The 57,671-nt window shown below is 57.2% G+C and carries 51 protein-coding genes (1 of these 51 running past the window's edge); 8 read left to right on the top strand and 43 right to left on the bottom strand.

From position 1 onward, the window contains the following. From alaS to B4M48_RS01190, 11 genes are all read right to left on the bottom strand, one after another. Positions 1-318, bottom strand: partial view of an alanine--tRNA ligase gene (gene alaS, locus B4M48_RS01240; RefSeq protein WP_039379828.1) — the beginning only. 2,310 nt of this gene lie to the left of the window's left edge; 318 of the gene's 2,628 nt are visible here — the first part of the coding sequence; it begins with the start codon at positions 316-318; its stop codon lies off the left edge, out of view. Positions 319-453: 135 nt separating this feature from the next. Then, positions 454-969, bottom strand: a complete 516-nt coding sequence (locus B4M48_RS01235) for a regulatory protein RecX (protein WP_223811772.1) — start codon at positions 967-969, stop codon at positions 454-456. A gap of 111 nt (positions 970-1,080) precedes the next feature. Then, on the bottom strand, positions 1,081-2,151 hold the full coding sequence (recA, locus tag B4M48_RS01230) for a recombinase RecA (RefSeq protein WP_039379830.1): 1,071 nt from the start codon (positions 2,149-2,151) through the stop codon (positions 1,081-1,083). Positions 2,152-2,244: 93 nt separating this feature from the next. Then, a complete protein-coding gene (pncC, locus tag B4M48_RS01225) occupies positions 2,245-2,736 on the bottom strand; it encodes a nicotinamide-nucleotide amidase (protein WP_039379832.1) in 492 nt (163 codons plus the stop codon). 352 nt (positions 2,737-3,088) lie between these two features. Beyond that, on the bottom strand, positions 3,089-3,424 hold the full coding sequence (locus tag B4M48_RS01220) for a zinc ribbon domain-containing protein YjdM (RefSeq protein WP_039379834.1): 336 nt from the start codon (positions 3,422-3,424) through the stop codon (positions 3,089-3,091). A gap of 84 nt (positions 3,425-3,508) precedes the next feature. Beyond that, on the bottom strand, positions 3,509-4,591 hold the full coding sequence (mltB, locus tag B4M48_RS01215; protein WP_039379836.1) for a lytic murein transglycosylase B: 1,083 nt from the start codon (positions 4,589-4,591) through the stop codon (positions 3,509-3,511). A 128-nt stretch (positions 4,592-4,719) separates the two neighbouring features. After that, positions 4,720-5,805, bottom strand: coding sequence for an alcohol dehydrogenase catalytic domain-containing protein (locus B4M48_RS01210; RefSeq protein ID WP_288655779.1), 1,086 nt, complete (start codon positions 5,803-5,805; stop codon positions 4,720-4,722). Between the two features lie 66 nt (positions 5,806-5,871). Beyond that, the gene (locus B4M48_RS01205) at positions 5,872-6,840 is read right to left on the bottom strand and encodes an ABC transporter permease (RefSeq protein ID WP_039385622.1); all 969 of its coding nucleotides are present in this window, start codon (positions 6,838-6,840) and stop codon (positions 5,872-5,874) included. Positions 6,841-6,857: 17 nt separating this feature from the next. Then, positions 6,858-8,342: a sugar ABC transporter ATP-binding protein gene (locus B4M48_RS01200; RefSeq protein WP_283341192.1), complete on the bottom strand. Its 1,485-nt coding sequence runs from the start codon at positions 8,340-8,342 to the stop codon at positions 6,858-6,860. Positions 8,343-8,363: 21 nt separating this feature from the next. After that, positions 8,364-9,230: an ABC transporter substrate-binding protein gene (locus B4M48_RS01195; protein ID WP_369826801.1), complete on the bottom strand. Its 867-nt coding sequence runs from the start codon at positions 9,228-9,230 to the stop codon at positions 8,364-8,366. Positions 9,231-9,587: 357 nt separating this feature from the next. Further along, positions 9,588-10,577, bottom strand: a complete 990-nt coding sequence (locus B4M48_RS01190; RefSeq protein WP_039385624.1) for a LacI family DNA-binding transcriptional regulator — start codon at positions 10,575-10,577, stop codon at positions 9,588-9,590. A gap of 331 nt (positions 10,578-10,908) precedes the next feature. On the opposite strand from B4M48_RS01190, the gene mutS reads away from it, so the two are divergent. Next, positions 10,909-13,464 (top strand): DNA mismatch repair protein MutS, encoded by a 2,556-nt coding sequence (mutS, locus tag B4M48_RS01185; protein ID WP_283341191.1) that lies wholly within the window; start codon positions 10,909-10,911, stop codon positions 13,462-13,464. A 58-nt stretch (positions 13,465-13,522) separates the two neighbouring features. On the opposite strand, the gene rpoS is transcribed toward mutS, so the two are convergent. The 16 genes from rpoS to cysJ form a co-directional block, all read right to left on the bottom strand. Beyond that, positions 13,523-14,515 carry an RNA polymerase sigma factor RpoS gene (gene rpoS / locus B4M48_RS01180; RefSeq protein ID WP_039330767.1) on the bottom strand — a complete coding sequence of 331 codons (993 nt, stop codon included), beginning with the start codon at positions 14,513-14,515 and terminating at the stop codon, positions 13,523-13,525. A 51-nt stretch (positions 14,516-14,566) separates the two neighbouring features. Next, the gene (gene nlpD, locus B4M48_RS01175) at positions 14,567-15,706 is read right to left on the bottom strand and encodes a murein hydrolase activator NlpD (RefSeq protein ID WP_071668536.1); all 1,140 of its coding nucleotides are present in this window, start codon (positions 15,704-15,706) and stop codon (positions 14,567-14,569) included. Between the two features lie 166 nt (positions 15,707-15,872). Further along, the gene (locus tag B4M48_RS01170) at positions 15,873-16,499 is read right to left on the bottom strand and encodes a protein-L-isoaspartate(D-aspartate) O-methyltransferase (protein ID WP_039379847.1); all 627 of its coding nucleotides are present in this window, start codon (positions 16,497-16,499) and stop codon (positions 15,873-15,875) included. Then, the gene (gene surE / locus B4M48_RS01165) at positions 16,496-17,254 is read right to left on the bottom strand and encodes a 5'/3'-nucleotidase SurE (RefSeq protein WP_039385625.1); all 759 of its coding nucleotides are present in this window, start codon (positions 17,252-17,254) and stop codon (positions 16,496-16,498) included. The genes B4M48_RS01170 and surE overlap by 4 nt, the downstream gene beginning before the upstream one ends. 222 nt (positions 17,255-17,476) lie before the next feature. After that, positions 17,477-18,520: a tRNA pseudouridine(13) synthase TruD gene (gene truD / locus B4M48_RS01160; RefSeq protein ID WP_071668537.1), complete on the bottom strand. Its 1,044-nt coding sequence runs from the start codon at positions 18,518-18,520 to the stop codon at positions 17,477-17,479. Next, a complete protein-coding gene (gene ispF / locus B4M48_RS01155; protein ID WP_039379851.1) occupies positions 18,517-18,996 on the bottom strand; it encodes a 2-C-methyl-D-erythritol 2,4-cyclodiphosphate synthase in 480 nt (159 codons plus the stop codon). Before ispF ends, truD begins: the two co-directional genes overlap by 4 nt. Next, positions 18,996-19,712 (bottom strand): 2-C-methyl-D-erythritol 4-phosphate cytidylyltransferase, encoded by a 717-nt coding sequence (gene ispD / locus B4M48_RS01150; protein ID WP_039385626.1) that lies wholly within the window; start codon positions 19,710-19,712, stop codon positions 18,996-18,998. Before ispD ends, ispF begins: the two co-directional genes overlap by 1 nt. Positions 19,713-19,716: 4 nt before the next feature. Then, on the bottom strand, positions 19,717-20,034 hold the full coding sequence (gene ftsB, locus B4M48_RS01145; protein ID WP_039379853.1) for a cell division protein FtsB: 318 nt from the start codon (positions 20,032-20,034) through the stop codon (positions 19,717-19,719). Positions 20,035-20,203: 169 nt separating this feature from the next. Then, positions 20,204-20,524 carry a DUF3561 family protein gene (locus tag B4M48_RS01140; protein WP_071668538.1) on the bottom strand — a complete coding sequence of 107 codons (321 nt, stop codon included), beginning with the start codon at positions 20,522-20,524 and terminating at the stop codon, positions 20,204-20,206. 58 nt (positions 20,525-20,582) lie between these two features. Beyond that, positions 20,583-21,188, bottom strand: coding sequence for an adenylyl-sulfate kinase (gene cysC, locus B4M48_RS01135; RefSeq protein WP_039379858.1), 606 nt, complete (start codon positions 21,186-21,188; stop codon positions 20,583-20,585). Continuing rightward, entirely contained in the window at positions 21,188-22,615 is a 1,428-nt protein-coding gene (gene cysN, locus B4M48_RS01130) for a sulfate adenylyltransferase subunit CysN (RefSeq protein ID WP_039379860.1), read from the bottom strand. Before cysN ends, cysC begins: the two co-directional genes overlap by 1 nt. A 10-nt stretch (positions 22,616-22,625) precedes the next feature. Then, positions 22,626-23,534, bottom strand: coding sequence for a sulfate adenylyltransferase subunit CysD (gene cysD / locus B4M48_RS01125; protein WP_039379862.1), 909 nt, complete (start codon positions 23,532-23,534; stop codon positions 22,626-22,628). Positions 23,535-23,543: 9 nt separating this feature from the next. After that, entirely contained in the window at positions 23,544-24,959 is a 1,416-nt protein-coding gene (cysG, locus tag B4M48_RS01120; RefSeq protein ID WP_071668539.1) for a siroheme synthase CysG, read from the bottom strand. Positions 24,960-25,227: 268 nt separating this feature from the next. After that, complete coding sequence (locus B4M48_RS01115) at positions 25,228-25,962, bottom strand: phosphoadenylyl-sulfate reductase (protein WP_039379866.1); 735 nt, start codon at positions 25,960-25,962, stop codon at positions 25,228-25,230. After that, positions 25,959-27,683: an assimilatory sulfite reductase (NADPH) hemoprotein subunit gene (gene cysI / locus B4M48_RS01110; protein ID WP_039379868.1), complete on the bottom strand. Its 1,725-nt coding sequence runs from the start codon at positions 27,681-27,683 to the stop codon at positions 25,959-25,961. The genes B4M48_RS01115 and cysI overlap by 4 nt, the downstream gene beginning before the upstream one ends. Then, positions 27,683-29,488, bottom strand: coding sequence for an NADPH-dependent assimilatory sulfite reductase flavoprotein subunit (cysJ, locus tag B4M48_RS01105; protein ID WP_288655777.1), 1,806 nt, complete (start codon positions 29,486-29,488; stop codon positions 27,683-27,685). The genes cysI and cysJ overlap by 1 nt, the downstream gene beginning before the upstream one ends. A gap of 293 nt (positions 29,489-29,781) precedes the next feature. Between cysJ and queD the strand changes: the two genes are divergently transcribed. Together queD and B4M48_RS01095 are read left to right on the top strand one after the other, a co-directional pair. Then, positions 29,782-30,144: a 6-carboxytetrahydropterin synthase QueD gene (queD, locus tag B4M48_RS01100; RefSeq protein WP_104085513.1), complete on the top strand. Its 363-nt coding sequence runs from the start codon at positions 29,782-29,784 to the stop codon at positions 30,142-30,144. A gap of 249 nt (positions 30,145-30,393) precedes the next feature. Further along, entirely contained in the window at positions 30,394-30,993 is a 600-nt protein-coding gene (locus B4M48_RS01095) for an inorganic diphosphatase (protein WP_039379874.1), read from the top strand. 145 nt (positions 30,994-31,138) lie between these two features. Here the strand turns inward: B4M48_RS01095 and queE are convergent, their stop codons facing one another. From queE to rlmD, 6 genes are all read right to left on the bottom strand, one after another. Continuing rightward, a complete protein-coding gene (gene queE / locus B4M48_RS01090; protein WP_039379876.1) occupies positions 31,139-31,810 on the bottom strand; it encodes a 7-carboxy-7-deazaguanine synthase QueE in 672 nt (223 codons plus the stop codon). A 148-nt stretch (positions 31,811-31,958) separates the two neighbouring features. Next, on the bottom strand, positions 31,959-33,257 hold the full coding sequence (eno, locus tag B4M48_RS01085) for a phosphopyruvate hydratase (RefSeq protein WP_065648317.1): 1,299 nt from the start codon (positions 33,255-33,257) through the stop codon (positions 31,959-31,961). Positions 33,258-33,333: 76 nt separating this feature from the next. Then, positions 33,334-34,971, bottom strand: coding sequence for a glutamine hydrolyzing CTP synthase (pyrG, locus tag B4M48_RS01080; RefSeq protein ID WP_288655776.1), 1,638 nt, complete (start codon positions 34,969-34,971; stop codon positions 33,334-33,336). A gap of 251 nt (positions 34,972-35,222) precedes the next feature. Further along, the gene (gene mazG, locus B4M48_RS01075; protein ID WP_039379882.1) at positions 35,223-36,014 is read right to left on the bottom strand and encodes a nucleoside triphosphate pyrophosphohydrolase; all 792 of its coding nucleotides are present in this window, start codon (positions 36,012-36,014) and stop codon (positions 35,223-35,225) included. A gap of 81 nt (positions 36,015-36,095) precedes the next feature. Further along, positions 36,096-38,330, bottom strand: a complete 2,235-nt coding sequence (relA, locus tag B4M48_RS01070; RefSeq protein ID WP_039379884.1) for a GTP diphosphokinase — start codon at positions 38,328-38,330, stop codon at positions 36,096-36,098. 32 nt (positions 38,331-38,362) lie between these two features. Next, on the bottom strand, positions 38,363-39,679 hold the full coding sequence (gene rlmD / locus B4M48_RS01065) for a 23S rRNA (uracil(1939)-C(5))-methyltransferase RlmD (protein WP_039379887.1): 1,317 nt from the start codon (positions 39,677-39,679) through the stop codon (positions 38,363-38,365). A gap of 82 nt (positions 39,680-39,761) precedes the next feature. On the opposite strand from rlmD, the gene barA reads away from it, so the two are divergent. Further along, positions 39,762-42,491, top strand: a complete 2,730-nt coding sequence (gene barA, locus B4M48_RS01060; protein ID WP_288655775.1) for a two-component sensor histidine kinase BarA — start codon at positions 39,762-39,764, stop codon at positions 42,489-42,491. A gap of 78 nt (positions 42,492-42,569) precedes the next feature. On the opposite strand, the gene B4M48_RS01055 is transcribed toward barA, so the two are convergent. The 6 genes from B4M48_RS01055 to B4M48_RS01030 all read right to left on the bottom strand — a co-directional run bounded on the left by B4M48_RS01055 (position 42,570) and on the right by B4M48_RS01030 (position 49,563). After that, entirely contained in the window at positions 42,570-43,709 is a 1,140-nt protein-coding gene (locus tag B4M48_RS01055) for a glycerate kinase (RefSeq protein WP_039379892.1), read from the bottom strand. Between the two features lie 90 nt (positions 43,710-43,799). Beyond that, positions 43,800-44,684 carry a 2-hydroxy-3-oxopropionate reductase gene (gene garR / locus B4M48_RS01050; RefSeq protein ID WP_071668545.1) on the bottom strand — a complete coding sequence of 295 codons (885 nt, stop codon included), beginning with the start codon at positions 44,682-44,684 and terminating at the stop codon, positions 43,800-43,802. Positions 44,685-44,702: 18 nt separating this feature from the next. Further along, positions 44,703-45,470, bottom strand: a complete 768-nt coding sequence (garL, locus tag B4M48_RS01045; protein WP_039379896.1) for a 2-dehydro-3-deoxyglucarate aldolase — start codon at positions 45,468-45,470, stop codon at positions 44,703-44,705. Positions 45,471-45,522: 52 nt separating this feature from the next. Continuing rightward, positions 45,523-46,854, bottom strand: coding sequence for a glucarate dehydratase (gene gudD / locus B4M48_RS01040; RefSeq protein ID WP_039379898.1), 1,332 nt, complete (start codon positions 46,852-46,854; stop codon positions 45,523-45,525). Between the two features lie 10 nt (positions 46,855-46,864). Then, complete coding sequence (locus B4M48_RS01035; RefSeq protein WP_039379900.1) at positions 46,865-48,211, bottom strand: enolase C-terminal domain-like protein; 1,347 nt, start codon at positions 48,209-48,211, stop codon at positions 46,865-46,867. Beyond that, positions 48,208-49,563: an MFS transporter gene (locus B4M48_RS01030; RefSeq protein ID WP_039379902.1), complete on the bottom strand. Its 1,356-nt coding sequence runs from the start codon at positions 49,561-49,563 to the stop codon at positions 48,208-48,210. The genes B4M48_RS01035 and B4M48_RS01030 overlap by 4 nt, the downstream gene beginning before the upstream one ends. Positions 49,564-50,071: 508 nt before the next feature. On the opposite strand from B4M48_RS01030, the gene garD reads away from it, so the two are divergent. After that, the gene (gene garD / locus B4M48_RS01025; RefSeq protein WP_039379905.1) at positions 50,072-51,631 is read left to right on the top strand and encodes a galactarate dehydratase; all 1,560 of its coding nucleotides are present in this window, start codon (positions 50,072-50,074) and stop codon (positions 51,629-51,631) included. Between the two features lie 51 nt (positions 51,632-51,682). Here garD and B4M48_RS01020 read toward each other — a convergent pair whose 3' ends face one another. From B4M48_RS01020 to syd, 4 genes are all read right to left on the bottom strand, one after another. Beyond that, on the bottom strand, positions 51,683-52,129 hold the full coding sequence (locus B4M48_RS01020; protein ID WP_071668546.1) for a flavodoxin: 447 nt from the start codon (positions 52,127-52,129) through the stop codon (positions 51,683-51,685). A 12-nt stretch (positions 52,130-52,141) separates the two neighbouring features. Then, positions 52,142-52,921, bottom strand: a complete 780-nt coding sequence (gene truC / locus B4M48_RS01015) for a tRNA pseudouridine(65) synthase TruC (RefSeq protein ID WP_039379909.1) — start codon at positions 52,919-52,921, stop codon at positions 52,142-52,144. Next, entirely contained in the window at positions 52,921-53,247 is a 327-nt protein-coding gene (locus B4M48_RS01010) for a YqcC family protein (RefSeq protein ID WP_039379911.1), read from the bottom strand. Before B4M48_RS01010 ends, truC begins: the two co-directional genes overlap by 1 nt. A 578-nt stretch (positions 53,248-53,825) precedes the next feature. Continuing rightward, on the bottom strand, positions 53,826-54,383 hold the full coding sequence (syd, locus tag B4M48_RS01005; RefSeq protein WP_104085491.1) for a SecY-interacting protein: 558 nt from the start codon (positions 54,381-54,383) through the stop codon (positions 53,826-53,828). A gap of 61 nt (positions 54,384-54,444) precedes the next feature. Here syd and queF point away from each other — a divergent pair, with 61 nt between their 5' ends. From queF to xni, 3 genes are all read left to right on the top strand, one after another. Beyond that, the gene (gene queF, locus B4M48_RS01000) at positions 54,445-55,290 is read left to right on the top strand and encodes an NADPH-dependent 7-cyano-7-deazaguanine reductase QueF (protein ID WP_039379915.1); all 846 of its coding nucleotides are present in this window, start codon (positions 54,445-54,447) and stop codon (positions 55,288-55,290) included. Positions 55,291-55,476: 186 nt separating this feature from the next. Continuing rightward, entirely contained in the window at positions 55,477-56,838 is a 1,362-nt protein-coding gene (gene ppnN, locus B4M48_RS00995; RefSeq protein ID WP_039379917.1) for a nucleotide 5'-monophosphate nucleosidase PpnN, read from the top strand. A 42-nt stretch (positions 56,839-56,880) separates the two neighbouring features. After that, on the top strand, positions 56,881-57,639 hold the full coding sequence (gene xni / locus B4M48_RS00990; RefSeq protein WP_288655771.1) for a flap endonuclease Xni: 759 nt from the start codon (positions 56,881-56,883) through the stop codon (positions 57,637-57,639). The last annotated feature ends 32 nt before the right edge of the window (positions 57,640-57,671 follow it).

Below are 57,671 nucleotides of genomic sequence, written 5' to 3'. Positions count from 1 at the left end.
CTCCTGCTTGAAATAGTCGCCGAAACTGAAGTTGCCCAGCATTTCAAAGAAGGTGTGATGGCGTGCGGTATAACCCACATTTTCCAGATCGTTATGCTTGCCGCCTGCACGCACGCAGCGCTGCGAGGTAGTCGCACGCGTGTAATCACGCTTGTCCTGGCCAAGGAAAACGTCTTTGAACTGCACCATGCCGGCATTGGTAAACAGCAGCGTTGGATCGTTATTCGGTACGAGGGAGCTGCTGGCTACAACCTGATGTCCCTTGCTATGAAAAAAGTCGAGAAACGCTTGACGGATCTCAGCAGTGCTCTTGCTCATAAAATTCCTGGAATCACGCTAACGAACGTTCCCTTTCGCTGACAAACCCTGTCTATCCGGTCCGTCGCTGACTGAGGAACAAAAAGTGGGAATAAGATAAAATTTCTGCAATAGGAAGTAAAATCACATTGCCTTTCAGTCGTCACTATTTCTGAAAACCGCCTGAATATCTTCCATCATAAAGCCTTTTGTCATCAGAAAACGCTGTACTTTGCTTTTTTCTGCCCAGGTTTGCGGCAGCGGCTCGCCAAACTTACGTCTGGCAAGCTCTGCAGCACACGCTGTCCAGTCTACGTCACTTTCTGCCAGCGCCTGATTGATCTCGTCGCGTCCGATGCCTTTTTGCTGCAGCTCCATCCTGACGCGCTGCGGACCATATCCTTTGCGCGCCCGGCTCTGGATAAAACGCTCAGTAAATCGATTATCGTTCAGCCAGCCATTTTCCTGACACCAGTCGAGCACTTTTTCCAGCAGCTCATCCGGAATCGGGATATTTTCCTGCTGCTGCAGATAGGCCGCACGCTGGCCGGAGAGCTGCAGTTTGCGCTTCAGCTCGCTGCGGCTGTGATCGCGCTGTGAAAGCAGGCGCATAGCGCGGTCAAGTAAACGGGAGAAGTCAGGCACCGGTGCCTGTGATGATGTTGATGACATACACATTAGCCTTACTGTTGGTAACGGACAGGGTAAAGCATGGGGGGCAGAGAGCGGAAGGCGTGCAGAGGAGTAAAAAAGAAAACGGGAGCATTGCTGCTCCCGCTGATATTAAAAGTCTTCGTTAGTTTCGCCTGCTTTTTCAAGCTCAGCGTCAGAAGGCTCTTTAGTATTTGCCTCTGCTGTCGCACCTGTCAGCAGCGCCTCACGCAGTTTGCTGTCAATCTCGTTCGCAATTGCCGGGTTCTCTTTCAGGAAGTTGGTCGCGTTTGCTTTACCCTGACCAATCTTATCGCCGTTGTAGCTGTACCACGCACCGGCTTTTTCCACCAGCTTGTGTTTCACGCCCAGGTCTACCAGCTCACCAAAGGTGTTGATCCCTTCGCCATACATGATCTGGAATTCTGCCTGCTTAAACGGTGCAGCGATTTTGTTCTTCACCACTTTCACGCGCGTTTCGCTACCTACCACTTCGTCGCCCTCTTTGATCGCACCGATACGGCGGATATCAAGACGAACGGAGGCGTAGAACTTCAGCGCGTTACCACCGGTGGTGGTTTCCGGGTTACCGAACATCACACCAATTTTCATACGGATCTGGTTGATGAAGATCAGCAGCGTATTGGACTGTTTCAGGTTACCTGCCAGCTTACGCATCGCCTGGCTCATCATTCGTGCCGCCAGACCCATATGCGAGTCACCGATCTCACCTTCGATTTCCGCTTTAGGCGTCAGCGCCGCAACGGAATCAACGATGATGACATCAACGGCACCTGAACGTGCCAGCGCGTCGCAGATTTCCAGCGCCTGCTCACCGGTATCCGGCTGTGAACAGAGCAGATTATCGATATCCACGCCCAGCTTTTTCGCATAGACCGGATCCAGCGCATGCTCAGCATCGATAAAGGCGCAGGTTTTACCTTTACGCTGTGCAGCCGCAATAACCTGCAGCGTCAGCGTGGTTTTACCAGAAGCTTCCGGTCCGTAGATCTCTACGATACGGCCCATCGGCAGACCACCCGCACCCAGTGCGATGTCCAGCGACAGGGAGCCGGTAGAAATAGTTTCTACATCCATCGAGCGGTCTTCACCCAGACGCATGATGGAGCCTTTACCAAATTGTTTTTCAATCTGGCCCAGTGCGGCAGCTAAAGCCTTCTGTTTGTTCTCGTCGATCGCCATTTACACTCCTAATCATGCCGGGTGAGCAAACACTGGCTGTGTCCGCTCGTTCTGTTGCCAATAATTATACTGTATAATCATACAGTATCAAGCCTAATTTATCAGAAATTGATCAAGCAGCGTCTGCAGCGCCCAGGCCACCGACTGACGCCGCACCGCCTCGCGATCGCCTGCAAAAACACAGCGTTGCGCAAAGATACCTTCCGGTCCGGCAAGGGCAAACCAGACGGTGCCCACGGGTTTATCTGCGCTGCCGCCGCCCGGTCCTGCAATGCCGCTTACAGCGATCCCATAAGGTGCCTGCGCCGCCTGACACGCGCCTGCCACCATCTCACGTACTGTCTCTTCACTCACTGCGCCATAGCGCGCAAGCGTGCTCGCCTGCACGCCTGCCATCTGCTGCTTGGCACTATTACTATAGGTGACAAATCCGCGCTCAAACCAGGCAGAGCTGCCGCTGATATCTGTGAAAACTTTGGCAATCCAGCCGCCGGTACAGGATTCAGCCGTCGTCACGCTGGCGTGGCGCGCTATGAGCTTTTCGCCAATCTGACGGCTTAACTGCTGCAGCTGTTCATCATTCATCGCTTTCTCCTTTTGCGGCGCAACGTTAGCAGTAAATGGAGCGGCAGACGGCGCTTTTCAACCAGCAGCAGTGAAATTTGCGCCCCTGCTTCCGCTGCCTCCGGTCCGGTTTCATGCCATCCTGACCGGATGCGGGGAAGCGCACAGCAGCGTGCCGTTGCCGCGTGCCGGATCGGCCGGAGTCAGTACCGCTTAATCAAGCATAGTCGCGATCTGTGCCAGGCAGGCGCTGACGTTCAGCAGTGAGTGAGACCGGAGGTGTTCAGTACAGAGGGTGGCGCAGCAGGAACCGAAAGCGGGAGGCGTAAATACCTTCAGGGTAAAAAACAGGACGGCCTGCGCCGTCCGGCCATCAGCTCTTTTTCACAAACTCAGATTTGAGTTTCATCGGGCCAAAGCCCTCGATTTTGCAGTCAATATTGTGATCGCCTTCAACCAGACGAATACTTTTGACCCTGGTACCAATTTTCAGCACCGAAGAGCTGCCCTTTACCTTTAAATCTTTGACCACGGTGACGCTGTCGCCATCTGCCAGCGTATTGCCATTGGCATCGCGTACCAGCAGCGTATCGCTCGCTTCTGCCGCGCTGGCAGACCAGATATGGCCGCACGACGGGCAGTTAAGGTTGTCGCCATCCTGCCAGGTATAATCAGCCTGACACAGCGGACAGGCGGGTAAATGCTCCATAAGTGCTCCTGATAATCTGCATGCGGTGAAATGGCACCGCAAAGAGGGTGCCATATTATATCCTCACACTTTATAAGGACAGCATTAAAGCAGATTGCCCTGCCGCGCTTTGGCGACCTCCTCTCCCAGCTGCCATACGGCCATCGCGTAATGGGTGCTGTGGTTATAACGCGTAATCACATAGAAGTTAGGCAGGCCGTACCAGTACTGATAGCTGGTGCCCAGATCGAGTCGCAGCAGGCTGGCTTCGCTGTTGCCATTCAGTGAGCCCTGCGGGGTCAGACCGCTCGCCGCCAGCGTGGCAATCGGATAACGCGTTTTGAAGCCATTCTCCAGCGCGGGTGCCTGTCCGCTCGCCGGTACGGCGACTGTCTCACCGCTGCGCCAGCCGTGCGCTTTGAAATAGTTTGCGACGCTGCCAATCGCATCAACCGGATCCCAGAGATTGGTATGACCATCTCCGTTAAAATCCACCGCGTACTCTTTATAGGATGAGGGCATAAACTGGCCATAGCCCATTGCCCCGGCAAAGGATCCGCGCAGATCCAGCGGATCGTCCTGTTCGGTGCGCGCCATCAGCAGAAACGTTTCCAGCTCGCTGCTGAAATAGGCGGCGCGGCGCGGATAGTTAAACGAGAGCGTCGCCAGCGCATCCAGCAGACGGGTTTTGCCCATCACCCGGCCCCAGCGCGTCTCAACGCCGATAATGCCGACGATAATTTCCGGCGGTACGCCATAAACCTGCTGCGCCCGCTGCAGAGCATCTTCATACTGATTCCAGAACGCTACGCCATTCTGTACGTTATCGGGCGTGATAAATTTTTTCCGGTAGCGCAGCCAGGCGCCGTTTGGCCCCGCTGGCGGCGTATAGCTCGGTGCCTGCTGATCCATCAGGCGCAGTACGTAATCAAGCCTCTTTGCCTGGCCGATAACCGCATGCAGCTGATCGCGATCAAAACCATGTTTCGCTACCATCCGATCGATAAATTGTTCTGCTGCCGGGTTGCCGGCAAAGTCACCAAACATCGGCTGAACCGCATGCGACGAATCCAGCAGGAAGCCGCCTTTAGGTGCCGGCACAACATCGCCTTGCTGATGAGGCGCAGGCTTGCTGCTGCAGGCAGCAAGCAGGAAAAACAACGGAATGAGGGCAACCTTAATACGCATTAGATATCCATAAGCGAGCAAAAAACCTGAACGCATATGGTAGTCGTTCAGCGCATTAACGGACAGAGTAATGTCGTAACTTTACGCGGTGTGTGCGCCCCTCAGGACGAGGTGGCGCACGTAACGGTTCAGGGTACCAGCAGCACTTTGATCGATTCGCGACCTGATGCCATCGCAAACCCCTGCTCCCACTCCGCCAGCGGAAAACTGTGCGTAACAATGCCTTCTGCGGTGAACCATTTTTTCTCAAAAAAGCTTATGACCGTTTCATAGCAGTGCGGGCCAAGATGTGAGCCGCGCACATCCAGCTCTTTGCGGTCGCCAATGATCGACCAGTCTACCGTTGCAGGCTTACCAAACACGCTGAACTCGACATAGCGGCCCATGCGCCGGATCATCTGCAGTCCCTGATTAACTGCCAGTGGGTTGCCGGTCGCCTCTATATAGATGTCGCAGCCGTAGCCGTCAGTGAGTTTGCGCACCTCCGCATCCACATCCTGCTCCAGCGGGTTGAAAACCAGATCGGCCCCCAGCTTTTTCGCCAGCGCCAGACGTTCCGGAATGGTATCCAGTACAATAAACAGCTTGGGGTTTTTGAGGCGGATAGCCTGAATCATGCCGGTGCCGAGCGGGCCAGCCCCTGCCAGCACCACCACATCATTGAATTCAATCGCCGCGCGGTTCACCGCGTGGACCGCACAGGCGAAGGGCTCAATCAGCGCGCACTCTTCGTGCGTCAGCGTATCAGGAATTTTATGCACCCGGCTGTTGGCTTTGAACAGCATATATTCGGTCATACCGCCATCAGAGTCCTGCGTCTGAAAGCCGTAGATGTCGTGCTTTTCGCACATCCAGTATTTGCCATCTTTGCAGAAGCGGCACTGATTACAGGGAATAATCTGTTCAGCGATGACGCGGTCGCCAGGCGACACGCCAAAATGCTCCAGCGCGTCCTCGCCATATCCGACGACCGTGCCATAAAACTCATGCCCCACCACTACTGGCGTTTTAACCCAGGCTTTTTCCGGATTACCATCTCCCCAGTACATTGGCGCCCCGTGCCAGCAGTGGACGTCAGACGCGCAGATACCACATGCTCCCACTTTTACCAGCAGCTCGCGTGCTTTTGGCTCAGGCAGCGGTAAGGTTTCCAGGCGATAATCGCGCGGGCCATAGTTCACCAGGCTTTTGATCTGTTGCGGCAGAATATTCATAGCGTATCCTTTTCGATAAATGTTAACGTCAACATTGAATGACAGAGAGATAGCCCGCAGGCTATCTTAACGGTGTGCTTTACGCTTAACGGAACTCAGCCAGATCGCGCCCAGAATGATCCCGCCTTTAATCACAATCTGCACATAGGGTGAAACCCCCATCAGATTCAGGCCATTATTGAGAATGCCGAGCATCATCGCGCCCACCAGCGTCCCAAGAATGGCACCTTTACCGCCAGCTATTGCCGCCCCGCCCAGCACGACAGCAGCGATCGCATCCAGCTCAAATCCGTTACCGGCGTTGGGCTGTCCGCTCATCAGACGCGAACTGAGCACAATACCGGCCACCGCCGCTGTGAGTCCGCTAATGATATATACCCAGAGCTTGGTGCGTGAAACACGGATACCGCTCAGGCGCGCGGCCTCTTCATTGCCGCCCAGAGCGTAGACGTGACGACCAAAGGGCTTCTGGTGCAGCAGGATCCACGCCAGCAAATAGACCACCAGCATGATTAAAATGGGCACCTGAATACCCAGCAGGCTGGCACGGCCAAACATCATGAAGCTTTCCGGCAGGCCGGAGATGGGATATCCCCCGGTATACATCAGCGCCAGTCCCCGTGCGATCCCCATGCTGGCGAGCGTAACGATGATGGGCGGCATCCGCAGCCAGGCGATACAGCCGCCGTTCAGGGCACCAAAGCCCATACCGATCAGCAATCCGGCCAGCACCGCCAGCGGCATCGGAATACCCGCTACCATCAGACCGGCGGCCACGGTGCCGGAGAGCGCCATCACCGATCCCACTGACAGGTCGATCCCGCCAGTTAAGATGGCACAGGTCATTCCCACGGCAATAATGGCGTTGATAGAGACCTGACGCGCCACGTTGCTGAGGTTGTTCGCGGTCAGAAAGCTATCGTTGAGAAAAATCATCACAATAAACAGCAGCACAAAACCGACAAACGGCAGGAAGGCGGGATGGTGCAGACAGCGGTCAAGCCGGCCGCGCCTGCGCGACGTTTGTGACAGCATGGAATTAGAGAGAATACTCATGATGCGTTCCCCGTAGCGTGTAGCATGATGGTTTCAGCGTTGATTGCCGTATCGTGAAGCTCCTGCGCAATATGTCCGTTGCGAAACACCAGCACCCGGTGGCAGAGGCCAATAATCTCCGGCAGCTCAGAAGAGATGACGATGATAGCGATGCCCTTACGGGTCAGCTGCTGCATCAGCTGATAAATTTCCATTTTTGCCCCCACATCGATACCGCGTGTGGGTTCGTCAAAGATCAGCACCTTGCAGTCATTATTCAGCCAGCGCGCAATGACCACCTTTTGCTGATTGCCGCCGCTAAGCGTATTCACCTCCTGCTCCGCTGACGGCGTTTTCACGCCAACCCTGCGGATAAGGTCGCTGACCACTTCACGCTCGCGCACATGGTGCAGAAATCCGCCGTGAGTGATCTGCCGGTTCAGCGTGATGTTATGCGCCACGCTAAACGGCAGTACCAGCCCTTCAGTTTTGCGGTTTTCCGGCAGCAGTCCGATCCCCTGCTCTAAGGCATCGGCGGGCGTACGCAGCCGCAGCGGTTCGCCATTCAGGCGCACCTCCTTTTGCCAGCACGCCTGTGCACCCAGCATTGCGCAGGCGGTTTCGGTACGGCCCGATCCCACCAGTCCGGCAAAGCCGAGAATTTCTCCGGGCCAGAGCTGAAAAGCGTCTGCGGGTCCCTGGCGCTGGCGCTGCAGATTGACCTCCAGCAGCGGTAGCGTTGCCGCCGGCAGCGGCAGCTTATCGGGGAAATGCTGTGCCACCTGACGGCCCACCATCATTTTTACCAGCTGCTCGCTGCTGCAGTCGCTCACCGGGAGGGTGCCAACATAGCCTCCGTCGCGCAGTACCGTGATGGTGTCGCATACCGCAAAGATCTCCTCCAGATGATGCGAGATGAACAGCATGCCCACCCCCTGCTGTCGCAGGTCGCGCATCACCCGGAACAGATGCTCAGCTTCACCCGGCGTCAGCGTTGCCGTAGGTTCATCAAGGATCAGGATCCGCGCATCCAGCGCCAGCGCTTTGGCAATCTCAACAAACTGCTGCTGCGCCACGCTGAGGTGCGTTACCGCAATGTCCGGATCGAGTTCAACCCCCAGCCGCGCCAGCAGCGCCAGCGTACGACTGCGCATCGTCTGGCGATCCAGCCATCCCCAGCGGGTACGCTGTTCGCGATTCAGAAAAATATTCTCGACGGCATTAAGACCCGGTATCAGCGAGAACTCCTGAAAGACAATTCCCACGCCAGCTGTTATCGCCTGACGATAGCCAGCAAACTGCTGCGGCCGATCGTCGATAGCGATTTCGCCGCTGTCAGGCTGATAAATACCGCTCAGGATCTTCATCAGCGTGGATTTACCCGCCCCGTTTTCACCGAGCAGCGCATGGATTTCACCGGCGTGCAGCGTCAGGTTGATGTTGTTTAACGCGCGTACGCCCGGAAATGATTTACTGATTCCGCTGAGTTGCAGTAACGGCATGGCAGCGCCTCCCCGGAGTGATTACCAGCTAAAGCCGCTGGCGTTCTCTTTCGTGATCAGTTTTACGTCAAGCGGTACTGCAGCCGGCACCTGACTTCCCCAGTGCTTCGCCATCGCCACGCCCAGCCCCAGCCGTACCATGTCACGCGGGAACTGCGCAGAAGTTGCAATAAACGGCGATCCCGCTTTCTCAATCTCTTTCACCGCTTCCGGCTGACCATCGACGCTGACCAGTTTCACATCTGCGCCGTTCGCCTGAATCGCCGCCAGAGCCCCGAGCGCACCGGTATCGTTGACGCTAAAAATGCCGGCCAGATCCGGCGCTGCCTGCAGCATATTTTCGGTAACGCTTAGCGCAGTATCACGCTCCTGTTTGCCGTTCTGACGGTTAACGATTTTGATGCCGGGATATTTCTTCATTGCATCTTCAAACCCTTTAACGCGTTCGATGATCGGCACCACCGGAATACCATCAAGAATGGCGACCTTACCTTTACCGCCCAGCGCTTTCGCCAGAAACTCTCCGGCCTGCAGGCCGGCATCATAATTTTTGGAGCCAACAAAAGAGTCGATTGGGCCTTTAGCCTGAGCGTCAATCGCCACTACCACTACGCCCGCTTTTTTTGCCTCGTTTACCGCGTTTTCCACCCCGTTGGTGTCCGCCGGATTAATCAGCAGGATGTCGACTTTTTTCTGCAGCATATCTTCAATGTCGTTGATCTGCTTTGAGACATCGTGACGGGCATCTGCCTCAATCACCGTAGCCCCCATGCTGCCGGCTGCAGCCTTGAGCGCTTCCTGCATGGTGACAAAATAGGGGTTATTCATCTCCTGGAAGGACATGCCGATAGTCAGCGGCTTTGCTATCGCCAGTGCAGATGCCAGCATTAAAGGGGTCGTTACACAGAGCGCCAGCAGGGTGTTCAGTTTGCCTTTCATAATTTTCTCCGGGTCTTTTCAGTTAACTGCTTATCGTCGTTACGAAATAAAGCCGGTACAGGAACACTGCGCAACCACACCTGAAATGTTGACGTTAACATAAAGATAAAAACGTCCTGTATGCCAGGAATACGCTATCTGAGGATTGTTAAATTCATCGCCACAGACATGAGATCAAAATTTAAACACCTGAAATGACAACGTCAACATTCTCAGATGGACAAGTTTAAGATCCTTGCGGCATGTCACATCTTATTAACATCGCTTTCAGTGTTGTTACAGAAAAAACCCGGCAGGCGTCTGAAACTAAAGGTTTTTCAGGAAGCCATTAAGCATCACGCGGGTTTCGTAGGGACGGCCCTCAATAGCAGAGATGATATTTTCTGACACCACCCGCGCCCACTGGCCGGTATCATGAGCGACATAAGGAATAACCTGATTAAAATCTTCGGCGCAGGGTACTTCATCAACAGAGATAAAGCCGGTGTCGTGCATTCCCCACTTGTTGGCCAGATTAATAGCCGCCAGCGTAATCATGCCGTTTAATCCGACAATTGCATCGTAGCGTTCATGGGTGGTAGAGAACCATGACTGAATCATCGCCTTAGCATGTTCGTAGCGGTAGTCGGTATAAAGCGTGTGCAGAGTAACGCGCTCGTCAATCCCGCTTCGGATCCCGTCAATACGCTGCCGGGTAATGTGAGAGTGTTCGCTGCCGCCAATGACCAGCACATTGCGAAACGCTTTTTTCATTATCGCTTCTGCAACCAGCTCACCGGCACGGCTGTTGTTGATATAGACCGCCGGCAGCAACGTATCAAACTGACGATCCAGCTGGATAAGCTGGCTTGAGGAGTGGCGCACCACGTCGATATGGCTTTTATCGTAGCGGTCAGAATCCTCCACTACCGACAAAATAATCCCGGCCGCTTTATAGCTGACCAGCGTCTGCAGCGCGCGCGCCTCAATCTGCCGGTTGCCGTTCGTGGTAAAGAACATGACCGAATAGCCTTTGGCATCTGACAGGCGGCACACCTCTTTGATGATATGGGAATAAACAATATTAAAGGTATCGTCGGTAACCACGCCGATAATAGGGCTCTGGCTGGCTTTGATATTGCGGGCAAACGCGTTAGGCACATAGTTAAGCGTGCGTGCTGCGGCCAGGATCCGCTCGCGCGTTTCAGGTTTAACCTTATCAGGGGCAGTAAACACGCGTGAAACGGTAATATTGGTTACGCCGGCAATCTGCGCAATATCTTTAATGGTGGCCGCTTTGGTACTTTTTCGGGTCATAACATTCGCTATCGGCAGTGTCAGCAGGAGTAACGCGATGGTAGCAGCTTTCGTGAAATGTTGACGATGACATTTTGCGCCCTCAGCGCAGAAACAGTACCGGCTCATTCTGCAATTCTGAAGCCTGCCCGAAGAAACAGCCCTGCGCGCCGGTTTTCCTGCCATACAGACTCCGTTATCATAATCAGCACGTACTCGTGAACACATTCAGGTTACTGCCCGCCCTTCAGCCAGCCTCTGGCAACCACGCTGAGCCTTAAGAAGGGCAGATAAAAGAGAATCAGAATCATGTATCGCGCTGCTTATGTTTAAACATGGACACCCTAATACTATGAGTACATTAGAGAATATCAGCGCTCACACGCCAATGATGCAGCAGTATCTGCGCCTGAAAGCCGATCACCCTGACATCCTGCTGTTCTACCGCATGGGCGATTTCTACGAGCTGTTCTTTGATGATGCAAAGCGCGCCTCGCAGCTGCTGGAGATCTCGCTGACCAAACGGGGTGCTTCAGCCGGTGAGCCCATTCCGATGGCCGGTGTGCCCTATCACGCCGTAGAGGGCTATCTGGCAAAGCTGGTTCAGCTGGGCGAGTCAGTAGCGATTTGCGAACAGATTGGCGATCCGGCGCTGAGCAAAGGCCCGGTTGAGCGCAAGGTGGTGCGGATTGTCACCCCCGGCACTATCAGCGATGAAGCGCTGCTGCAGGAGCGCCAGGATAACCTGCTGGCCGCTATCTTCCAGAGCCAGCGCGGCTTTGGCTACGCCACGCTGGATATCAGCTCCGGGCGTTTCCGCCTGAGCGAACCGGGCGACGCTGAAGCGATGGCAGCAGAACTCCAGCGCACGAATCCTGCGGAGCTGCTCTACCCTGAAGACCTGCAGGCGATGTCGCTTATTGACCAGCGCCGCGGGCTGCGGCGGCGTCCGCTGTGGGAATTTGAGATCGACACCGCGCGCCAGCAGCTGAATCTGCAGTTCGGCACGCGCGACCTGCGCGGATTTGGCGTGGAGCAGGCGCATCTGGGACTGCGCGCTGCGGGCTGTCTGCTGCAGTATGCCAAAGATACTCAGCGTACCACACTGCCGCACATTCGTTCCCTGAGCATGGAGCGCCAGCAGGATAGCGTGATCATGGATGCGGCCACGCGCCGTAATCTTGAAATCACCCAGAATCTGGCCGGCGGGATCGATAACACGCTGGCAGCGGTCCTGGATAAAACCGTCACGCCGATGGGCAGCCGTATGCTGAAGCGCTGGCTGCATATGCCGCTGCGTGACCTTACGACAATTGTCCGGCGTCAGGATGCGATTGCAGAATTGCAGTCGCTGAGCGACGCGCTGCAGCCGGTCCTGCGTCAGGTAGGCGATCTGGAGCGCATACTGGCACGCCTGGCGCTGCGCACCGCGCGCCCGCGCGATCTGGCGCGCATGCGGCATGCGTTTCAGCAGCTGCCGGAAATCAATCAGCTGCTGGCCGGAGCAAAGGCGGAACGGCTGGTGAGCCTGCGCACGCAGACGGGCGAGTTTGCTGAGCTGCGTACGCTGCTGGAGCAGGCAATCATTGAATCACCGCCGGTACTGGTGCGTGACGGCGGCGTCATCGCGCCGGGCTATAACGCTGAACTCGATGAGTGGCGGGCGCTGGCTGACGGTGCCAGTGACTACCTTGACCGGCTGGAGATCCGCGAGCGGGAAAAACTGGGGCTGGATACGCTGAAAGTCGGCTTTAACGCGGTACATGGTTACTACATTCAGGTCAGCCGCGGTCAGAGTCACCTGGTGCCCATCCACTATGTGCGTCGCCAGACGCTGAAAAACGCCGAGCGCTATATCATTCCTGAGCTGAAAGAGTATGAAGATAAAGTTCTGACCTCCAAAGGCAAGGCGCTGGCGCTGGAAAAAGGCCTCTATGAGGAGCTGTTCGATCGCCTGCTGCCGCATCTTGAAGCGCTGCAGCTGAGCGCGGCCGCGCTGGCCGAGCTGGATGTACTCGCCAGCCTGGCAGAGCGCGCCTGGACGCTGAACTACTGCCGGCCGGTGCTGCAGGAGAAAGCGGGTATCCGCATTACCGCAGGCCGGCATCCGGTGGTGGAACAGGTGCTGAAAGAGCCCTTTATTGCCAACCCGCTCTCGCTGTCGATGCAGCGGCGCATGCTGATCATCACCGGACCAAACATGGGCGGTAAAAGCACCTATATGCGTCAGACCGCGCTGATTGCGCTGATGGCGTGGATAGGCAGTTTCGTACCGGCTGAAGAGGTCGTGATTGGTCCTGTCGATCGCATCTTTACCCGCGTCGGTGCGGCAGACGACCTTGCCTCCGGCCGCTCAACGTTTATGGTTGAGATGACAGAAACCGCCAATATTCTGCACAATGCGACGGAAAATAGCCTGGTACTGATGGATGAGATAGGTCGCGGCACTTCAACCTATGATGGCCTGTCACTCGCCTGGGCTTGTGCCGAAAGCCTTGCCAGTCGCATCAAAGCGATGACGCTGTTTGCCACCCACTATTTCGAGCTGACCACGCTGCCGGAAAAACTGGAGGGTGTTGTGAATGTGCATCTGGATGCGGTTGAACATGGCGATACCATCGCTTTCATGCACAGCGTGCAGGAGGGTGCCGCCAGCAAGAGTTATGGCCTGGCGGTTGCGGCGCTGGCGGGCGTGCCAAAAGAGGTAATCAAGCGCGCGCGGCAGAAGCTGAAAGAGCTGGAGGCGCTTTCCGGCAGTCAGAACGCCTCGGCAGCCGGCGGTGCGCAGCTGCCTCTGCTGGTGGCAGAGACCTCGCCGGCGGTGGACGCGCTGGAAGCGCTGGATCCTGACAGCCTGACGCCAAAGCAGGCGCTGGAGTGGATCTACCGGCTGAAAAGCCTGGTCTGATCGCAGGCAAAAAAAAACGGTGACCTGACAGGTCACCGTTTTTGCTGCTGATTATGGCTTATTCACGAAACAGTGCTTCGATATTGAGGCCCTGTGTCTGCAGGATTTCCCGCAGGCGACGCAGCCCTTCCACCTGAATCTGACGAACGCGCTCGCGGGTTAACCCGATTTCGCGACCCACATCTTCCAGGGTTGCCGCTTCATAGCCTAACAGGCCGAAACGACGCGCCAGCACTTCACGCTGCTTGGCATTAAGTTCAAACAACCACTTAACGATGCTCTGTTTCATGTCATCGTCCTGCGTGGTGTCTTCCGGGCCGTTGTCTTTCTCATCGGCCAGGATATCCAGCAGCGCTTTTTCGGAATCACCACCCAGCGGGGTGTCAACCGAGGTAATACGTTCATTGAGACGCAGCATACGGCTCACGTCATCAACCGGCTTGTCCAGCTGCTCGGCAATCTCTTCCGCACTCGGCTCGTGATCGAGCTTGTGTGAAAGTTCACGCGCGGTACGCAGGTAAACGTTCAGCTCTTTGACAATATGAATCGGCAGGCGAATTGTACGGGTTTGGTTCATGATAGCCCGTTCAATAGTCTGACGAATCCACCAGGTAGCGTACGTTGAGAAACGGAACCCGCGCTCCGGGTCAAATTTCTCTACGGCACGAATCAGGCCGAGGTTACCCTCTTCAATCAGGTCCAGCAGGGCCAGACCACGATTGCTGTAACGACGGGCAATCTTCACTACCAGGCGTAAGTTACTTTCGATCATGCGGCGGCGAGAAGGAATATCGCCTCGTAAAGCACGACGCGCAAAGAAGACTTCTTCTTCTGCCGTCAGCAACGGGGAATAACCGATCTCTCCGAGGTAGAGCTGCGTCGCATCCAATACTCGTTGCGTCGCACCCTGTGACAACAGCTCTTCTTCTGCTACTTCGCTATCACCAGGTTCGTTCTCAACAAGAGCTTTCTCATCGAAAACTTCAGCTCCGTTCTCCTCGAATTCCGCATCTTCATGTAACTCATTAACTTTCAGCGTATTCTGGTTCATAAGCGGCTCCTACCCGTGATCCAAGGGCAGAACACCAAAGGTTCTGCCGGATTATCGCTGCGGTAAATAACGCAACGGATTTACGGATTTCCCCTTGTAACGAATTTCAAAGTGCAATCTAACTGAACTGGTACCGGTGCTACCCATGGTAGCTATCTTTTGCCCCGCCTTAACTTCCTGTTGTTCCCGGACCAGCATTGTATCGTTGTGGGCGTAGGCACTCAGATAATCATCATTATGCTTAATGATGATTAAATTACCGTACCCGCGTAACGCGTTACCTGCGTACACCACCCTTCCCGATGCGGTAGCGACAACAGATTGTCCGCGAGACCCGGCGATATCGATACCTTTGTTTCCGCCTTCCGCAGCAGAGAAGTTATCGATGATCTTGCCATCAGTCGGCCAGCGCCAGCTCCCCACCGGGGTTGAGCTATTTGAGGTGCTGCTGACTGTAGGCGGTGCGGTAACCGGAGCTGTGGTCGTTGCCACATTAGTTGCTCCTTTCGACGGTAGCATTTTCCCACCTGTCGAACCTGAATCATCAGAATACGTAATAACAGGTTGCTGTGCAACAGCAGGGGATTTTATTTGCGTTTGCGCCGTTGTTCCGGTGGCTCCGCTCTGGCTGGCATCGGCTGCTGTAATCGCATTTCCACCGGTAATTGTCTGACCGTTACCGTTGCCTACCTGCAGGGTTTGCCCTGCGCTCAGGCCGTATGGCGCGGGAATATTGTTGCGCTGAGCCAGATCGCGGAAGTCATTGCCGGTGATCCAGGCAATATAAAACAGGGTATCGCCATGTTTGACGGTATAGGTTTCACCGCCGTAGCTGCCTTTCGGAATATTCCCGTAATTGCGGTTGTAAACAATGCGTCCGTTTTCAGTCGCTACATTATTACTGGCACTAATCATTCCACCCGCAGGAGCAGCAGAAGATGTATTACTGCTTAACATTCCGCCCTGTGGCATAGCGGGCACCTGCGAACTCTGCCCGGAAACCATACCACCCCCTTGTGGAGCGACCATACCGCCGCCCTGAGGGGTCAGCATACCGCCGCCATTATTACTGCCAACCTGACTGATAGGCGCCTGCGTATTATCGCCAGAGCTACAGCCAGCCAGCCAGAAACCTACCAGTGAGACTGCCGCCAGACGGCGTAATTGAAATGCGGTGCTTCCTGTGCTCATTGCTCCCCCGTGATGGCAATACTGGTCAGAACTCTCTCGCGGCCTGAACCGCATAAATCTCTACGCGAATAGGCTCAAACGCGCATCGGTATCGAAAAAGAGGATAGTAACAATATCACCTGCGCCATGCCACGCTGTGATTGTGAAGAAATACGTAAGATCGCCCTTACGCCAGGTCACCCTGCACCAGCGGAACAAAGCGTACCGGCTCGATAATCTCTTCCGTCAGCTCGCCCTTGTGGCGGCGCAGACGCTTAAGCACCTGATGGTCCTCCCCCACCGGCAGCACCATTCTGCCACCCTCACCCAGCTGTGCTATCAGCGCAGTCGGAATTTCGGGGGGCGCTGCGGTAACAATGATGGCATCAAACGGCCCGCGCGCGGGCCAGCCGAGCCAGCCATCACCGTGCCGGGTAGAGATATTATGCAGGTCGAGCTGCTTCAGACGGCGTTTAGCCTGCCACTGCAACCCTTTGATGCGCTCAACGGAACAGACGTGATTGACCAGATGCGCCAGAATAGCGGTCTGATAGCCGGAGCCGGTGCCGATTTCCAGTACGCGGGAGTGCGGGTTCAGCTCCAGCAGCGCGGTCATACGCGCTACCATATAGGGCTGGGAAATGGTCTGTCCGCTGCCGATAGGGAGTGCCATGTTGTCCCACGCCTTGTGCTCAAACGCTTCATCTACAAAGCGCTCACGTGGTACATCCGCAATCGCCTGCAGCAGACGCTCATCTGTAATGCCCTGCGCCCGCAGCTGGGCTAACAGCGTGTCGATGCGCCGGTTTATCATGCCAGTGAGACCTCTGCCTGCAGCAGCCAGTCATGCAGCACGCTCTGCGCGGCGTGTGCGGTGAGATCGACATGCAGCGCCGTCAGCGAAACATAGCCGGCGTCTACGGCGGCAAAATCGGTGTCGGGGCCGGCATCAAGCTGTTTGCCTGGCGGGCCTATCCAGTAGAGCGGCTGGCCGCGCGGATCTTCAGTGCAAATCACCTGATCTGCCGGATGGCGGCTGCCGCAGCGCGTGACGCGAAAACCTTTAATCTGCGCCAGTGGCAAATCGGGCACATTAATATTGAGGATACGTCCGGTACGCAGCGGTGCCCGGGAGAGCGCACGCAGCAGCACGCAGGTTACGGCTGCCGCACTGTCATAGTGCGTATGACCATTCAGCGACACCGCCAGCGCCGGCAGGCCGAGATGGCGCCCCTCCATCGCAGCTGCAACGGTACCGGAATAGATCACATCATCGCCCAGATTGGGACCGGCATTGATGCCTGAGACCACAATGTCAGGACGCGGTTGCATCAGCTTATTCACGCCGAGAAAAACGCAGTCGGTGGGTGTCCCCATCTGTACAGCGATATCGCCGCTGGCATGCGTGAAGGTACGCAGCGGCGTTTCCAGCGTCAGTGAATTTGAGGCACCGCTGCGGTTGCGGTCGGGTGCCACCACCTGTACCTCAGCAAATTCCCGCAGCGCGTGCGCCAGCGTCTGAATGCCGGGCGCATGGATTCCATCGTCGTTACTCAGCAATATCCGCATCTGTTTCTGACCTTTGTTCATTCACCGGTCCCCGCCAGCCGGTGACGGCTGTGCGAAAAATCGGGCGTAGTTACGCCAGCGGCCGGTGAGACAGGGATAGATGCATTCTAGCGATGAGGCGCGGGAAGTGGTAGACGTAAATCGTGACAGAGGCAGGGTTTGTCTCTGCAGTGGTCAGAACCCGGCCAGCGGCCGGGTGGATTAACGCGCCGGGCGTCAGCGCTACTCGTCGCCGAGCGGTGCCGCAGCGCCGTTGCTCAGCAGCTCGCGCACCAGGCTGGTGGCGAAGCTGCCGGCGGGCAGCCAGAACTGCAGGGCCAGCGTGGCGTCATCCTGCCACTGCCACTGCAGATTATCCGGCACCACCAGCATCGCGCGGCGGGCGGTATCAACCCGTTCACGCGTCAGCAGCGTCAGCAGTGCCGGCGACTGCGCCAGCTGCTGCTGCTCGAATGCGGCAACTTCTCCCTGCGTGCCCGCCTCACCGCGTCCCGCCAGCGGTGCCGTGATGCGCAGCTCATGCGCGGCCACGCGCTGCTGCAGCGCTGGCAGCTCATCGGCAGCGGCGACAAACCAGCTGCCGCGTCCGGCGAGCTGCAGCGCATCGCCTGCCTGCGCCAGCTGCAGTGAGCCGTCGCGCTGCAGACGCGCGCTGGTCACCTGATTAAACAGGTAGCTACGCGCGGCTGACAGCAGCAGGCCTTTCATATTCCGATCGCGCGGATGAAACTGCTCTTCTGCCCAGCGCTGCGCCTGCTGCAGGTTATTCCCGCCGCGGCCAAAGCGCTGCTCGCCAAAATAGTTGGGAACGCCCTGAGCCTGAATCTGCTGCAGGCGCGCGTCAACGTCGGCGCGATCAGACACGTCGCGGATCACCAGCCGAAAGGCATTTCCCGCCAGCGCGCCGGTACGCAGCTTACGCCTGTGCCGGATCACCTGCAGGATCTCAACCCCTTCAAGCTGAAAGCCGCTCATTACCGGCATTGCGTTACCCGGCAGGCGGAAACAGAGCGTCTGTTCAGTCACGGCGTGGCGATCTTTCATGCCGGCATAGCTCAGGTCGCGCGCCGGCACGCCCAGATATTTTGCCAGGGCTTCAGCAACAAAACGCGTGTTGCAGCCCGTTTTGCGGATGCGTACCAGCAGCTGCTCGCCGTCGCCGTCATAGGGATAACCGAGATCTTCGATCACCACAAAATCATCCGGACGCGCTTTAATTATGCCAGTGGCAGCAGGCACGCCGTGCAGATAGTGCAGCTCACTCATGCGTCAGCCTTTACCAGCAGAGCCACTGCCTCGCAGGCAATACCTTCACCGCGTCCGGTAAAGCCGAGCTTTTCGGTGGTGGTGGCCTTCACGTTAACCGCATCCATATGGCAGCCCAGATCTTCGGCGATATTGACGCGCATCTGCGGCACGTGCGGCAGCATTTTAGGCGCCTGCGCGATAATTGTGACGTCAACGTTGCCAATGGCGTAGCCTTTCGCCTGAATACGACGCCACGCTTCGCGCAGCAAGCCGCGGCTGTCAGCTCCTTTAAACGCCGGATCCGTATCCGGAAAAAGCTTGCCAATATCGCCCATCGCCACCGCGCCCAGCAGGGCATCGGTCAGCGCATGCAGCGCAACGTCGCCGTCGGAGTGGGCAATAAAACCGTGCTCAAACGGGATACGCACCCCGCCAATCACCAGTGGACCTTCACCGCCAAAAGCGTGAACGTCGAAGCCGTGACCGATACGCATTATGCGTTCTCCTGTCGTTGAATCTGAGTAAGGTAAAAGGCCGCCAGCGCCAGATCTTCCGGCCGCGTGACCTTGATGTTGTCGCTGCGCCCGCTAATCAGCTGCGGATGATAGCCGCAATACTCCAGCGCTGACGCCTCATCCGTGATCGTAGCGCCTTCGCTGAGCGCCCGGCTCAGGCAGGCAGTCAGCAGCCTATGCGGGAAAAACTGTGGCGTCAGCGCGTGCCAGAGATCGTCACGCTCCACCGTATGTGCCACCGCCGTTTTGCCCGGCTCAGCGCGCTTCATGGTATCGCGTACCGGTGCTGCCAGAATGGCGCCGGTTCTGCTGTACTCCCGCACGGCCAGCAGCCGTGCCAGGTCGTCAGCATGAAGGCACGGGCGCGCGGCGTCATGCACCAGCACCCATGCGCTCTCTCTGATGTGCTGTAACCCTGCCAGCACTGACTCGGCCCGGGTTGCGCCGCCGGTGACCCGCACCACGCGCGGATCGTGCGCCAGCGGCAGCGAATCGAACCAGCCGTCGTCAGCGCTGACGGCGACAATCACCTGCTGCACTGCGGCGTTAGCCAGCAGGCGCGCCACGCTGTGTTCCAGCAGCGTCATGGTACCAATAGTGAGATATTGCTTGGGAAACGCTGCCTGCATGCGACTGCCGACACCGGCAGCCGGCACGACGGCAATCACATCCGCAGCGTGAGAGTGGTGAGTCATGTTGTTATCGTTGCTGATTTTGCGCAGACTGCTGCGCATTTCGTTTGTTCTGGTCTGCCACCAGGCGATAGAAAGTCTCGCCGGGTTTAATCATGCCCAGCTCGCTGCGTGCGCGCTCCTCAATCGCCTCTGAACCGCCATTGAGATCGTCAATTTCGGCAAACAGCTGATCGTTTCGCGCTTTGAGTTTGGCGTTATTCGCCTGTTGTGACACCACGTCTTCGCTGACGCGTGTGTAATCATGGATACCGTTCTTGCCCAGCCACAGGGAATATTGCAACCATCCCAGTAGCGCGAGCAGCAGTAACGTCAGTTTTCCCATCCCCGCCCCCTGAAAAACGGCCCAATCATCCCATAACTTGAGCCCGGACTCCACTGCGGCAGCGAAAATGGCGCGTAAGCAGATTTATCCGGATTATTTATAGCAGGCGGATACGAAAAACAGCAGGCAAACTTTTGTAACCAGCGGATGCGTTTGCACATCTCTGTGCTTACCATCCGGACAGATAGGAGAACACCAGCCAGAAGAGGCAGATGACCAGCAGACCGGTCGCCAGGGCGCACCAGAAGAGGTGTCCACGCATCATCAGGCTCAGCACAATGCCGGCCAGCACCGATACCGGCAGCAGCGCGAGGAAAAAAGGCCAGGTATAGAGAAAAAAGAACAGCGTATTGGAGCCGTAGAGCAGAAAGGGAATGGCCAGCGCGCACCAGTAGGCAAAAAAGCCAATAACGCCGCCGGGTAACGAGGAGCGCGGCTCTTCGGGCAAGCTGTCGTCTTTGCGTGCGGGCATGGGAGTGACGTTCTGCATAGAGATCCTGTTGACGCTAAAATGCGGCAAACCCGGAGAAGGCGTTTGCCGCGTCGGTTCAGGATCTGATGATATCGCGGCGGCGCAGCAGGTCTAACAATTGGGCCGCGAGTTTTGTAACCAATTGTTCGCCATCCAGCGTGATATCAGCGGCTTCGGGCGCCTCATACGCGCTGTCAATACCGGTGAAATTACGCAGTTCACCGGCGCGCGCTTTTTTATATAATCCTTTCGGATCGCGCGCTTCACACACCGCCAGCGGTGTATCGACAAAGACCTCAATAAACTCACCTTCGCCCAGCAGATCGCGCACCATCTGCCGCTCAGCCCGGTGCGGCGAGATGAAGGCGGTGAGCACCACCAGTCCGGCATCGACCATCAGCCGGGCCACCTCACCCACGCGCCGGATATTCTCCCGGCGATCGTCATCGCTGAAGCCGAGATCGCGGCACAGACCGTGGCGCACGTTGTCACCGTCCAGCAGGTAAGTGCTGACGCCAAGCTGATGCAGCGCCTGCTCCAGCGCACCTGCCACGGTGGATTTACCCGAGCCGGAGAGCCCGGTAAACCACAGCACTACACCCTGATGACCATGCTGCTGCTCACGCGCCGCCCGGGTGACCGGATGGTCGTGCCACACCACGTTTTCATCATGCTGCGCCATTACGCACCGCCCAGCAGATCGCGCGCGTTCCAGTGCGGGAAGTGACGACGCACCAGCGCATTCAGCTCCAGCTCAAAGGCGCTAAAGTTACCCGCTGTAGCAGGTGCTGCGCTCTGCGGCTGGTTAATCATACCGGCGCCCACGGTGACGTTGCTCAGCCGGTCAATGAAGATCATGCCGCCAGTTACCGGGTTTTGCTGGTAAGGATCCAGCACCATCGGCTCATCAAAGGTGATTTCTACCAGTCCGATACCGTTCAGCGGCAGGCTGTCAACGGTGTGCGTTGCCAGGGTATTGATCTCCACCTGATGCAGGATTTTTTCCACCCGGCCGCGCGCTTTTTTGCCCGCAATTTTGATTTCATAGCTTTGACCCGGCTTCAGCGGCTGCTCCGCCATCCAGACCACGTCAACCGTAGCGCACTGTACCGCCTGCAGTTCAGCATCGGCAGCAACCAGCAGGTCGCCGCGGCTGATATCGATCTCATCGTTCAGCACCAGCGTAATCGCTTCACCCGCCGCAGCTTCCGGCAGATCACCATCAAAGGTCACGATACGTGCGATAGTCGACTCCACGCCAGAAGGCAGGACTTTTACCCGATCTCCCGGCCGTACGGTGCCTGACGCCAGCGTTCCGGCATAGCCGCGGAAATCGAGATTAGGACGGTTAACATACTGCACCGGGAAACGCATGGGCTGGTGATCGACAACGCGCTTCAGCTCAACCGTTTCCAGTACGTCCAGCAACGTCGGACCGCTGTACCACGGCATAGTCGTGCTCGGGGTAGCGACATTGTCCCCTTCCAGCGCGGACATCGGTACAAAACGAATATCCAGATCGCCCGGCAGCTGGGCCGCGAAGTCGAGGTAATCCTGTTTGATCTGCTCAAATGTCTCCTGGCGATACTCCACCAGATCCATTTTGTTGATCGCCACTACCAGATGTTTGATGCCCAGCAGCGTTGAGATAAAGCTGTGGCGCCGGGTCTGATCCAGCACGCCTTTGCGCGCGTCGATCAGCAGAATAGCCAGATCGCAGGTTGAGGCGCCGGTGGCCATATTGCGGGTGTACTGCTCGTGCCCCGGGGTATCCGCGATAATAAACTTGCGTTTTTCCGTCGAGAAGTAGCGATAGGCGACATCGATAGTGATGCCCTGCTCGCGCTCCGCCTGCAGGCCATCCACCAGCAGCGCCAGATCGAGTTTTTCACCCTGGGTACCATGACGTTTGCTGTCGTTATGCAGAGAGGAGAGCTGATCTTCATAAATCTGTCGCGTATCGTGCAGCAGGCGGCCAATCAGGGTGCTCTTGCCGTCATCTACGCTGCCGCAGGTCAGGAAACGCAGCAGGCTCTTATGTTGTTGCGCCGTCAGCCAGGCTTCTACGCCACCCTGCTCGGCAATCTGTTGTGCAATAACGGTATTCATCTGCGTCTCCTTAGAAATAACCCTGGCGTTTTTTCAGTTCCATCGATCCCGCCTGGTCGCGGTCAATCATGCGTCCCTGGCGTTCGCTGGTGGTGGAGACCAGCATCTCTTCGATAATCTCCGGCAGCGTCTGCGCTTCAGACTCTACGGCGCCGGTCAGCGGCCAGCAGCCCAGCGTACGGAAACGCACCATGCGCTCGGTGATCTCTTCACCTGGCTGCAGGTTGATACGATCGTCATCGATCATCATCAGCATGCCGTCGCGCTCCAGTACCGGGCGCGGCGCGGCCAGGTAGAGCGGTACGATTTCGATGTTTTCCAGGAAGATGTATTGCCAGATATCGAGTTCGGTCCAGTTAGAGAGCGGAAATACGCGAATGCTTTCGCCCTTGTTGATCTGGCCGTTGTAGTTATGCCACAGCTCAGGACGCTGATTTTTGGGATCCCAGCGATGAAAGCGATCGCGGAAAGAGTAGATGCGCTCTTTCGCGCGCGATTTCTCTTCATCACGGCGCGCGCCACCAAAGGCGGCATCAAAACCGTATTTGTTGAGCGCCTGCTTCAGCCCTTCCGTCTTCATAATATCGGTATGTTTGGCGCTGCCGTGAACAAACGGGTTGATCCCCATTGCCACGCCTTCCGGATTACGGTGCACCAGCAGCTCGGCACCCATGTTTTTCACCGTACGGTCGCGAAACTCATACATTTCGCGGAATTTCCAGCCGGTATCCACGTGCAGCAGAGGAAACGGCAGGGTTCCCGGGAAGAATGCTTTACGCGCCAGATGAAGCATTACCGAGGAGTCTTTGCCGATGGAGTACATCATCACCGGATTGCTGAACTCGGCCGCCACCTCGCGGATGATATGGATACTCTCTGCTTCCAGCTGACGCAGATGAGTAAGACGATTTTGGTCCATAGTTTTTCCTCAAGCCAAATTGACAACGGCGGACTCGCGAGCCCCCTGCTGTGCAGAATGTTGAAACCAGGCTAATTGCCCGTGCAAGTTCACCACTTCGCCAATCACTAACAGCGCAGGCGTCGGCGCGGCGGCTGCCAGCACCTCAAGTTGATTCAGGGTTCCGGTCAGCACCTGCTGATCCTGACGCGTGCCGCGGCCAATCACCGCCACGGGCGTCAGCGGATCGCGGCCGTGGTCAATCAGACCGGCGGCAATTTCCGCTGCTTTTACGGTGCCCATATAGATAGCCAGCGTCTGGCGCGCACGCGCGAGGGATGGCCAGTCGATGCCATCGCCGTCAGCGCGGCAGTGGCCGGTAATAAACATCACGCTCTGCGCATAATCGCGGTGCGTCAGCGGAATACCGGCATAGGCGGTCGCGCCTGCGGCGGCAGTAATACCCGGCACCACCTGGAACGGAATGCCTGCCGCTTTCGCCGCCTGCAGCTCTTCGCCGCCGCGGCCAAAGATAAAGGGATCGCCGCCTTTCAGACGCACGACGCGCTTGCCCTGCAGCGCCAGTGATACCAGCAGCTGGTTCGTCTCTTCCTGCGGCACCGAATGGGCGCCGGCGCGTTTTCCGACGCAGATGCGATCGGCATCGCGCCGCACCAGATCCAGCACCTCATCGCTGACCAGATGGTCATACAGCACCACATCAGCCAGCTGCATCACCTGCAGACCGCGCAGCGTCAGCAGACCGCTGTCGCCAGGACCCGCGCCGACCAGCGCAATTTCGCCCTGGTTATCGCTGATATGTTCCAGTTCGCGATCGAGCGTCTGGCGCGCGGCGCTGACGTTACCGGCCGCCATCTGGCTGGCAAACAGGCCATTAAAGGCGCGCTCCCAGAAGCGGCGGCGATCGGACATTTTGCGATAGCGCTGTTTGACTTTGTCGCGCCACTCTCCTGCCAGCGCGGCCATCTGACCCAGGTTTGCCGGCAGCAGCGCTTCGATTTTCTCCCGCAGCAGCCGCGCCAGTACCGGGGCGGTGCCGCTGGATGAGATCGCCACCACCAGCGGTGAGCGGTCAACAATAGAAGGGAAGATAAAGCTGCATTTAGGCTGGTCATCCACCACGTTAACCAGCTTGTGCCGCGCGTTGGCGGCGTCAAACACCTGTGAATTAAGTGCGTTATCGTCGGTGGCAGCAATAACCAGAAATACGCCGTCGAGCTGAGCCGGCTCAAAACTGCGGGCTATCCACTCTACGGCCTGTTCTGCCTCCAGCGCCTGCAGTTCATGCCCCAGCTCGCGGGCGGCCACCAGGATGCGCGCGCCAGCCCGGCGCAGCAGTTCAATTTTACGGGCAGCGATTTCACCACCGCCGACAACCAGCACCGGACGCTGTCTGAGATCGGCAAAGAGGGGCAGATAATCCACGATAACCTTGCTAGTTTTACAATAAGTTATCGCGACTATACGTCGCGCTATTCCGCCAGATGAAATTACGATTTCGCATGAGTAGTTACCAAATGGAATATAGCGCTGGCAAAGCTGATGCGTTTTTCTGCTTAAGAATTGATTTTATAACGCTTTTTTCAGGCAGCACGATTTCGGCTGCGGCCAGCCGGGCATGACTTTAGGAATTAACAGAGGTGCGTGAGAGGGAAACAAAAAACAGGGCGAAAATTCGCCCTGTGGATGGTGGTTAGCCTTCGTGCAAACCGCACTCGCGCTTGAGGCCGAAGAAGCGCGTCTCTTCTTCTGCCATGCCCGGTTCCCATTTTCGCGTGGTATGGGTATCACCCACCGAAAGGTAGCCCTCATCCCACAGCGGGTGGTAGCTCAGGCCGTGCTGTTTCAGGTACTGATGCACCTGCCGGTTATCCCAGTCGATAATGGGCAGGATCTTAAAGACACCGCGCTGTACCGCCAGCACCGGCAGGCTGGCACGGCTGCCTGACTGATCGCGCCGCAGTCCGGCAAACCAGGTCTGTGCGCCCAGCGTGCTCAGCGCCCGGTTCATCGGTTCCACTTTATTGAGCTGGTTATACTGCTCAATGCCGTCCACGCCCTGCTCCCATAGTTTGCCGTAGCGCGCTTCCTGCCATGCGGGCGAGGTTTCCGCACGGAAAATCTGCAGGTTAAGGTTAAGCTTTGCCGTTAACTCATCGATAAAGCGATAGGTTTCCGGGAACAGGTAACCGGTGTCGGTGAGGATCACCGGAATATCCGGCCGCTGCTGCGTCACCATATGCAGCAGCACCGCCGCCTGGATCCCAAAACTGGATGAGAGCACAAAGGCCCCCGGCAGCTGTTCCAGCGCCCAGCTGACGCGCGCTTCAGCAGAGAGTTTCTCCAGCTGCACGTTGCTTTCAGCCAGCGCCATAATTCGGTCAACTTTGCTGCCGCTGTTGAGTACGGCGAGATCGGGCAGGGTCATACAGCCTCCGCGTCCCAGAAGTCACGAGCCGGATCCGTCACCGCTTTAACGATACCGGTGCGGATCGTGAAGTCACCAAAACCTTCACCGGCCTCGCGCTCGTTTGCCCAGCGCGCCACCAGTTCATCAATCGTGGCCAGAATTTCGCTCTCAGTGATATTTTCGCGGTACATACGCGGAATGCGCGTACCCACGCGGTTCCCGCCGAGATGCAGGTTGTAGCGACCCGGCGCTTTGCCAACCAGCCCCAGCTCCGCCAGCAGCGCACGACCGCAGCCGTTCGGGCAGCCGGTTACGCGCAGAACGATATGCTCTTCGCCCACGCCGTGACGATGCATGATCTCTTCGACTTTGGTAACAAATGATGGCAGGAAACGCTCCGCTTCTGCCATCGCCAGCGGACAGGTCGGAAACGCTACGCAGGCCATCGAGTTTTCACGCTGCGGCGTTACGCTTTCCATCAGGCCGTGCTCGCGGGCGATCGCTTCAATCTGCGCTTTCTGCGCCTCCGGCACGCCAGCCACAATCAGGTTCTGGTTGGCGGTGAGGCGGAAATCACCCTGGTGTACTCTGGCGATTTCAGCGATGCCGCTTTTCAGCGGACGGCCCGGGTAATCAAGCAGGCGACCATTTTCGATAAACAGCGTCAGATGCCACTTGTTGTCGATACCTTTAACCCAGCCGATACGATCGCCGCGGGTGGTGAATTCATACGGACGCGCCGGCGCGAAAGTCAGACCGGCACGCTTTTCCACTTCCGCTTTAAACGTCTCAACGCCCACGCGCTCAAGGGTATATTTAGTTTTAGCGTTTTTGCGATCGGTGCGATTACCCCAGTCGCGCTGCGTGGTCACTACCGCGGCGGCCACATCGAGGATCTTCTCCACCGGCAGGAAACCGAACTCACTGGCGGTACGGGCGTAGGTCGCTTTATTGCCATGCTCAATAGAGAGGCCTCCCCCTACCAGCACATTGAAACCTATCAGCTTGCCGTGCTCTGCAATCGCAATGAAGTTGAGATCGTTAGCATGCAGATCGACATCATTGTGCGGCGGCACCACCACGGTGGTTTTAAACTTACGCGGCAGATAGGTTTCGCCAAGAATCGGCTCTTTATCTGTGGTCGCAACTTTTTCCTTATCCCACCAGATCTCCGCATAAGCGCGGGTCTGCGGCAGCAGGTGCTCAGAGAGCTTTTTCGCCCACTCATAAGCTTCCTGATGCAGCTCAGACTCAACCGGATTTGAGGTGCAGAGTACGTTGCGGTTAACGTCATTGGCGGTCGCCAGCGCATCGAGTCCCACTTCATGCAGCATCTGATGCGTGGGTTTCACATTCTTTTTCAGAATACCGTGAAACTGAAACGTCTGCCGGTTCGTCAGGCGGATGCTGCCATAAAGCGTTTTTTCAGCCGCAAACTTATCAATCGCCAGCCACTGCGTCGGCGTAATAATGCCGCCCGGCAGACGGCAGCGCAGCATCATGGCGTGACGCGGCTCCAGCTTCTGCTCAGCTCGCTCGGCGCGAATATCGCGATCGTCCTGCTGATACATGCCGTGAAAGCGGATCAGCAGGAAGTTATCGCCGGTGAACCCACCGGTCAGGCCATCGTCGAGATCGTCTAAGATGGTGCCACGCAGATAGTTGCTCTCTTTTTTCAGACGCTCGGCGTCAGAAAGTTTACCTTCAACCACCAGCGGTCCAGGGTGTTTTTCGCTCATTAGTAAACGTCTCGCTGATAACGGCGCTCAATGCGCAGCTCACTCAAAAATTCATCAGCCGTTTCACGATCCATGCCGCCGTGTTCGACCACCACATCCAGTAATGCCTGCTCCACATCTTTCGCCATGCGATTCGCATCGCCACAAACGTAAAGGTGAGCGCCCTCTTCGATCCAGCGCCAGACCTCTGCGCCTTTCGCCCGGATTTTATCCTGTACATAGACTTTCTCAGCCTGATCGCGTGACCAGGCGAGATCGATATTCGTCAGCAGCCCCTGCTTAACATACTTCTGCCACTCTACCTGATAGAGAAAATCTTCGGTGAAGTGCGGGTTGCCGAAAAACAGCCAGTTTTTACCGCCGGCACCGTCATTATCACGCTGCTGCATAAACGCGCGGAACGGCGCAATACCGGTGCCCGGACCAATCATAATTACCGGTGCATCCGGATTGGCCGGCAGGCGGAAGTTATCATTGTGCTCGATAAAGACGCGAATGGCGCCCTCTTCTTCCAGACGGTCGGCAAGCCAGGTGGAGGCACCACCGCCGCGCTGACGGCCATCGATTTCATAGCGCACCGCACCCACCGTAATATGCACCTCGTTTTCGCTCTCCGCCTGGGAGGAGGCGATAGAGTAAAGACGCGGCGTCAGCGGGCGCAGTAAGCCCGTCAGCTGCTCGGCATTCAGTTCAGTGGGCGCCTGGCGCACCATATCCACAATCGGGAAGCTCTGGGCATAGCTCTGCAGCTTCTGCTTATCTTCTGCCAGCGCCAGCAGCGCCTCATTGCGCGACAGCGCGGCGTAGCGCTCCACTATCTGCGGCGTGTTGACCGTGAGTTCAAACTGCGTCTGCAGCGCTTCAGCCAGCGGCAGCGTTTTGCCCTGCACCGTCACCTGCTCATCGCCTTTCAGCCACACCAGCTGCAGCAGCTCCTCTACCAGCTCTGCATCATTCTCATACCAGACGCCCAGCGCGTCACCCGGCTGGTAACGCAGGCCGGAATCACCGAGATCGATCTCAATATGGCGCACATCTTTATCAGAGAGGCGGCCGGTGATTTTCTGATTCAGCGCAAAGCTGGCGGTAAGCGGCAGCTCTTTCGTATAAGGACTGCTGTCAACCAGGTTGACGCTGCCGGCGCTGCTGGCCGCAATCTGCGCCGCAGGGGCGACCGGCACGCGCGCCTTCAGCAGATCGGTCAGCTGCAGGCGCCAGGCGCTGGCCAGCTCGCTATATTCAACGTCCGCATCGACACGATCCAGCAGGCGCTCTGCGCCCAGCTCGGCCAGACGGCTATCGAAATCTTTGCCCGCCTGGCTGAAAAATTCGTAAGAGGTGTCGCCAAGACCAAACACGGCAAACGCCGCGCCATCCATTTTCGGTGCCTTCTTCGACAGCAGGAATTTATGCAGCGCCACCGCCTCTTCCGGTGGTTCGCCTTCGCCCTGGGTCGAGGTGACGATAACCAGCAGCTTTTCCTGGCCGATCTGCTTGAACTTATAGTCGCCGGCGTTAACCAGATTCACGTTCAGTTTCGCTGCCAGCAGATCATCACGCAGCTGTTCTGCCAGGCGACGCGCGTTGCCGGTTTGCGAGGCTGAAATCAGCGTGACACCCGAGGTTTCCGCTGGCGGAGCAGCAGGTGTCGCCACCGCGCCAGGCGTCTGGTTGACCATGCCCCAGAAGTAGCCCGAAAGCCAGGCAAGCTGAGTCGTATTAAATTCCGTGGTCGCCGCCTGTAAGCGCGCAAGTTGCTCCGGAGAGAGCGGCAGCATGGAGCCTGGGGGTGCCTGAGTCGTCATCGCGTTAAAAATTCCAGTGTCAGAAGTCCGGACCGAGAAGCGGTGGAAGAGGAGGTAGGTTACCGAGCTGTATATTAACGATTAAATAAGGGTTCGACATAATAAATAACCAAAACGACTAAGCGGTTTTTCGGGTATCGCTAACCGCCAAAAGTGGTAAATCATCCCTTTGTAAAATATGGGTTTTATCTTCAACCGCGTTACCGGATCGCGTTAAATGCGCTTTTACACCCCCACGGGTGCGAAAAATCTGCTTTTCAGGTAGACTTCAGCGGTTTTTCCGTCTGAGAGTCATTATGTCTACCACGCTGTTTAAAGAGTTCCAGTTTGAAGCGGCTCACCGCTTACCTCACGTGCCTGAAGGGCACAAATGCGGTCGTCTGCACGGCCACTCCTTTCTGGTGCGACTGGAAATAACCGGTGAAGTGGATGCGTATACCGGCTGGGTCATGGATTTTGCTGAACTGAAAGCGATTTTCAGTCCGCTTTATGAGCGGCTGGATCATCACTACCTGAACGATATTCCGGGTCTGGAGAATCCCACCAGTGAAGTGCTGGCGAAGTGGATCTGGGATGAGCTTAAGCCGGTGCTGCCGGTGCTGAGCGCGGTCATGATCAAAGAGACCTGTACGGCAGGCTGCGTTTACCGCGGCTGACCAGAGCGGCCTCTTCCACGCTGCAGGTGCGCTGGCTGCCCTTCTCCACCCCCGGTTGCTTACTCATGTAAGCGCCTGAGGATGAACGCGGTTGCCGCCTTCCTGCAACGTGGAACCACAGGTGCCGGTCTCTGAACCGCTGTGATACCTGTATTAATCTTCGAACAGCCGATTACTGCTGATTCATCTCTTTGTAACGATCCCCCTCTACGTTGTTGTCTCCTCTGTCAAAGATCAAGAGAATCAACAATGAACCTTGTGAAACACCTTTCTCTGCTTGCTGTTTTTATCTCTGCCTCTGCTGCCGTTCAGGCGCAAAACGTACTTGATTTTCCCCAGCCGGAGAGTATGCCGGCGGAGTTTTATGCGGTGACAGAAATTCCGGCAGGCGGGACGATCAAATATGAAACCGATGCTAAAACCGGGTTTATCGTGGCTGACCGTTTTCAGTCTATGCCGGTCGCCTATCCCGCCAACTACGGTTCGCTGACTCAGTCACTGAGTGGCGATAACGATCCGCTGGATGTGATTTTTTACGCCCGGGCGCCGTTACAGCCCGGCACCCTGATTAAGCTGCGCGCGATTGGCGTGCTAAAGATGATTGATGGCGGTGAGGTGGATGACAAGATTGTCGCCGTGCCCGCCAGCAAAATTGATCCAACCTATGATGATATTAAAGAGATAAGCGATCTGCCGCGAATCGAGCAGCAGCGGCTGGAAGCCTTTTTCCGGGTGTATAAACAGTTACCGGATGGCCGTAAGAAGGTCGAGCTCAACGGTTTTGAAGATGCCGCTAAGGCCAGAGCAGAGATTAAGCAGGCATTCGACGCATATAAAGCGAAGCAGTAGCTGACCCGGGCGCGCCCCTACCGGTATGTGCGTAGGGGACGCATTAATGCGTCCCTGGCCGATGTGCGATTTCTATCCGGGCGCCATAAATGGCGCCCCTGTGGATATGTGCGTAGGGGGCGCATTGATGCGCCCCTGCTGTGAATCAGGCGATATTCAGATACTTGTGCGTCTGCATAGAGAGCCGCCAGTTACGGGCGATGCAGGTTTCAATACAGAGCCGGGTTGCGGCATCGCCGCGGCTGATCGGCTGCAGCGCCACAATACGCGGTTTATCGTCATGCAGCTCCGCCAGCAGCTCATCGAGCGCCTCAACGTCACGCTCGCGCGCCACCGGATGCTTGATCTCATCCGCGCGCGTCAGCGCCTGCAGCAGCACATCGTAGCCTCCGCGCATATTCACCTTAGGTGAGACTGTAACCCAGGTTGCCGCAGAGCAGTGCACCTCATGAGTGCCGCTGGTCTCGATCTGACACTGGAACCCGTGCGCTTCCAGACCCTCTGTTAGCGGACGCAGGTCAAAAATTGCCGGTTCGCCGCCGGTGATCACTACGTGGCGCGCGCTCCAGCCCTGCCGGGCGATGGTCTCAATCAGCGTGGCGGCGTCTGCACTTCCCCAGGCATCGCTCTCCACGGTTTTTACCAGAATATCACCCAGTGAGGTCTCCCGATCCGCGCGCTTCTCCCAGGTATGTTTGGTATCACACCAGCTGCATCCCACCGGACATCCCTGTAAGCGGATAAAGATGGCCGGCACGCCGGTATAAAACCCTTCGCCCTGCAGCGTCTGGAACATTTCGTTAATCGGGTAGAACATTTTTCACTCACGTCTCTCATTCGGGGCGCAGATTATGGCAGATTTTTACTGCGGCTTCACAGCCGCTTTGTGCCCTGAAAAACAAAAAGCCCCGCACTGGGCGGGGCTTCAGGCAAACCGTGCTGCACAGAGCAGCACCGGCGGGCGATTACGCCTGGCCTTTCACTTCTTTCAGACCGTTGAACGGCGCTTTCTCACCCAGCGCTTCTTCGATACGGATCAGCTGGTTGTATTTAGCTACGCGGTCAGAACGGCTCATAGAACCGGTTTTGATCTGGCCAGCTGCAGTACCTACCGCCAGGTCAGCGATAGTTGCATCTTCTGTCTCGCCTGAACGGTGAGAAATAACGGCCGTGTAGCCCGCATCTTTCGCCATCTTGATTGCAGCCAGCGTTTCGGTCAGAGAGCCGATCTGGTTGAATTTGATCAGGATAGAGTTCGCGATGCCTTTATCAATACCTTCCTTCAGGATTTTGGTATTGGTGACAAACAGATCGTCGCCCACCAGCTGGATTTTGTCGCCCAGCACTTTGGTCTGGTAAGCAAAGCCGTTCCAGTCAGACTCATCCAGACCATCTTCAATAGAGACGATTGGGTACTGTTTGGTCAGATCTTCCAGGAAGTGAGTGAACTCTTCGGAAGAGAACGCTTTGTTGCCTTCGCCAGCCAGAACATATTTGCCATCTTTATAGAATTCAGATGCGGCACAGTCCATCGCCAGGGTGATATCTTTACCCAGCTCATAGCCCGCTGCTTTTACCGCTTCAGCGATAACTGCCAGCGCTTCAGCGTTAGAGCCGAGGTTTGGCGCATAGCCACCTTCATCACCGACTGCAGTGCTCATGCCTTTGGCTTTCAGAACTTTAGCCAGGTTGTGGAATACTTCAGAACCCATACGGATGGCTTCTTTGATATTTTTCGCGCCCACAGGCTGGATCATGAACTCCTGGATATCTACGTTGTTATCCGCGTGCTCACCGCCGTTGATGATGTTCATCATTGGCAGTGGCATAGAGTATTTGCCTGGGGTGCCATTCAGCTCAGCAATGTGTGCGTAGAGCGGCAGGCCTTTTGATGCTGCAGCAGCTTTCGCTGCGGCCAGAGAAACAGCCAGAATGGCGTTTGCACCGAAGTTGGATTTGTTATCAGTACCGTCCAGCTCGATCATGATCTTATCGATGTTCGCCTGGTCTTTGGCATCTTTGCCTTTTACCGCGTCAGCGATTGGGCCGTTAACCGCAGCAACCGCTTTGGTTACGCCTTTGCCCAGGAAGCGAGACTTATCACCGTCGCGCAGCTCCAGTGCTTCACGTGAACCGGTAGAAGCGCCTGATGGAGCCGCCGCCAGACCAACGAAACCGCCTTCCAGATGCACTTCTGCTTCTACAGTCGGGTTGCCACGGGAGTCGATGATTTCGCGACCAATGACTTTAACGATTTTGGACATTCGATTTTCCTCAGTACAAGTTAGTCAATCCTAAGACAAACAACGCGCGAAAAGTTCGCGCGTTGTTCGTAAACTCTTACTTCGCTAAACGCTTCTGGTGCTCCTGCGCGGCTTTCACAAAGCCGGCAAACAGCGGATGACCATCACGCGGTGTCGATGTGAACTCCGGATGGAACTGGCAGGCCACAAACCACGGATGGTTCGGGATTTCAATAATCTCAACCAGTTGATCGTCGCCGGAACGGCCCGCAACATGCAGACCCGCCGCTTCAATCGGCTTCAGCAGCAGATTGTTGACTTCATAACGGTGACGGTGGCGCTCGGTAATCACATCAGAACCGTAGAGCTGGCGCACTTTACTTTCCGGCGTCAGCTGACACTGCTGGCTACCCAGACGCATGGTGCCGCCCAGATCGCTCTGCTCAGTACGCTGCTCAACGTTGCCATGCTCATCACGCCATTCAGTGATCAGCGCGACAACCGGGTATTTACAGTCTGGCACAAATTCGGTGGAGTTGGCGCCTTCCATCCCGGCCACATTGCGCGCGAACTCCATCAGCGCAATCTGCATGCCGAGGCAGATGCCAAGGTACGGGATGTTATTTTCACGCGCGTACTGCGCCGTCATCAGCTTGCCTTCCACGCCGCGGTAGCCGAAACCGCCGGGGATAAGAATTGCATCGAGATCTTTGAGGATCTCCACGCCGCGCGTCTCGACATCCTGCGAATCGATCAGCTTGATGTTGACGGTTACGCGGTTTTTCAGACCACCGTGCTTAAGGGCTTCAATCACTGACTTGTAGGCGTCCGGCAGCTCAACATACTTGCCGACCATACCGATAGTCACTTCCCCGCCCGGATTCGCTTCTTCATAGATAACCTGCTCCCACTCGGCAAGGTTAGCTTCCGGCGCGTTCAGACTGAAACGCTTACAGATATAGTCATCCAGACCCTGCGACTTCAGCAGGCCCGGGATTTTGTAGATGGAATCGACATCTTTCAGCGAGATAACCGCTTTTTCCGGCACGTTGCAGAACAGCGCGATTTTCGCCCGCTCGTTAGCAGGTACCGCGCGATCGGAGCGGCAGATCAGCACATCTGGCTGAATACCAATCGACAGCAGCTCTTTAACCGAGTGCTGAGTAGGCTTGGTTTTCACTTCACCCGCTGCCGCCATATATGGCACCAGCGTCAGATGCATATACATGGTGTGTTCACGGCCCACGTCTACCGCCATCTGGCGAATCGCTTCCAGGAACGGCAGGGATTCAATATCGCCTACGGTGCCACCAATCTCAACCAGCACGACATCATGACCTTCGCCACCTTCGATGATGCGCTCTTTGATGGCATTAGTAATGTGGGGGATCACCTGGATCGTGGCGCCCAGATAGTCGCCGCGACGCTCTTTGCGCAGCACTTCTGAGTAGATACGACCGGTCGTAAAGTTGTTACGACGCGACATCTTGGTACGAATGAAGCGCTCGTAGTGACCTAAATCCAGATCGGTTTCGGCCCCGTCATCGGTGACAAACACTTCACCATGCTGCGTCGGGCTCATGGTACCCGGATCAACGTTGATATACGGATCGAGTTTCATGATGGTCACATTCAGACCACGTGCTTCGAGGATAGCTGCGAGGGAGGCTGCGGCAATGCCTTTGCCCAGAGAGGAAACGACCCCGCCGGTCACAAAAATATAATTCGTTGTCATGCTGAACCTGAGAGTTTAGGTTTAAAGACGATGGAATAACCAGGACGGGAAAGCAGTATACCCGAAGTCGTCCCCAGCCACAATTGATGAATCACACCATCCTCCCGCGCCGTGCAGCGGCTAACATAGCGGATAGCCAGCCAGAAAATGTTGACGCATGTCACAAAGTTGCTGGATGGCTGAATCGAGTAAGCGCAAGCGGCTGAATTATGCACACTGCTGGAATAAACAGCAGTATGACGCTTAACAGGTTAGTGATTGTTCTCACTCAGTTTTACCTGCTGCCACGCCGCTTCCATCTGCTCCAGCGTCGCCGCAGGCATACTCAATCCCTGCGCGGTAATAATCTGCTCTACGTGGCGAAAGCGGCGTTCAAATTTGTCGTTGGCTTTCTGCAGCGCAATTTCCGCTTTGCTGCCGAGGTGGCGTGACAGATTTACCGTCGCAAACAGCAGATCGCCAATCTCCTCCTCCAGCTTGTCGCTGTCGACAGTGGCCTGCTGCGCTTCATGCATGACTTCGTCAATCTCCTCATGCACCTTATCCAGCACCGGTCCGAGGCTGTCCCAGTCAAAGCCCACGCTGCTGCAGCGCTTCTGGATTTTATGCGCCCGCATCAGTGCCGGCAGCGCGCGCGGAATATCATCCAGCGCCGAGTGCTGCGCTTTCGCCGCGCGTTCATCCTGTTTGATCGCTTCCCAGTTCTGCAACACCTCTGCGGCGCTCTCAGCCTCGGCGCTGCCAAAGATATGCGGATGACGGCGTTCGAGCTTGTCGCTTATTGCGTTGCAGATATCGTCGAAGTTAAAACGCCCCTCCTCCTCTGCCATACGGGCATAAAACACAATCTGAAACAGCAGATCGCCCAGCTCATCGCGCAGATCGGTAAAGTCTTCCCGCTGAATAGCGTCAAGCACTTCGTATGTCTCTTCCAGCGTATAGGGAGCAATAGTGGCAAAGGTCTGCTGGCGATCCCACGGGCAGCCGCGCGCCGGATCGCGCAGGGTTTGCATCAGGCTAAGCAGACGGTTCAGGGCAGTCATGAAAAATCCTCAAACAACGGTATAAAAAGGGCCGCCGTAAAAGGCGACCCTGAAGAGCAGCGGGCCAGTGCCGGCTGCGCGTTAATTCAAACGACGCGCGTCGATAATATCTGGCACCTGATTAAGCCGCGCCAGCACGCGCCCCAGCACCTGCTGGTTGTAGATCTCAATATCCATATCAATGGTCGCCAGCTGTTTTCTGGTATCGCTGCGGCTGGAGACGCCCAGTACATTGACCTTTTCATTCGCCAGTATGGTCGTGATATCACGCAGCAGGCCGCTGCGGTCGTTGGCGGTAACGCGCACCACCAGCGAATAGCCGCTGGAGTAGCTCTCCCCCCAGACGGCATCAACGATACGCTCTGGCGCATGAGAGATCAGTTCACTGAGCTGATCGCAGTCGGCGCGGTGAATCGAGATGCCGCGTCCCTGAGTAATAAAGCCGGTGATATCGTCGCCGGGAATAGGCTGGCAGCAGCGGGCAATGTGATGCATCAGGTTTCCCACCCCCTCCACCACCACGCGACCGCTCTCTTTACGGGCGTTTGAGGCGTGATGCGACTTCTGCGTCAGCTGACGCAGCGCTTCACGATCTTCCTCTTCAGCGCTCGGCTTATTGAGCTTTGCCTGCAGGAAGTTGATCATCTGATTGAGACGAATATCGCCGCCGCCAATCATCGCCAGCAGCTCATCCTGCGAGCCAACGTTGTAGCGCGGCAGCAAAATCTTCTCCGCCTCGCGCATGCTGATATCGAGCTGGCTCAGCTCGTTATCGAGGATCTGGCGGCCCGCCACGATATTTTTATCGCGATCCTGCTTACGGAACCAGGCGTGTACCTTGGAGCGCCCGCGGCTGGTCGTGATGTAGCCCAGATTCGGGTTGAGCCAGTCGCGGCTTGGATTGGGCTGCTTCTGGGTGATGATCTCGATCTGATCGCCCATCTGCAGCTGATAGGTAAAAGGCACAATGCGGCCGCTGATCTTCGCCCCGATACAGCGATGGCCAATATCGCTGTGAATGTGATAGGCAAAGTCGAGCGGCGTGGAGCCGGCGGGCAGATCCACCACATCGCCTTTTGGCGTAAAGACGTAAACGCGATCGTCGAAGACCTGACTGCGAACCTCCTCCAGCATTTCACCGGAATCCGCCATCTCTTCCTGCCAGGTAATCAGCTTGCGCAGCCAGGCGATACGCTCTTCGTGTCCGGCAGCCCCGCGCGAGTTGCTGACGCCCGGGCCCTCTTTATATTTCCAGTGCGCCGCCACGCCAAGTTCGGCATCTTCATGCATCTGACGGGTACGGATCTGAATCTCAACGGTTTTGCCCTGCGGCCCCAGCACCACGGTATGAATGGACTGATAGCCATTGGGCTTAGGGTTTGCGACATAATCGTCAAATTCGCTCGGCAGATGCCGGTAGAGGGTGTGCACCGTACCGAGTGCGCCATAACAGTCCTGCAAACGCTCTGCCACGATGCGTACCGCGCGCACGTCGAACAGCTCATCAAACGCCAGCGACTTTTTCTGCATCTTGCGCCAGATGCTGTAGATATGTTTCGGCCGCCCGTAGACTTCTGCCCGCACGCCCTCTTTCTGCATCTCCTGACGCAGATTGGTCACAAAGTTATCGATATATTGTTCACGATCGATGCGCCGCTCATGCAGCAGCTTCGCGATGCGTTTATATTCATCCGGATGCAGATAGCGGAAGCAGTAATCTTCGAGCTCCCACTTCAGCTGGCCGATACCGAGCCGGTTAGCCAGCGGCGCATAGATGTTCGTGCTCTCTTTTGCCGCCAGCACGCGTTCATCTTCTGGCGCATCTTTCATCTCACGCAGATGCGCAATCCGCTCGGCCAGCTTGATGACCACGCAGCGGAAATCTTCCACCATCGCGAGCAGCATACGGCGGACATTGTCCACCTGGGCTGAAGCCATAGAGTCATTATGAATCGCTTTCAGCTGGCGAATGGCATCCATGTCGCGTACGCCGTGCACCAGGGAGACAATCCCTTTGCCAAACGCCTGCTCCAGCTTCTCCTCACTGACCACCTCTGCGTTGGCCAGCGGAAACAGCAGCGCTGCGCACAGGCTATCGCAATCCATACTGAGCATAGTGAGGATTTCCACCATCTCAATACCGCGCCACAGCAGCAGAGTCTGATCGGGGTGCTCGCGCGTTTCGGCTTCACAGTAGCGCCAGGTCTCTGCCAGTCGCTCACAGGATTGGGGATTGCTAATCGTCAGGCTGGCAATCCACTGATCGAGGGCAAACTCCCCTGCCGTATTTAAATGCGCACTTCTGACCGCAACCATATCCTCTCCTGCCACAGCGACATAACTGTCGCTTATGTTTTGCTGAACAACACCATGGATTCGAGATGACTGGTATGTGGGAACATATCCAGCATCGCGACCCTTTCCAGATGGTAGCCCGCGGACAGCAGTACCTGACTGTCGCGCGCAAGTGTCACCGGGTTACAGGAAACATAGACCACGCGTTCTGGCGCAAGTTTAACAATATGCGACATCACGCCCGCCGCCCCGGCTCGCGCCGGATCCAGTAACACCTTATTAAATCCCTGCGCCGCCCACGGCTGACGCGAAACATCCTCTTCCAGATTATGCTGGAAAAAGCGCACATTGCTTAGATTGTTAAGCGCGGCATTATACTCTGCCTGCTTAACTAATGCTGCAACCCCCTCCACACCTACAACATTTTGTACAGATTTCCCTGCCGGCAGGGTGAAATTCCCCATGCCGCAGAAAAGATCCAGCAGGCTGTCATCGGGTTGCAGATCGAGCCACGCCAGCGCTGTTGCCACCATCTGCTGATTAACGCGATCGTTAACCTGAATAAAGTCCTGTGGACTAAAGGTTAGCGTTAAATCCTGCGAGCGGTAGTAAGGCATGCTGCTGTTAATCGCCTGCAGCTCATCGCTGCCGTCAGCCAGATACAGCATCAGCGAGTGCTGATGCGAAAAGCGTTCCAGGTCTGCGCGATCGCGCGCAGAAAGCGCGTCGAGATGACGCAGCACCATCAGCGGGCCGTTGTCTGCCAGCACCAGCTCTGCATGCCCCAGCCGCCTTACCCCCTGCAGCGCGCTCAGGCAGTGGTGCAGCGGCTGCAGCAACGCTTCAAGTTCGGGCACCAAAACAGGGCACTGCTGCAGGGGCACCAGCGCATGACTGGCCGCCTGGCGAAATCCCATCACCAGCCGCTGCTGCTTCGGCTGCCACTGCAGTCCGAGCCGGGCGCGCCGGCGATAGCCCCAGCTATTGCCGCGGATAATCTCCTCAACGGCCACCGGAGAAGCGGCGTCGCGGCTCAGCAGACGGCTGAGCGCGTGCGCCTTGCTGCTCTCCTGCAGTGCAACGGCAGCGTGCTGCTGCTGGCAGCCACCGCAGACGCCAAAATGGCGGCAGCGCGGTATTTCCCGCTGCGGACTGGGCTGTGCGATCTTTATCGCTTTACCGCGGGCAAACTGCCGTTTATCTTCCAGCAGCGTAACCTCTGCCTGTTCGCCCGGCAGCGCACCGCTGATAAACAGGGTTTTCCCCTGATAGCGTGCCACGCCCTGGCCGAACGGATCGAGCTCATCGACCGTGACGGCGATCCGCTGCTTTGTCGTCGGCCGCTGTTTTGCGGCGTAAAATTGCGCCATAGTAATCGTATTCTCTTTTAATCAGGTTGTGCCGCCCGCCACGACGCGTGCACAGGAACACGGCAATCGCCAGGGCATCGTGATGACCAAATACAGCCTGCGGGCGCGGATGATGATTTTAATACTGGCGCCAACGCTGCTGATTGGTCTGCTGCTCAGCACCTTTTTTGTCGTCCACCGCTATAACGAACTGCAGCGCCAGGTTTTTGACGCCGGCGCAAATATTATCGAACCTCTGGCGGTATCCAGTGAGTATGGGATGAGCTGGCACGATCGCGCTGCGATCCACGAGCTGGTCAGCCTGCTGCACCGGCGCCATTCCGATATTGTCCGTGCCATTACGGTTTTCGACAACCAGAATCGCGTTTACGCCACATCCAACAGTAAGCAGAACCTGGCGCTGCTGCAAAAAGAGGATATGACGCAGCTGCGCGAGGGCGTAACGCATGAACGCCAGGGTAACCTGTTGGTGCTGCGCACGCCGATTATATCTGAACGCTACTCCGCTGATGAGCAGCCGGATGAACAGACCAAACCCGACGGTAATCCCCTGGGCTATGTCGCCATTGAGCTGGATCTGCAGTCGGTACGGCTGGCGCAGTATAAAGAGGTATTTGTCGCAACGCTGCTGCTGCTGTTCTGCCTCTGCCTCGCCATGCTGTTCGCCTATCGTCTGATGCGCGATGTGACCGGCCCGATACGCAATATGGTAGCCACCGTGGATCGCATCCGGCGCGGCCAGCTCGACAGCCGGGTGGAAGGCTATATGCTGGGCGAGCTCAGCATGCTTAAAAACGGTATCAACGCGATGGCGATGTCGCTGACCGCCTACCATGAAGAGATGCAGCAAAATATTGACCAGGCCACCTGGGATCTGCGCGAAACGCTGGAGCAGCTGGAGATTCAGAACGTCGAGCTGGATCTGGCGAAGAAACGCGCTCAGGAGGCGGCCCGCATTAAATCTGAGTTTCTGGCAAACATGTCTCACGAGCTGCGTACGCCGCTCAACGGCGTGATCGGCTTCAGCCGCCAGATGCTGAAAACCAGCCTGAGCACCAGCCAGCGCGACTATATGAGTACGATTGAGCGCTCCGCCAATAATCTGCTGAGCATCATCAACGATGTGCTGGATTTCTCGCGTCTGGAATCGGGCAAACTGGTGCTGGAATCTATTCCTTTTCCGCTGCGCGCCACGCTGGATGAGACGCTGGTGCTGCTGGCGCCCTCCGCGCATGAAAAAGGACTGGAGATCACCGTCTGCCTGCAAAACAGCGTACCTGACAACGTTATCGGCGATCCGCTGCGGCTGCAGCAGATCCTGATCAATCTGATTGGTAACGCCATCAAGTTTACCGAGCAGGGGCATATCGACCTGCGCGTTGAGCTGCAGCATCTCAGCGCCACGCAGGCGGAACTGGAGATTCAGGTGCATGACACCGGTATCGGCATTCCGGAAATGCAGCAGCCGCAGCTGTTTCAGGCGTTTCGCCAGGCGGATGCCAGTATTACCCGCCGGCACGGCGGCACGGGTCTTGGGCTGGTGATCACCCAGAAGCTGGTACAGGAGATGGGCGGCGAAATCGCTTTTCACAGCCAGCCCGATCGGGGGTCGGTTTTCCGGGTGCGCGTCCGGCTCAATCTTAACCCGAATGCCCCTACCATTCCGCGCGTGCTGGATGACCTGCACGCCACAACGCTGGCCTATGTCGAGCCCCATCCGGCGGTAGCGCGCGTCGTGCAGGAGATGCTGAGTATCACCCCGCTCAGGGTAGAATATTATCCCAGCCTGGCTGCGCTGCCGGAACGCCACTATCCCCTGCTGCTGCTGGGAATGCCGGTCGCTAAGCCGCACCCGGCAACGCTGACCGATACGGAGATCCAGCAGCTGTGCGATCGCGCGGATGCCGTACTGCTGGCGCTGCCGAGCGAGATGATGCTGTTTGCCGACGATCTGCGTGCGCGGGGCATTGCCGGCTGTATCGCAAAACCGGTTTCGCTGACGCGCTTTATCCCGCTGCTGCTGGATATCGGCAGCCGTCAGCACCGCCTGATCTCCCCACTGCCGCGCCAGCCGCTGACCGTGATGGCGGTGGATGACAACCCGGCTAACCTCCGGCTTATCGGCGCGCTGCTGGAGGAGCAGGTTGAAAATATCATTCTGTGTGACAACGCAGAGCAGGCCATACACGCCGCACAGCAGCAGCAGCTGGATGTGATCCTGATGGATATACAGATGCCCGATATCGACGGTATTCAGGCCAGCGAGATTATCCGGCGCCTGCCGCTGCACGCCAGCACGCCAATCGTTGCGGTAACGGCGCACGCACTGGATGGCGAGCGCGAGCAGCTGATTGCCGCCGGCATGAATGACTATCTGGCAAAACCGATTGATGAAACCCGCCTGGCTCAGCTGCTGCAGCGCTATCTGCCGGTTGCGCCCGCCTCTCAGCCGCCCGCGGTGGGGGTTGCCGTCTCGCTTGACTGGTCACTGGCGCTGCGTCAGGCGGCCGGCAAACCGGCCCTGGCGCGCGATCTGCTACAGATGCTGCTCGATTTCCTGCCTGAGGTGGAGGCGCGCGTGGCGCACTGTATGGCTGAAGGTGACGTAAACGGGCTGCGTGAAATTATTCACAAGCTGCACGGCAGCGCCAGTTACAGCGGTGTCCCGCGCCTGAAACAGCTCTGCCAGCAGCTGGAAGGCAGCCTGCACCAGGCGAGTGATATTGCCGCGCTGGAGCCGGAACTGCTGGAGCTGAGTGATGAGATGGCCAACGTTGCGCGCGAGGCGCGTAAGCGGCTGGCGCTGGCGTAAAATGGCGTGTCAGAACGATCTTTATGGCGACGCCCATACCGGCCTTAGCCGCCGGGCCGCCGCGCATCGCGGTCCGGCCTACAGCCCTTTGCCTATCCTGATGGCTGCCGCAACGTTACGCGCCGTCAGGCGCACATTCTGTTCCGCACTGGCCAGCGCCTCTTCCAGAGAACAGATACTGAACAGTACGCTGTAGACCGCATCAAGGCCGTGAGCGTGTACAACCCCCACGTCAGAGGTCAGGCTACCGGCAATACCAATCACCGGCTTATTAAACTGTTTGGCAACCCGCGCCACGCCGATTGGCACCTTGCCATTCACAGACTGACTGTCGATGCGCCCTTCCCCCGTGATCACCAGATCGGCATCTTTGACCTGCTCCGCCAGCCCGAGCGCCTCCGTCACAATCTCAATGCCGCTGCGCAGCTCAGCCTGACAGAATGCGTGCAGCGCTGCACCCATACCGCCCGCCGCGCCGCCGCCCGCAATATGCAGCACGTCGATATCCAGATCGCGCTGAATAAGCGAAGCGTAGTGGGCCAGCGCCCGATCCAGCTGCGCGATTTGTGCCGGAGTGGCGCCCTTCTGCGGGCCAAACACCGCCGAAGCGCCTTTTTCCCCGGTCAGCGGATTGGTGACATCGCAGGCGACCTCAAAGCGGCACGCTTTGATTCGCGCATCCACTCCGCTGATATCGATCTGCGCCAGCTGCGCCAGCGCCGCGCCGCCAGGCGCCAGATCGCGGCCGGCGCTGTCCAGCAGCCGGGCGCCCAGCGCCTGTATCATTCCGGCACCGCCATCGTTGGTGGCGCTGCCGCCTATGCCAATGATGATGTGCTCTACGCCGCGATCGAGCGCGTTTTTGATCAGCTCACCGGTGCCCCACGACGTGGTGATCAGCGCATTGCGCTGCGCCACCGGCACAAGTTCCAGGCCGCTGGCTGCAGCCATCTCAATAAACGCGGTGCGCTCATCCCCCGACAGGCCATAAAACGCCGCCACGGGCTCGCCCAGCGGGCCGGTTGCGGTTAGCCGGACAAGCGTACCGCTGGTGGCGGCCACCATGGCCTCAACGGTGCCCTCACCGCCGTCGGCAACCGGGATTTTGACATACTCGGCGGCCGGGAAAACCTCGCGGAAACCCGCTTCAATTGCGGCAGCCACATTCAGGGCAGACAGACTCTCTTTATATGAATCGGGTGCGATGACAATTTTCATAGGCAATCCAGGCGCGATGGGTAACGTAACGGTATGCTGCTTTGCTCACGCAGCCTGTTCTCCGGCCTCCGCAGACGCCGGAGAGCGGCTTTACCGGGCGATCTCAACCTGCGCTAACTTCTCATAATAGCAAGCCAGCGCGCTGTGGTCGGCGGAGCCCTGACCGCTGGTTTTCAGCGCCTGCATCATCTCCATCACCGCGGCCGTCAGCGGCAGATGCGCGCCAATGCCGTGTGACGTATCCAGCGCATTGGCTAAATCCTTGATATGCAGGTCGATACGGAAACCGGGTTTGAAGTTGCGATCCAGCACCATGGGTGCTTTGGCATCAAGCACGGTGCTGCCCGCCAGGCCGCCGCGGATCGCCTGATAAACCAGCTCCGGATTCACGCCCGCCTTGGTTGCCAGCGAAAGCGCTTCAGACATCGCTGCGATGTTCAGCGCCACAATCACCTGATTTGCCAGCTTGGTCACGTTACCGGCGCCGATATCACCGGTATGCACCACCGAGCCTGCCATCGCTTTCATAATCTCAAAGCATTGGTCGAAGATCGCTTTATCGCCACCCACCATCACCGACAGTGTGCCCTCGATCGCTTTTGGCTCACCGCCGCTGACCGGCGCATCAAGCATACGGATCCCTTTTTCTGCCAGCGCGTCGTGGATCTCACGACTGGCCAGCGGGGCAATAGAACTCATATCAATCACAATCAGGCCAGGTTTTGCACCTTCAATGATGCCGCCCGCGCCCAGGCAGACTTCCTGCACCTGCGGCGAGTTAGGTACCATGGTGATCACCACATCCACCTGTTCTGCTACCTCTTTGGGCGTTTTTGCTATCGTCGCGCCCAGTTCGGCCAGTTCTGCCTCATTGCCTGCGTTGTGATCGCGCACCACCAGCGTGTAACCCGCTTTGACCAGGTTTTTACTCATCGGTTTGCCCATAATACCGAGGCCGATAAATCCAATTTTCATTGCCTTCCCCTTTCTGCGTTACAGTTTAAATTTGTTGCACAGCGCCTGCGTGGCGTTGCGGAAAACCCCGAGATCGCTGCCGACGGCAACAAAGGTGGCGCCCCATTCCAGATAGCGCCGCGCGTCCGCTTCTACCGGTGCCAGAATGCCGCACGGCTTGCCTGCGGCTTTGGCGCGTTCAAACAGGTACTGAATAACTTTCAGCACCTCAGGATGCGCAGGCTGGCCCAGGTAGCCCAGCGCGGCTGAGAGATCGCCCGGACCGACAAAAATCCCGTCCACGCCGTCAACGGCGGCGATCGCATCGATGTTATCTACCGCCTGCTGCGTTTCGATCTGCACCATCAGCGTGATGTTGTCGTTAATCGTGGCGTTATAGTCCGGCAGCGTGCCGTACATATTGCTGCGGTGCGAAACTGACACGCCGCGGATGCCCGCTGGCGGGTAGCGGGTTGAGGCAACGGCGCGGCGCGCCTCCTCTTCCGTCTCCACAAAGGGGATCAGGAAGTTATAGAAGCCGATATCGAGCAGGCGTTTAATGATCACCGGCTCATTGCACGGCGGACGCACGACCGCAGCGCTGCTGCTGCCTTTCAGCGCCATCAGCTGCGGTACAAACGTGGTGATGTCGTTGGGCGCATGTTCGCCGTCCAGCACCAGCCAGTCGAAGCCTGCCAGCCCCAGCACTTCAGTAGTCAGCGGACTGGCAAGGGCGCACCAGCTGCCTATCAGGGTCTCTCCTGCCAGCAGGCGGCGGCGAAATGTATTTGGCCAGGCATTACTCATTCTGTTTACTCCTGTATATGACGGCAGGCCCCCTTTCAGGGAGCCTGAAGCGTTAGCGCACCAGGCAGGGACGCTTATTATCAAAAGTCCAGTCCGGTACCAGGAACTGCATCGCCTGAGCGTCGTCACGCGCGCCCAGCCCATGTTTCTGATACAGCGCGTTTGCCTGCATCACCTGGTCCATATCCAGCTCCACGCCAAGCCCCGGCTTCTGCGGTACCTGCACCATGCCGCCTTTAATGACAAACGGCTCTTTGGTCAGGCGCTGATTACCCTCCTGCCAGATCCAGTGGGTGTCGATAGCGGTAATCGCGCCCGGCGCGGCGGCGGCAACGTGGGTAAACATCGCCAGCGAAATATCAAAATGGTTATTGGAGTGCGAACCCCAGGTGAGGCCAAAGTCGTGGCACATCTGCGCCACGCGCACGGAACCCTGCATGGTCCAGAAGTGCGGATCGGCCAGCGGAATATCCACCGACTGCAGCGATAGCGTGTGGCCCATCTGCCGCCAGTCGGTGGCGATCATATTGGTTGCGGTCGGCAGCCCGGTGGCGCGGCGGAACTCCGCCATTACCTCGCGGCCGGAGTAGCCCTGCTCCGCGCCACAGGGATCTTCTGCATAGGCGAGCACGCCCTTCAGCTGTTTGCCCAGCAGGATGGCCTCATTCAGCGACCAGGCGCCATTGGGATCGAGCGTGATGCGCGCCTCCGGAAAGCGTCTGGCGAGTGCGGTAACCGCCTCAGCCTCTTCGCCGCCGCGCAGCACGCCGCCTTTGAGTTTGAAATCGTTGAAGCCATATTTCTCATACGCGGCCTCTGCCAGTCGCACGACCGCATCTGGCGTAAGCGCCTCTTCATGGCGCAGGCGATACCAGTCGCACGGATCGCGCTCCTGGCTCTGGTAGGCGAGCGAGGTCTTGCGGCGATCGCCAATATAGAAGAGGTAGCCAAGCATCTCCACGCGGTCGCGCTGCTGGCCATCGCCCAGCAGCGACGCGACGTTTACGCCCAGATGCTGCCCGAGTAAATCGAGCAGCGCCGCTTCGATACCGGTTACCACATGGATAGTCGTGCGCAGGTCAAACGTCTGGCTGCCGCGCCCGCCAGCATCGCGGTCAGCAAAGGTGCTCCGCACCAGGTTGAGAATATTTTTATATTCGCCGACGGTTTTTTCGATCACCAGCGCGGCGGCATCCTCCAGCGTCTGACGGATCTTTTCTCCGCCCGGTATCTCGCCCACGCCGGTATGCCCGGCGTTATCTTTAATGATCACAATATTGCGGGTAAAAAATGGCGCGTGCGCCCCGCTCAGGTTGAGCAGCATGCTGTCGTGTCCGGCAACCGGAATAACCTGCATAGCGACGATTTTAGGGGTCTGACTCATTTCCTGCTCCTTATGTAGGACGGCGCCCAAATGCCGGACGCTTGCGATCAAATGACCAGCCGGGTACCAGATACTGCATCGCGGTGGCGTCGTTGCGCGCGCCGGCCGGCAGTGACTTATAGAGTTCGTGCGCCTGCTGCAGGCGGTCCCGATCCAGCTCAATACCCAGCCCCGGTTTATCCGGCACGGCAATTTTGCCGTTGCGGATCTGCAGCGGCTCGCGCGTCAGGCGCTGATCGCCCTCCTGCCAGATCCAGTGCGTGTCAATCGCGGTTGGCTTGCCCGGGGCGGCAGCGCCCACGTGGGTGAACATCGCCAGCGAGATATCGAAATGGTTATTGGAGTGGCAGCCCCATGTGAGTCCCCATTCGTCGCAGAGCTGCGCCACGCGCACTGCGCCGCTCAGGGTCCAGAAGTGAGGATCGGCCAGCGGAATATCGACCGCGTTGAGCATCACGGCGTGGTTCATTTCACGCCAGTTGGTTGCGATCATATTGGTGGCAACCGGCAGCCCGGTGGCGCGGCGAAACTCCGCCATCACTTCACGGCCGGAGTAACCCTGTTCCGCGCCGCAGGGATCTTCTGCATAGCTCAGCACATCCTGCAGGCCTTTACAGAGTCCGATCGCCTCATCCAGATGCCAGGCGCCATTAGGGTCGACGGTAATGCGCGCCTCCGGGAAGCGCTGCTTCAGCGCCACCGCCGAGGCGATCTCCTCTTCACCCGGCAGCACGCCGCCTTTGAGTTTGAAATCTTTGAAACCATATTTATCCTGCGCCGCCTCTGCCAGACGCACCACCGCCTCCGGCGTCAGCGCCTCCTCATGCCGCAGCCGGTACCAGTCGTGGCTGGCGGCATCACCGCTGCGATACGGCAGATCGGTTTTATGACGATCGCCGATATAAAACAGATAGCCGAGCACGGTGACCTCATCGCGCTGCTGGCCCGGTCCGAGCAGCTCTGCCACCGGTACGCCCAGATGCTGCCCCAGCAGATCCAGCAGCGCCGCCTCCAGCGCGGCTACTGCGTTTACGCGCAGTTCGAAGGTCCAGGCGCCATTGCCAAAAGTGTCAAAATCCGCTGACTGATTGCCCTTATGCACCTGCTGCACCAGCCGGTTCATACGCGCAATCTGCTGCCCTTTGACCTGGGGTACTGCCGCCAGCAGCGTCTGATAAATTGTATCGCCGCCCGGCGCCTCACCCAGTCCGGTATGGCCGGCGCTGTCGGTCAGCACCACAATATTGCGCGTGAAGCAGGCGTTATGCGCGCCGCCAATGTTAAGCAGCATACTGTCGTAACCGGCAACCGGGATCACCTGCATGTCAGTGATGACAGGCGTACTTTGCGTACTCATTTCGGCTCCTTATACGGTTTCAGCTCAACGCGTTTAATGTCACCGGTAATAAACAGAAAACTAAAGGCGGCGACAAAAGCGTGGATCCCGACATATACCAGCGCGCCCTCAAACGATCCGCTGGTGGCGATGATGTAACCAATCGCGATAGGCGTAACGATACCGGAGAAGTTGCCGAACATATTGAACAGACCACCGCTCAGGCCACTGATCTCTTTCGGTGCCGTGTCGGCCATCACCGCCCAGCCCAGCGCACCAATGCCTTTTCCGAAGAACGCCAGCGCCATGAACAGCACCACAACCCATTCGGTTTCGGTGTAGTTACACATCACCATGCTGATGGAGAGCAGCATGCCGATAACGATTGGCGTTTTACGGGCAATATTGAGTGAGCCGGTTTTGCGCATCAAATAGTCGGAGATCACGCCGCCCAGCACGCCGCCGAGGAAGCCGCAAATCGCTGGAACGGAGGCGATAAAGCCCGCTTTCAGAATCGACATGCCGCGTGCCTGTACCAGATAGACCGGAAACCAGGTAATAAAGAAGTAGGTCAGCGCGTTGACGCAATACTGGCCAAGATAGATGCCCCACATCATGCGGGTAGAGAGCAGCTGTTTGATCTGATCCCACTTTTCACCGCGGCTGACTTTGCGATCGGCTTTTTTCGCATCCATATTGATCAGCGCGCCGCCCTGCTCCATGTACTCCAGCTCCGCCTTATTCACGCCGGGGTGGTTGTTGGGATCGTGCATCACTTTGAGCCAGATAAAGCTCAGGATGATGCCCAGCCCGCCCATAAACCAGAACACGTGCGCCCAGCCAACTTCAGAGACCAGCCAGCCCATGATGGGCGCGAAGATCACCGTGGCGAAGTATTGTGCAGAGTTAAAGATGGCGACCGCCGTTCCGCGCTCCTGTGCCGGGAACCAGGCCGCGACAATACGGCTGTTACCAGGGAAGGAAGGCGCTTCAGCCAGACCGACCAAAAAGCGCAGCAGGAACAGTGAAATCACAATGCCAAAGCCGCTGAAGAGATCAACAAAGCCCTGCAGCAGAGTAAACAGCGACCAGAGGAAAATACTCCAGAAGTAGACACGCTTGGATCCAAAGCGATCCAGCAGCCATCCACCCGGGATCTGTCCGATCACATAGGCCCATGAGAAGGCGGAAAAGATATAGCCCAGCCCGACAGAGTCGAGACCGATATCTTTGGACATCGCCGATCCGGCAATGGAAATGGTGGCGCGGTCGCCGTAGTTGAATGAGGTGACGATAAATAACATCACCACGATCCAGTAGCGGGCATTGGTACGTTTCTGCACCGCCTCTGCCGTCTGGCTGTAACTATTCATGATGCACTCCTGAAATATAGCGAACGCTACATTCACTCTGACTGCATACACATCGCGTTGGGTATCAGAATGATGTCGGGTTAAACACGGCGATTGTTGTTATGGCGAACGTTGATGCGTCGTGACAGGTAACCAAACCTCTAAGAACGGAAATCAGTATAAAAACAGCCCGCGGCTGAAACACTGGAAGAAAGCCCGACAATTCAGTCAAAACAAAAAAGAATTTGTGGCATATGCACATCCTGCTGCGTGATGGCTCACGAAACGCCGATCGCAGCGCCATAATTGCACAAAAAACAGACAGCCAAAGAGCGCTTTGTGAGCACCTTCACTTGCTTTTGGTTAAAACCACCAAAGTGCGGAGAGAAAGGGGCTAAAAGCCGGACAGTTGCACAATGCGCTGGCGGGCGCGTGCTGCTTATACTGGAGCTGGCTGACTTTGATGACGTGACCAGAACCACTATTTATCGCACTGCTATGCACAGTGCGGCTACCCGGAAGGTGAGCAATGAACCGACCCGTTACAGAAAAACCACTCTATATAAAAGTTCATGAAGCGGATAACGTTGCGATTGTCGTCAACGACCAGGGCCTGCCCGCGGGTACACGCTTTGCCGACGGGCTGCAGCTGACGGAGCATGTGCCCCAGGGGCACAAAGTTGCGCTGGAGGATATCGCTCAGGATGCACCGATTCTGCGCTATGGCGAAGTGATCGGCACGGCGCTGCGCTCTATTGCGCGCGGCAGCTGGATAGATGAGTCGCTGGTAGCCCTGCCCGAGGCGCCGCCGCTCAGCAGCCTGCCGCTGGCAACCAACGTACCGCCTGAACTGCCGCCGCTGGAAGGCTATACCTTTGATGGTTATCGCAATGCAGACGGCAGCGTGGGAACCCGCAACCTGCTTGGCATTACCACCAGCGTCCACTGTGTGGCGGGCGTCGTGGACTATGTTGTGCAGCTTATTGAACGCGATCTGCTGCCGCGCTATCCCAACGTGGATGGCGTGGTCGCGCTGAATCATCTGTATGGCTGCGGCGTGGCGATCAACGCCCCGGCTGCCGTCGTGCCGATCCGCACCATTCATAATCTTGCGCTGAATCCCAATTTTGGTGGCGAGGTAATGATTGTCAGCCTCGGCTGTGAAAAGCTCCAGCCGGAGCGGCTGCTGACCGGTACGCCTGATGTACAGGCGATCTCGCTGGATGATAACGATATTGTGCGTCTGCAGGATGAGCGTCACGTCGGCTTTGGCGCCATGGTGGATGAGATCCTGCAGGTCGCTGAACGTCATCTGAAAAAGCTTAATCTGCGCCGCCGGGAACCCTGCCCGGCGTCTGAACTGGTAGTAGGCACCCAGTGCGGCGGCAGTGACGCCTTTTCCGGCGTAACGGCTAACCCGGCGGTGGGCTTCGCCTCCGATCTGCTGGTGCGCTGCGGCGCCACAGTCATGTTTTCTGAAGTGACGGAGGTGCGCGACGCTATTCATCTGCTGACGCCGCGCGTGGTTAATGAAGCGGTGGGTAAACGGCTGCTGGAAGAGATGGCGTGGTATGACGACTATCTGCATCAGGGACAGACCGATCGCAGCGCTAACCCCTCACCCGGCAATAAAAAAGGCGGACTGGCAAACGTGGTGGAGAAAGCGCTGGGATCGATTGCAAAATCGGGGCGCAGCCCGATTGCTGAAGTGCTGTCGCCGGGACAGCGCCCTACGCAGCGCGGACTGATTTACGCCGCTACCCCTGCCAGTGACTTTGTCTGCGGTACGCAGCAGATGGCTTCCGGCATTACGCTGCAGGTGTTTACCACCGGGCGCGGCACGCCCTATGGCCTCGCGGCTATTCCGGTGATTAAGATGGCGACGCGCAGCGCGCTGGCCCGGCGCTGGCATGATCTGATGGATATCAACGCCGGCACTATCGCCACCGGTGAAGAGAGTATTGAGCAGGTAGGCTGGCGTCTGTTTGAGCTGATTCTGGAGATCGCCAGCGGTCGTCAGCAGACCTGGTCCGATCGCTGGGGGATCCGCAACCAGCTGGCGGTATTTAATCCGGCACCGGTAACCTGATACCGGGCTGCACCGTTAATACCGGGCCGCCATACAGGGCGGCCCGGGTCACTACAGCTGCTTACCCCAGCTCTCCACCCACGGCGTCGTCACGCTTTCAGGCTCCGGATGCTCAACGGCATCCACCATCAGCACATCACCAATACGCTGCGCCTGCTGCGCCTGGAGCGTGGCATCAAAAGTTTTTCCTGCGCCGCAGAAGTGCTGATAGCTGCTGTCACCCAGCGCAATCACACCATAGCGCAGCGCTGGCTGATAGCCGAGCTCATCATGGATTTGCGCATGGAGACGGGCAATATTATCCGGCAGATCGCCCTGCCCGGTGGTTGAGGTTACAATCAGCACGACGTCGCTGCTGTACGCCTGCCACTCCGCCAGCGTCGGATCCTCAAAGACCTCTACTTCATGTCCCTGCGCCTGCAGCACCGGCTGCGCCTCTTCGGCCACCAGCAGTGCATTGCCGTAAACCGTGCCTGTAAAAATGCCAATTTTTGCCATCTTGCTGCTCCTTTACGCTGTTGGCTTATCCTGAACTGCCTCAGCGTCAAACTCAACCCTGGGAACGTCCGGTAACCGATCCTGCCAGCCGAACTGCTGCAGCATCTGCTGCCATATCGGATCCAGTCCGGCGCGGATCACCAGCGGCTCTCCGGTAAAGGGATGCGTCAGCGAGAGTGCGCTGGCGTGCAGCATTAAACGATCGAGCCCGAAATGCGCCGCTGCGCCACGATTCTGGCGCAGATCGCCGTGGGCGCTGTCGCCAATAATCGGGTGGCGCAGGTGCGCCATATGGCGGCGCAGCTGATGCTTACGCCCGGTGCGCGGCGACATCTCCACCAGGGTGTAGCGGGCGCTGCTGTATTTACCGATTGCCACCGGCATTTCTGTCTGCGCCAGCGCCTGATAATCCGTGACCGCAGGCTGCGGTGCACGCGGTTCAGCAGAAAATTTATCCGCAATTTTATCCAGCTCTTCCAGCAGCGGATAGTCGAGCGTAGCCGCGCCATCCAGCCAGCCGCGCAGTACGGCGTGATAGGTTTTTTGTATCTGATGCTGCTCAAACTGCTGCGCCAGTAAACGGCCCGCCTCGCTCGATAAGCCCATCAGCAGTACGCCAGAGGTCGGGCGATCGAGCCGGTGCGCGGTAAAGACGTGCTGACCAATCTGATCGCGCACCGTCTGCATCACCACCACTTTCTCTTTGCGATCGAGCCAGCTGCGGTGCACCAGCCAGCCGGCAGGCTTGTTTACTGCTACCAGCCACTCATCCTGATAGATAATCTCCAGCATCAGCGTGCTGGCTCCGCAAACAGCGCGTCAAGCTCACGCAGCGCGATTAGCAGAGCGGTATAGCCGGGAGTGACCGGAGTCAGAGCAACTTCGTAATAGGGCGCGACGGCGAAACCGGCAGGCATTGGCGCGCCGGAGGCGATCAGGGCTGACATACGCGGGATCAATACCCACTGCAGCCACTCCAGCGGAGCCATAGTATCAAGGCAGAAAGGCTGGTCGCTGTTAAACGCGGCCGCGTCAGGAGCGCTCTGCTGCCAGTAATCGTGTTCGCGCATGACTGCTTCGACCTGCTGCAGTCGTTGCGTAATAGTGTGCGTCGACATAGGTTGCCTCCGTGAAATAATGGGCGGCAAGCATATCACTCGTCACCGGTGGCGTAAAAAGCGCATAAAAAAAGGGAGCACTGTTAATAACAGTGCTCCCGGTTCGTTGTGCAGCATTCCCGCCACCGCAGTGCTCCCTGCTCATCCGTGACAACTCTTCCTGCGCTTTCCATTGCCTGTCTTCATGACAGCATCCTTAGCATCCTGGCTCGCCCTGCTCCGCACGGCTCACATTCTCCATCCTGGAGGTGTCCCTTACTCATTCCTGAGTGTCCTGCTCCGTCCTGAAGCCTTCCCTGTGACGTAAACTCCGTTACGTTCCCGCCTCCTGGCTGACATTCTCCTGAACGTCGCTCTGTCCATAGCGTCCTGCTAACGGTGGGTATTCTCTCAAAAATCGCCACAATAACAAGTAAGCATGAGTCATTAATCGATCAAGTATTGTCTCAATTTTCAGACTGATACCATAACTCTATGATTCACAATATCTTTACATTTAGCTTTTCTGAAAGGTTCACTCACAAAATGTCGATCTCGCACAGATTTTGTAAGAGATCTCTTACATAGCGCTTCGGTTATCACTCCATCGGACCGATAACAGGTTGTATATCATCGAGAAATGTCCGGACAGAAGGTGAAAGAATTTCACGTTTGTTACGTCCAGGCTCCTCCAGAATGACTTCACCGGTAAGATTACACACCGCCACCATCTCCTGCTCTGAATCAGTAGTAGCAATAAACAGCGTCGGACTCTGTTTCAGACGCCGTTTCATAATCAGATGACCAATCAGATTCTCCTGCAGCCGGATAAAGTCCTCTTCGCTCCATACCTGCAGCAGCGTTAACCTGCGCTGCTGCAGGCGGGCATGCATATCGCCGGCAAACTGGGTAGTGTAAAACGCAGTGATATCAGGCTGGAGCTGAATATCCAGCGCCCGCTCCACCGCATCCAGCCCTGACGATGGCGAAAAAGGCTGCGGCTGCCAGAGAACGCGGTCATCAACGGTGTTGATGATACAGGGCGAAGGGATCCCTGCCAGATCGCTACTGGCAGGATAGTGTCCCTGTTGCTGCTGCCAGAGATCGATATAACGGGTGGTAAACGCACACAGTGCGCTAGCGGTGGGCTGCATCATTCATCTTCTCGCTGGTGATCGGTTACACTTAGCCACTTTGATTCACCTTGTGGTAACCATTATGTCTTCTGAACACCCAAACCCGGCCTTAAGCGGCCTGACCCTGGGCAAATCTGTCGCCTATGTAGATGAGTACGATAACACGCTGCTGCAATCTGTGCCGCGCAGTCTGAACCGGGAACCGCTCAATCTTTTTCCGGATAATCTGCCGTTTCACGGCGCAGATATCTGGACCCTGTATGAGCTTTCATGGCTAAACAGCAAAGGTGTCCCGCAGGTCGCGATTGGCGAAGTGGTGCTGGATGCTGACAGCGTAAATCTGATTGAGTCGAAAAGCTTTAAGCTCTACCTGAACAGCTTTAATCAGACCCGTTTCGCAGACTGGGGCGACGTGCGTCAGACGCTAGAACGCGATCTGCGCGCCTGCGCCAGCGGCAACGTCAGCGTGGCGCTGTTTCGCCTGAGCGAGCTGGAAAGCCAGCCTATCGGACAGTTCAGCGGCAGCGTTATCGATGAACAGGATATCAGCATCAGCGATTACGGTTTTGATGCCGGACACCTTGCGCACGCCGCGGGCAATGAAATCGTAGATGAGACGCTGGTAAGCCACCTGCTGAAGTCCAACTGTCTGATCACCAATCAGCCCGACTGGGGATCGGTGATGATTCGTTATAAAGGCCCGCGTATCGACCGCGAGGCGCTGCTGCGCTATCTGATCTCTTTCCGCCAGCACAATGAGTTTCATGAGCAGTGCGTGGAGCGCATTTTCAACGACGTGCAGCGTTTCTGCCAGCCAGAGGCGTTAACCGTTTATGCGCGCTACACTCGCCGCGGCGGTCTGGATATCAACCCGTGGCGCAGCAATGTTCCCTTCACGCCCGGCTTTTCGCGTCTGGCACGCCAGTAACAGAGTGCGAGGCACCTCGCAGGCCGTAGCAGGGATGCGCGGTTCCTCTTGAGCAATCACAACCGGGAGCGTTAATCTGTCTGCGGCGTTAAGCGTAAAGCGTATGCGACCAGGGATTTTCGTCACTGCGCTCAGCAGGTTAAGCGCAGTGTCATCAGTCACGCTATGGCGTGTAAAGGAGTTCTTTTGATTACACATATCAGCCCGCTTGGCTCAATGGATCTGCTCTCACAGCTGGAAGTCGACATGCTGAAGCAGACCGCCAGCAGCGATCTCTACCAGCTTTTTCGTAACTGTTCCCTTGCAGTGCTTAACTCCGGCAGCCAGACAGACAGCAGTCATGAGCTGCTCTCGCGTTTTGAAAATTTCGCTATTAACGTCCTGCGCCGCGAGCGCGGCGTTAAGCTGGAGCTGATCAATCCGCCGGAAGAGGCCTTTGTAGATGGGCGTATCATCCGCTCACTGCAGGCCAACCTGTTTGCCGTGCTGCGCGATATTCTGTTTGTTAACGGCCAGCTTGCTCTGCCAGAGCGCCTCGCGGGTCAGGCTGACGACTCTGCGCATATCACCAATCAGGTTTTCTCGATACTGCGTAACGCGCGCGCGCTGCACGTCGGGGAGTATCCTAATACCGTGGTTTGCTGGGGCGGACACTCTATCAACGCGGTGGAGTACCAGTATTGCCGTAATGTTGGCACCCAGATGGGGCTGCGCGAGCTGAATATCTGCACCGGCTGTGGCCCTGGCGTAATGGAAGCGCCAATGAAAGGCGCGGCGGTAGGTCATGCGCAGCAGCGCTATCATGACAGCCGCTTTATCGGCCTGACTGAGCCTTCCATTATCGCCGCTGAACCGCCTAACCCGCTGGTTAACGAACTCATCATTATGCCCGATATCGAAAAACGCCTTGAGGCCTTTGTCCGCATCGCGCATGGCATCGTGATCTTCCCGGGTGGTGTCGGCACCGCCGAAGAGTTCCTTTACCTGCTTGGTATTCTGATGAATCCGCAAAACAGCGAGCAGGTGCTGCCGCTGATCCTCACCGGCCCTAAAGAGAGCGCTGACTATTTCCGCGTGCTCGATGATTTCATCGTCAATACGCTGGGCGAGCAGGCGCGCAAACACTATACAATCATTATTGATGATGCCGCTGAAGTGGCGCGCCAGATGAAAAAAGCGATGCCGCAGGTAAAAGAGCATCGTCGCGAAACCGGTGACGCTTACAGCTTTAACTGGTCTATCCGTATTGCGCCGGATCTGCAGGTGCCTTTCCTGCCGACCCACGAAAACATGGCAAATCTCAACCTGTTTCCGAATCAGCCGGCGGAAAAACTGGCGGCTGATTTGCGCCGCGCCTTCTCCGGGATCGTGGCCGGAAACGTAAAAGAAATCGGTATCCGGGAGATCCGTGAACGCGGCCCTTATCAGCTGCGCGGCGACGCCGATCTGATGCATCGGATGGATGAGCTGCTGCAGGGCTTTGTGGCGCAGCAGCGTATGAAACTACCGGGCAGTGCCTATATCCCCTGCTACGAAATCATCAAATAACCCTTCAGGAAGGCAGCCTGCGGGCTGCCGCTTATCGCTTTTATGGCACTACATTTATTAATTATTGATGCGCTGAATCTCATCCGGCGCCTGCATGCCGTTCAGGGCTCTCCCTGCCGTGACGCCTGTGTTGCGGCGCTGCATCAGCTGCTTGGTCATACACGCCCGACCCACGCGGTGGCGGTATTTGACAGTCCGAAGCGCCAGCCCGGCTGGCGTCATGCGCTGCTGCCGGATTACAAAGCGGGGCGACCGCCAATGCCAGAGGATCTGCAACAGGAGCTGCCGCTGCTGCAGGAAGCTTTTCGCACCGCAGGCGTCAGTTGCTGGATCGCCGGGGACGATGAAGCAGACGATCTGGCCGCTACTCTGGCAGTGAAAATGGCGGATGCCGGGCATCAGGCCACCATCGTTTCCACCGATAAGGGATATTGTCAGCTGCTGGCGCCCGCTATCCGCATTCGCGACTATTTTCAGAAGCGCTGGCTTGATGTGCCGTTTATCGCACAGGAATTTGGCGTTGCCCCGGAACAGCTGCCGGATTACTGGGGTTTATGCGGCATCAGCAGCAGTAAAATTCCGGGCGTCTCCGGTATCGGCCCGAAAAGCGCACGCGAGCTGCTGGCGCAGTTTGGTTCACTGGAGGCGATTTATCAGCAGTGGGATCAGGTGCCGGCAAAGTGGCAGAGTAAATTACACGCCCAGCATGAAACAGCCACGATCTGCCGCCAGGTTGCCACGCTGAAACGCGATTTAGTGCTGCAGGGCAACCTTAATACGCTGCGCTATCAGGCAGGATAAATCGCGGTACGCCAGGGACGCATAAATACGTC

It is taken from the genome of Pantoea sp. UBA6567 (assembly GCF_002434165.1).
Taxonomy (GTDB): domain Bacteria; phylum Pseudomonadota; class Gammaproteobacteria; order Enterobacterales; family Enterobacteriaceae; genus Pantoea; species Pantoea eucrina.
Note: the sequence above shows the minus strand (reverse complement) of the source record. Positions and strands in the feature narration are given on the sequence as shown.

Coding starts and splice junctions, on each gene's coding strand:
- B4M48_RS01095 (WP_039379874.1), top strand. CDS start 30,394: ATGAACCTTGTGAAACACCTTTCTCTGCTTGCTGTTTTTATCTCTGCC.
- cysJ (WP_288655777.1), bottom strand. CDS start 29,488: ATGACGACTCAGGCACCCCCAGGCTCCATGCTGCCGCTCTCTCCGGAG.
- B4M48_RS01030 (WP_039379902.1), bottom strand. CDS start 49,563: ATGAATAGTTACAGCCAGACGGCAGAGGCGGTGCAGAAACGTACCAAT.
- mutS (WP_283341191.1), top strand. CDS start 10,909: ATGAGTACATTAGAGAATATCAGCGCTCACACGCCAATGATGCAGCAG.
- cysD (WP_039379862.1), bottom strand. CDS start 23,534: ATGGACCAAAATCGTCTTACTCATCTGCGTCAGCTGGAAGCAGAGAGT.
- truC (WP_039379909.1), bottom strand. CDS start 52,921: ATGCTGGAGATTATCTATCAGGATGAGTGGCTGGTAGCAGTAAACAAG.
- pncC (WP_039379832.1), bottom strand. CDS start 2,736: ATGAATGATGAACAGCTGCAGCAGTTAAGCCGTCAGATTGGCGAAAAG.
- B4M48_RS01055 (WP_039379892.1), bottom strand. CDS start 43,709: ATGAAAATTGTCATCGCACCCGATTCATATAAAGAGAGTCTGTCTGCC.
- B4M48_RS01195 (WP_369826801.1), bottom strand. CDS start 9,230: ATGCTGGCATCTGCACTGGCGATAGCAAAGCCGCTGACTATCGGCATG.
- B4M48_RS01220 (WP_039379834.1), bottom strand. CDS start 3,424: ATGGAGCATTTACCCGCCTGTCCGCTGTGTCAGGCTGATTATACCTGG.
- cysI (WP_039379868.1), bottom strand. CDS start 27,683: ATGAGCGAAAAACACCCTGGACCGCTGGTGGTTGAAGGTAAACTTTCT.
- B4M48_RS01020 (WP_071668546.1), bottom strand. CDS start 52,129: ATGGCAAAAATTGGCATTTTTACAGGCACGGTTTACGGCAATGCACTG.
- B4M48_RS01035 (WP_039379900.1), bottom strand. CDS start 48,211: ATGAGTACGCAAAGTACGCCTGTCATCACTGACATGCAGGTGATCCCG.
- B4M48_RS01200 (WP_283341192.1), bottom strand. CDS start 8,342: ATGCCGTTACTGCAACTCAGCGGAATCAGTAAATCATTTCCGGGCGTA.
- B4M48_RS01190 (WP_039385624.1), bottom strand. CDS start 10,577: ATGACCCGAAAAAGTACCAAAGCGGCCACCATTAAAGATATTGCGCAG.
- surE (WP_039385625.1), bottom strand. CDS start 17,254: ATGCGGATATTGCTGAGTAACGACGATGGAATCCATGCGCCCGGCATT.
- B4M48_RS01010 (WP_039379911.1), bottom strand. CDS start 53,247: ATGTCGACGCACACTATTACGCAACGACTGCAGCAGGTCGAAGCAGTC.
- rpoS (WP_039330767.1), bottom strand. CDS start 14,515: ATGAACCAGAATACGCTGAAAGTTAATGAGTTACATGAAGATGCGGAA.
- B4M48_RS01170 (WP_039379847.1), bottom strand. CDS start 16,499: ATGATAAACCGGCGCATCGACACGCTGTTAGCCCAGCTGCGGGCGCAG.
- B4M48_RS01210 (WP_288655779.1), bottom strand. CDS start 5,805: ATGAATATTCTGCCGCAACAGATCAAAAGCCTGGTGAACTATGGCCCG.
- ispD (WP_039385626.1), bottom strand. CDS start 19,712: ATGACTCACCACTCTCACGCTGCGGATGTGATTGCCGTCGTGCCGGCT.
- B4M48_RS01235 (WP_223811772.1), bottom strand. CDS start 969: ATGTCATCAACATCATCACAGGCACCGGTGCCTGACTTCTCCCGTTTA.
- garL (WP_039379896.1), bottom strand. CDS start 45,470: ATGAGTAATGCCTGGCCAAATACATTTCGCCGCCGCCTGCTGGCAGGA.
- pyrG (WP_288655776.1), bottom strand. CDS start 34,971: ATGACAACGAATTATATTTTTGTGACCGGCGGGGTCGTTTCCTCTCTG.
- mltB (WP_039379836.1), bottom strand. CDS start 4,591: ATGCGTATTAAGGTTGCCCTCATTCCGTTGTTTTTCCTGCTTGCTGCC.
- eno (WP_065648317.1), bottom strand. CDS start 33,257: ATGTCCAAAATCGTTAAAGTCATTGGTCGCGAAATCATCGACTCCCGT.
- xni (WP_288655771.1), top strand. CDS start 56,881: ATGGCACTACATTTATTAATTATTGATGCGCTGAATCTCATCCGGCGC.
- rlmD (WP_039379887.1), bottom strand. CDS start 39,679: ATGGCGCAATTTTACGCCGCAAAACAGCGGCCGACGACAAAGCAGCGG.
- B4M48_RS01140 (WP_071668538.1), bottom strand. CDS start 20,524: ATGCAGAACGTCACTCCCATGCCCGCACGCAAAGACGACAGCTTGCCC.
- recA (WP_039379830.1), bottom strand. CDS start 2,151: ATGGCGATCGACGAGAACAAACAGAAGGCTTTAGCTGCCGCACTGGGC.
- nlpD (WP_071668536.1), bottom strand. CDS start 15,706: ATGAGCACAGGAAGCACCGCATTTCAATTACGCCGTCTGGCGGCAGTC.
- mazG (WP_039379882.1), bottom strand. CDS start 36,014: ATGACTGCCCTGAACCGTCTGCTTAGCCTGATGCAAACCCTGCGCGAT.
- garR (WP_071668545.1), bottom strand. CDS start 44,684: ATGAAAATTGGATTTATCGGCCTCGGTATTATGGGCAAACCGATGAGT.
- syd (WP_104085491.1), bottom strand. CDS start 54,383: ATGATGCAGCCCACCGCTAGCGCACTGTGTGCGTTTACCACCCGTTAT.
- ftsB (WP_039379853.1), bottom strand. CDS start 20,034: ATGGGAAAACTGACGTTACTGCTGCTCGCGCTACTGGGATGGTTGCAA.
- B4M48_RS01205 (WP_039385622.1), bottom strand. CDS start 6,840: ATGCTGTCACAAACGTCGCGCAGGCGCGGCCGGCTTGACCGCTGTCTG.
- gudD (WP_039379898.1), bottom strand. CDS start 46,854: ATGAGTCAGACCCCTAAAATCGTCGCTATGCAGGTTATTCCGGTTGCC.
- truD (WP_071668537.1), bottom strand. CDS start 18,520: ATGAGTGAGCTGCACTATCTGCACGGCGTGCCTGCTGCCACTGGCATA.
- cysN (WP_039379860.1), bottom strand. CDS start 22,615: ATGAATACCGTTATTGCACAACAGATTGCCGAGCAGGGTGGCGTAGAA.
- B4M48_RS01115 (WP_039379866.1), bottom strand. CDS start 25,962: ATGACCCTGCCCGATCTCGCCGTACTCAACAGCGGCAGCAAAGTTGAC.
- queF (WP_039379915.1), top strand. CDS start 54,445: ATGTCTTCTGAACACCCAAACCCGGCCTTAAGCGGCCTGACCCTGGGC.
- garD (WP_039379905.1), top strand. CDS start 50,072: ATGAACCGACCCGTTACAGAAAAACCACTCTATATAAAAGTTCATGAA.
- queE (WP_039379876.1), bottom strand. CDS start 31,810: ATGTTCTACCCGATTAACGAAATGTTCCAGACGCTGCAGGGCGAAGGG.
- ispF (WP_039379851.1), bottom strand. CDS start 18,996: ATGCGTATCGGTCACGGCTTCGACGTTCACGCTTTTGGCGGTGAAGGT.
- relA (WP_039379884.1), bottom strand. CDS start 38,330: ATGGTTGCGGTCAGAAGTGCGCATTTAAATACGGCAGGGGAGTTTGCC.
- barA (WP_288655775.1), top strand. CDS start 39,762: ATGACCAAATACAGCCTGCGGGCGCGGATGATGATTTTAATACTGGCG.
- cysC (WP_039379858.1), bottom strand. CDS start 21,188: ATGGCGCAGCATGATGAAAACGTGGTGTGGCACGACCATCCGGTCACC.